Source organism: Bacillus salacetis, from assembly GCF_049177075.1.
In the GTDB taxonomy this organism is placed as follows: Bacteria; Bacillota; Bacilli; order Bacillales; family Bacillaceae_B; genus Rossellomorea; species Rossellomorea salacetis_A.
This window is the reverse complement of the sequence record NZ_CP185377.1, coordinates 906,305-963,975: the sequence shown is the minus strand read 5'-3', so window position 1 is coordinate 963,975 and position 57,671 is coordinate 906,305. Positions and strand designations below refer to the sequence as shown.

General features: G+C 43.3%; 58 protein-coding genes, 1 pseudogene and 1 riboswitch (2 of these 60 running past the window's edge). Of the genes and pseudogenes, 27 read left to right on the top strand and 32 right to left on the bottom strand.

Annotation, left to right across the window (positions count from 1 at the left end; all coding sequences use genetic code 11):
- On the top strand, positions 1-1,779 hold the 3' portion of the coding sequence (locus tag ACOJQI_RS04830) for a hypothetical protein (RefSeq protein WP_421383906.1). Its footprint begins 1,440 nt before the window's first position; the window shows 1,779 of its 3,219 coding nt (coding positions 1,441-3,219); its start codon lies beyond the left edge, outside the window; it ends in the stop codon at positions 1,777-1,779.
- A gap of 52 nt (positions 1,780-1,831) precedes the next feature.
- On the opposite strand, the gene ACOJQI_RS04825 is transcribed toward ACOJQI_RS04830, so the two are convergent.
- The 3 genes from ACOJQI_RS04825 to ACOJQI_RS04815 are packed head-to-tail and all read right to left on the bottom strand — an operon-like array spanning position 1,832 to position 5,090.
- Entirely contained in the window at positions 1,832-3,241 is a 1,410-nt protein-coding gene (locus ACOJQI_RS04825; RefSeq protein WP_421383905.1) for a glycosyltransferase family 2 protein, read from the bottom strand.
- Positions 3,242-4,279 (bottom strand): HEAT repeat domain-containing protein, encoded by a 1,038-nt coding sequence (locus ACOJQI_RS04820; protein WP_421383904.1) that lies wholly within the window; start codon positions 4,277-4,279, stop codon positions 3,242-3,244.
- Complete coding sequence (locus tag ACOJQI_RS04815; protein WP_421383903.1) at positions 4,272-5,090, bottom strand: response regulator transcription factor; 819 nt, start codon at positions 5,088-5,090, stop codon at positions 4,272-4,274. The genes ACOJQI_RS04820 and ACOJQI_RS04815 overlap by 8 nt, the downstream gene beginning before the upstream one ends.
- A 248-nt stretch (positions 5,091-5,338) precedes the next feature.
- Here ACOJQI_RS04815 and ACOJQI_RS04810 point away from each other — a divergent pair, with 248 nt between their 5' ends.
- The 4 genes from ACOJQI_RS04810 (at position 5,339) to ACOJQI_RS04795 (ending at position 9,276) form a co-directional block, all read left to right on the top strand.
- Complete coding sequence (locus ACOJQI_RS04810; RefSeq protein WP_421383902.1) at positions 5,339-6,571, top strand: aminopeptidase; 1,233 nt, start codon at positions 5,339-5,341, stop codon at positions 6,569-6,571.
- Between the two features lie 449 nt (positions 6,572-7,020).
- Positions 7,021-8,307: an MDR family MFS transporter gene (locus tag ACOJQI_RS04805; RefSeq protein ID WP_421383901.1), complete on the top strand. Its 1,287-nt coding sequence runs from the start codon at positions 7,021-7,023 to the stop codon at positions 8,305-8,307.
- A 147-nt stretch (positions 8,308-8,454) separates the two neighbouring features.
- Positions 8,455-8,583, top strand: coding sequence for a DUF2639 domain-containing protein (locus ACOJQI_RS04800; protein ID WP_421383900.1), 129 nt, complete (start codon positions 8,455-8,457; stop codon positions 8,581-8,583).
- A 189-nt stretch (positions 8,584-8,772) separates the two neighbouring features.
- Positions 8,773-9,276 (top strand): acyl-CoA thioesterase, encoded by a 504-nt coding sequence (locus ACOJQI_RS04795; protein ID WP_421383899.1) that lies wholly within the window; start codon positions 8,773-8,775, stop codon positions 9,274-9,276.
- A 90-nt stretch (positions 9,277-9,366) separates the two neighbouring features.
- Here ACOJQI_RS04795 and ACOJQI_RS04790 read toward each other — a convergent pair whose 3' ends face one another.
- On the bottom strand, positions 9,367-10,176 hold the full coding sequence (locus ACOJQI_RS04790) for an extradiol ring-cleavage dioxygenase (protein WP_421383898.1): 810 nt from the start codon (positions 10,174-10,176) through the stop codon (positions 9,367-9,369).
- 127 nt (positions 10,177-10,303) lie between these two features.
- On the opposite strand from ACOJQI_RS04790, the gene ACOJQI_RS04785 reads away from it, so the two are divergent.
- From ACOJQI_RS04785 to ACOJQI_RS04770, 4 genes are all read left to right on the top strand, one after another.
- Complete coding sequence (locus tag ACOJQI_RS04785) at positions 10,304-11,674, top strand: hypothetical protein (protein WP_421383897.1); 1,371 nt, start codon at positions 10,304-10,306, stop codon at positions 11,672-11,674.
- Positions 11,671-12,411 carry a hypothetical protein gene (locus ACOJQI_RS04780; RefSeq protein WP_421383896.1) on the top strand — a complete coding sequence of 247 codons (741 nt, stop codon included), beginning with the start codon at positions 11,671-11,673 and terminating at the stop codon, positions 12,409-12,411. The genes ACOJQI_RS04785 and ACOJQI_RS04780 overlap by 4 nt, the downstream gene beginning before the upstream one ends.
- 360 nt (positions 12,412-12,771) lie before the next feature.
- Entirely contained in the window at positions 12,772-13,779 is a 1,008-nt protein-coding gene (gene mreBH, locus ACOJQI_RS04775) for a rod-share determining protein MreBH (protein WP_421383895.1), read from the top strand.
- A 248-nt stretch (positions 13,780-14,027) separates the two neighbouring features.
- Positions 14,028-14,255, top strand: coding sequence for a hypothetical protein (locus tag ACOJQI_RS04770; RefSeq protein ID WP_421383894.1), 228 nt, complete (start codon positions 14,028-14,030; stop codon positions 14,253-14,255).
- 34 nt (positions 14,256-14,289) lie between these two features.
- Here the strand turns inward: ACOJQI_RS04770 and ACOJQI_RS04765 are convergent, their stop codons facing one another.
- From ACOJQI_RS04765 to queF, 7 genes are all read right to left on the bottom strand, one after another.
- Complete coding sequence (locus tag ACOJQI_RS04765) at positions 14,290-15,372, bottom strand: nitric oxide synthase oxygenase (RefSeq protein WP_421383893.1); 1,083 nt, start codon at positions 15,370-15,372, stop codon at positions 14,290-14,292.
- 152 nt (positions 15,373-15,524) lie between these two features.
- Positions 15,525-15,725 (bottom strand): hypothetical protein, encoded by a 201-nt coding sequence (locus tag ACOJQI_RS04760; protein ID WP_421383892.1) that lies wholly within the window; start codon positions 15,723-15,725, stop codon positions 15,525-15,527.
- A gap of 77 nt (positions 15,726-15,802) precedes the next feature.
- On the bottom strand, positions 15,803-17,689 hold the full coding sequence (abc-f, locus tag ACOJQI_RS04755) for a ribosomal protection-like ABC-F family protein (RefSeq protein WP_421383891.1): 1,887 nt from the start codon (positions 17,687-17,689) through the stop codon (positions 15,803-15,805).
- Positions 17,690-17,879: 190 nt separating this feature from the next.
- Positions 17,880-17,999, bottom strand: coding sequence for an RAxF-45 family protein (locus tag ACOJQI_RS04750; RefSeq protein ID WP_338067944.1), 120 nt, complete (start codon positions 17,997-17,999; stop codon positions 17,880-17,882).
- Positions 18,000-18,210: 211 nt separating this feature from the next.
- The gene (locus tag ACOJQI_RS04745; protein ID WP_421383890.1) at positions 18,211-19,059 is read right to left on the bottom strand and encodes a YitT family protein; all 849 of its coding nucleotides are present in this window, start codon (positions 19,057-19,059) and stop codon (positions 18,211-18,213) included.
- 199 nt (positions 19,060-19,258) lie between these two features.
- A complete protein-coding gene (locus ACOJQI_RS04740; RefSeq protein WP_421383889.1) occupies positions 19,259-19,888 on the bottom strand; it encodes a queuosine precursor transporter in 630 nt (209 codons plus the stop codon).
- A gap of 12 nt (positions 19,889-19,900) precedes the next feature.
- Entirely contained in the window at positions 19,901-20,398 is a 498-nt protein-coding gene (queF, locus tag ACOJQI_RS04735; RefSeq protein WP_421383888.1) for a preQ(1) synthase, read from the bottom strand.
- A 110-nt stretch (positions 20,399-20,508) separates the two neighbouring features.
- Positions 20,509-20,555: riboswitch (PreQ1 riboswitch) on the bottom strand.
- Between the two features lie 194 nt (positions 20,556-20,749).
- Between queF and ACOJQI_RS04730 the strand changes: the two genes are divergently transcribed.
- The 5 genes from ACOJQI_RS04730 to ACOJQI_RS04710 all read left to right on the top strand — a co-directional run bounded on the left by ACOJQI_RS04730 (position 20,750) and on the right by ACOJQI_RS04710 (position 24,993).
- The gene (locus tag ACOJQI_RS04730) at positions 20,750-22,570 is read left to right on the top strand and encodes a solute:sodium symporter family transporter (protein ID WP_421383887.1); all 1,821 of its coding nucleotides are present in this window, start codon (positions 20,750-20,752) and stop codon (positions 22,568-22,570) included.
- Positions 22,571-22,782: 212 nt separating this feature from the next.
- Entirely contained in the window at positions 22,783-23,457 is a 675-nt protein-coding gene (locus tag ACOJQI_RS04725) for a cobalamin B12-binding domain-containing protein (RefSeq protein WP_421383886.1), read from the top strand.
- Positions 23,454-24,026: a hypothetical protein gene (locus ACOJQI_RS04720; RefSeq protein WP_421383885.1), complete on the top strand. Its 573-nt coding sequence runs from the start codon at positions 23,454-23,456 to the stop codon at positions 24,024-24,026. The genes ACOJQI_RS04725 and ACOJQI_RS04720 overlap by 4 nt, the downstream gene beginning before the upstream one ends.
- 25 nt (positions 24,027-24,051) lie before the next feature.
- Positions 24,052-24,624, top strand: coding sequence for a beta-class carbonic anhydrase (locus ACOJQI_RS04715; protein ID WP_421383884.1), 573 nt, complete (start codon positions 24,052-24,054; stop codon positions 24,622-24,624).
- 159 nt (positions 24,625-24,783) lie between these two features.
- The gene (locus ACOJQI_RS04710) at positions 24,784-24,993 is read left to right on the top strand and encodes a heavy-metal-associated domain-containing protein (RefSeq protein ID WP_421383883.1); all 210 of its coding nucleotides are present in this window, start codon (positions 24,784-24,786) and stop codon (positions 24,991-24,993) included.
- A gap of 24 nt (positions 24,994-25,017) precedes the next feature.
- Here ACOJQI_RS04710 and ACOJQI_RS04705 read toward each other — a convergent pair whose 3' ends face one another.
- A complete protein-coding gene (locus ACOJQI_RS04705) occupies positions 25,018-25,479 on the bottom strand; it encodes a GyrI-like domain-containing protein (RefSeq protein ID WP_421383882.1) in 462 nt (153 codons plus the stop codon).
- Between the two features lie 160 nt (positions 25,480-25,639).
- Here ACOJQI_RS04705 and ACOJQI_RS04700 point away from each other — a divergent pair, with 160 nt between their 5' ends.
- Positions 25,640-25,927: a hypothetical protein gene (locus ACOJQI_RS04700; protein ID WP_421383881.1), complete on the top strand. Its 288-nt coding sequence runs from the start codon at positions 25,640-25,642 to the stop codon at positions 25,925-25,927.
- Between the two features lie 33 nt (positions 25,928-25,960).
- On the opposite strand, the gene ACOJQI_RS04695 is transcribed toward ACOJQI_RS04700, so the two are convergent.
- Positions 25,961-26,536 (bottom strand): flavin reductase family protein, encoded by a 576-nt coding sequence (locus ACOJQI_RS04695; protein ID WP_421385393.1) that lies wholly within the window; start codon positions 26,534-26,536, stop codon positions 25,961-25,963.
- 183 nt (positions 26,537-26,719) lie between these two features.
- Between ACOJQI_RS04695 and ACOJQI_RS04690 the strand changes: the two genes are divergently transcribed.
- Complete coding sequence (locus ACOJQI_RS04690) at positions 26,720-28,096, top strand: amino acid permease (RefSeq protein ID WP_421383880.1); 1,377 nt, start codon at positions 26,720-26,722, stop codon at positions 28,094-28,096.
- A gap of 51 nt (positions 28,097-28,147) precedes the next feature.
- Here the strand turns inward: ACOJQI_RS04690 and ACOJQI_RS04685 are convergent, their stop codons facing one another.
- From ACOJQI_RS04685 to ACOJQI_RS04665, 5 genes are all read right to left on the bottom strand, one after another.
- The gene (locus tag ACOJQI_RS04685; protein ID WP_421383879.1) at positions 28,148-28,780 is read right to left on the bottom strand and encodes a response regulator; all 633 of its coding nucleotides are present in this window, start codon (positions 28,778-28,780) and stop codon (positions 28,148-28,150) included.
- On the bottom strand, positions 28,777-29,823 hold the full coding sequence (locus tag ACOJQI_RS04680; protein WP_421383878.1) for a sensor histidine kinase: 1,047 nt from the start codon (positions 29,821-29,823) through the stop codon (positions 28,777-28,779). The genes ACOJQI_RS04685 and ACOJQI_RS04680 overlap by 4 nt, the downstream gene beginning before the upstream one ends.
- Positions 29,820-30,551 carry a cell wall-active antibiotics response protein LiaF gene (gene liaF, locus ACOJQI_RS04675; protein WP_421383877.1) on the bottom strand — a complete coding sequence of 244 codons (732 nt, stop codon included), beginning with the start codon at positions 30,549-30,551 and terminating at the stop codon, positions 29,820-29,822. The genes ACOJQI_RS04680 and liaF overlap by 4 nt, the downstream gene beginning before the upstream one ends.
- 136 nt (positions 30,552-30,687) lie before the next feature.
- Positions 30,688-31,338 carry a PspA/IM30 family protein gene (locus ACOJQI_RS04670; RefSeq protein WP_421383876.1) on the bottom strand — a complete coding sequence of 217 codons (651 nt, stop codon included), beginning with the start codon at positions 31,336-31,338 and terminating at the stop codon, positions 30,688-30,690.
- A gap of 455 nt (positions 31,339-31,793) precedes the next feature.
- Positions 31,794-32,138: a flagellar basal body rod protein gene (locus ACOJQI_RS04665; RefSeq protein ID WP_421383875.1), complete on the bottom strand. Its 345-nt coding sequence runs from the start codon at positions 32,136-32,138 to the stop codon at positions 31,794-31,796.
- A gap of 286 nt (positions 32,139-32,424) precedes the next feature.
- Between ACOJQI_RS04665 and ACOJQI_RS04660 the strand changes: the two are divergent.
- Positions 32,425-32,946: pseudogene (locus ACOJQI_RS04660) on the top strand (N-acetylmuramoyl-L-alanine amidase family protein); the annotation flags it as partial.
- A 21-nt stretch (positions 32,947-32,967) separates the two neighbouring features.
- Positions 32,968-33,468 (top strand): peptidoglycan-binding domain-containing protein, encoded by a 501-nt coding sequence (locus tag ACOJQI_RS04655; RefSeq protein WP_421385392.1) that lies wholly within the window; start codon positions 32,968-32,970, stop codon positions 33,466-33,468.
- 28 nt (positions 33,469-33,496) lie between these two features.
- On the opposite strand, the gene ACOJQI_RS04650 is transcribed toward ACOJQI_RS04655, so the two are convergent.
- From ACOJQI_RS04650 to ACOJQI_RS04635, 4 genes are all read right to left on the bottom strand, one after another.
- On the bottom strand, positions 33,497-34,495 hold the full coding sequence (locus ACOJQI_RS04650) for a TolB family protein (RefSeq protein WP_421383874.1): 999 nt from the start codon (positions 34,493-34,495) through the stop codon (positions 33,497-33,499).
- Positions 34,496-34,515: 20 nt separating this feature from the next.
- Complete coding sequence (locus ACOJQI_RS04645) at positions 34,516-35,373, bottom strand: permease prefix domain 1-containing protein (RefSeq protein WP_421383873.1); 858 nt, start codon at positions 35,371-35,373, stop codon at positions 34,516-34,518.
- On the bottom strand, positions 35,370-35,696 hold the full coding sequence (locus ACOJQI_RS04640) for a PadR family transcriptional regulator (protein WP_421383872.1): 327 nt from the start codon (positions 35,694-35,696) through the stop codon (positions 35,370-35,372). The genes ACOJQI_RS04645 and ACOJQI_RS04640 overlap by 4 nt, the downstream gene beginning before the upstream one ends.
- 109 nt (positions 35,697-35,805) lie before the next feature.
- Positions 35,806-37,578, bottom strand: a complete 1,773-nt coding sequence (locus tag ACOJQI_RS04635) for a M3 family oligoendopeptidase (RefSeq protein WP_421383871.1) — start codon at positions 37,576-37,578, stop codon at positions 35,806-35,808.
- 180 nt (positions 37,579-37,758) lie between these two features.
- Here ACOJQI_RS04635 and ACOJQI_RS04630 point away from each other — a divergent pair, with 180 nt between their 5' ends.
- Entirely contained in the window at positions 37,759-37,896 is a 138-nt protein-coding gene (locus ACOJQI_RS04630; RefSeq protein WP_421383870.1) for a hypothetical protein, read from the top strand.
- A 52-nt stretch (positions 37,897-37,948) separates the two neighbouring features.
- Here ACOJQI_RS04630 and ACOJQI_RS04625 read toward each other — a convergent pair whose 3' ends face one another.
- From ACOJQI_RS04625 to ACOJQI_RS04610, 4 genes are all read right to left on the bottom strand, one after another.
- Positions 37,949-39,826, bottom strand: a complete 1,878-nt coding sequence (locus tag ACOJQI_RS04625; RefSeq protein ID WP_421383869.1) for a cation:proton antiporter — start codon at positions 39,824-39,826, stop codon at positions 37,949-37,951.
- 109 nt (positions 39,827-39,935) lie between these two features.
- Entirely contained in the window at positions 39,936-41,258 is a 1,323-nt protein-coding gene (locus tag ACOJQI_RS04620) for an oligosaccharide flippase family protein (RefSeq protein ID WP_421383868.1), read from the bottom strand.
- Between the two features lie 451 nt (positions 41,259-41,709).
- Complete coding sequence (locus ACOJQI_RS04615) at positions 41,710-42,072, bottom strand: DUF1284 domain-containing protein (protein ID WP_421385391.1); 363 nt, start codon at positions 42,070-42,072, stop codon at positions 41,710-41,712.
- Between the two features lie 193 nt (positions 42,073-42,265).
- Positions 42,266-43,447: a D-alanyl-D-alanine carboxypeptidase family protein gene (locus ACOJQI_RS04610; protein ID WP_421383867.1), complete on the bottom strand. Its 1,182-nt coding sequence runs from the start codon at positions 43,445-43,447 to the stop codon at positions 42,266-42,268.
- Positions 43,448-43,594: 147 nt separating this feature from the next.
- Between ACOJQI_RS04610 and kynU the strand changes: the two genes are divergently transcribed.
- On the top strand, positions 43,595-44,872 hold the full coding sequence (gene kynU, locus ACOJQI_RS04605; protein WP_421383866.1) for a kynureninase: 1,278 nt from the start codon (positions 43,595-43,597) through the stop codon (positions 44,870-44,872).
- Between the two features lie 11 nt (positions 44,873-44,883).
- Complete coding sequence (gene kynB / locus ACOJQI_RS04600) at positions 44,884-45,504, top strand: arylformamidase (protein ID WP_421383865.1); 621 nt, start codon at positions 44,884-44,886, stop codon at positions 45,502-45,504.
- 200 nt (positions 45,505-45,704) lie between these two features.
- Here the strand turns inward: kynB and ACOJQI_RS04595 are convergent, their stop codons facing one another.
- Positions 45,705-45,794, bottom strand: coding sequence for a putative holin-like toxin (locus ACOJQI_RS04595; RefSeq protein ID WP_240628577.1), 90 nt, complete (start codon positions 45,792-45,794; stop codon positions 45,705-45,707).
- Between the two features lie 215 nt (positions 45,795-46,009).
- On the opposite strand from ACOJQI_RS04595, the gene ACOJQI_RS04590 reads away from it, so the two are divergent.
- A complete protein-coding gene (locus ACOJQI_RS04590) occupies positions 46,010-46,165 on the top strand; it encodes a hypothetical protein (RefSeq protein ID WP_421383864.1) in 156 nt (51 codons plus the stop codon).
- 425 nt (positions 46,166-46,590) lie between these two features.
- Here the strand turns inward: ACOJQI_RS04590 and ACOJQI_RS04585 are convergent, their stop codons facing one another.
- From ACOJQI_RS04585 to ACOJQI_RS04570, 4 genes are all read right to left on the bottom strand, one after another.
- The gene (locus tag ACOJQI_RS04585) at positions 46,591-48,828 is read right to left on the bottom strand and encodes a UvrD-helicase domain-containing protein (RefSeq protein WP_421383863.1); all 2,238 of its coding nucleotides are present in this window, start codon (positions 48,826-48,828) and stop codon (positions 46,591-46,593) included.
- Positions 48,829-49,047: 219 nt separating this feature from the next.
- A complete protein-coding gene (locus ACOJQI_RS04580) occupies positions 49,048-49,383 on the bottom strand; it encodes a hypothetical protein (protein ID WP_421383862.1) in 336 nt (111 codons plus the stop codon).
- Positions 49,384-49,501: 118 nt separating this feature from the next.
- Positions 49,502-51,076, bottom strand: a complete 1,575-nt coding sequence (locus ACOJQI_RS04575) for a diguanylate cyclase domain-containing protein (protein WP_421383861.1) — start codon at positions 51,074-51,076, stop codon at positions 49,502-49,504.
- A 192-nt stretch (positions 51,077-51,268) separates the two neighbouring features.
- Positions 51,269-51,967, bottom strand: coding sequence for a YqjF family protein (locus ACOJQI_RS04570; RefSeq protein WP_421383860.1), 699 nt, complete (start codon positions 51,965-51,967; stop codon positions 51,269-51,271).
- A gap of 518 nt (positions 51,968-52,485) precedes the next feature.
- Between ACOJQI_RS04570 and ACOJQI_RS04565 the strand changes: the two genes are divergently transcribed.
- The 3 genes from ACOJQI_RS04565 to ACOJQI_RS04555 all read left to right on the top strand — a co-directional run bounded on the left by ACOJQI_RS04565 (position 52,486) and on the right by ACOJQI_RS04555 (position 55,293).
- The gene (locus ACOJQI_RS04565) at positions 52,486-52,728 is read left to right on the top strand and encodes a hypothetical protein (RefSeq protein ID WP_421385390.1); all 243 of its coding nucleotides are present in this window, start codon (positions 52,486-52,488) and stop codon (positions 52,726-52,728) included.
- Positions 52,729-52,860: 132 nt separating this feature from the next.
- Entirely contained in the window at positions 52,861-54,417 is a 1,557-nt protein-coding gene (locus ACOJQI_RS04560; protein ID WP_421383859.1) for an ABC-F family ATP-binding cassette domain-containing protein, read from the top strand.
- Positions 54,418-54,555: 138 nt separating this feature from the next.
- Positions 54,556-55,293 (top strand): hypothetical protein, encoded by a 738-nt coding sequence (locus tag ACOJQI_RS04555; RefSeq protein WP_421383858.1) that lies wholly within the window; start codon positions 54,556-54,558, stop codon positions 55,291-55,293.
- 87 nt (positions 55,294-55,380) lie between these two features.
- Here the strand turns inward: ACOJQI_RS04555 and ACOJQI_RS04550 are convergent, their stop codons facing one another.
- Positions 55,381-55,830: a GNAT family N-acetyltransferase gene (locus ACOJQI_RS04550; RefSeq protein WP_421383857.1), complete on the bottom strand. Its 450-nt coding sequence runs from the start codon at positions 55,828-55,830 to the stop codon at positions 55,381-55,383.
- A gap of 166 nt (positions 55,831-55,996) precedes the next feature.
- Here ACOJQI_RS04550 and ACOJQI_RS04545 point away from each other — a divergent pair, with 166 nt between their 5' ends.
- Positions 55,997-57,631: an amidohydrolase gene (locus ACOJQI_RS04545; RefSeq protein ID WP_421383856.1), complete on the top strand. Its 1,635-nt coding sequence runs from the start codon at positions 55,997-55,999 to the stop codon at positions 57,629-57,631.
- Positions 57,628-57,671: the start of an ASCH domain-containing protein gene (locus ACOJQI_RS04540; protein WP_421383855.1), read on the top strand. The gene runs 430 nt beyond the window's last position; only the first 44 of its 474 coding nucleotides appear in the window; its start codon is at positions 57,628-57,630; its stop codon lies beyond the right edge, outside the window. Before ACOJQI_RS04545 ends, ACOJQI_RS04540 begins: the two co-directional genes overlap by 4 nt.

Here is a 57,671-nt window from a genome sequence, read left to right as displayed (position 1 = left end):
GAAGAAACACTGGATGCCTTTTCGCCTGAAAACACCGATCCTTTTACAGAAGAAATGAAACGAATCGTCGATGTGGTTCATGGAAACGCAAATGTTTCTGAAAGGCCGGGACATGCAGGCGGGGTTTACTCTGCAGATGTTTCAGATTATGTAATCGGGTGGATACTGGGTATTGAGTGGTATCCTTATATGGTTGAAAACACTAATAAAGTCCATGCCTCTAAAGGTGAATATGACGGGAAATTCACCTATACAAAAGGCGCTGCGCCATTTGAAAACTGGCTTGCAAGCATGATGGATACCATACTGTCTTATGATGAAGAACATTACGGAACGACCCGCCCGGTATCCTTCACCAACTGGGTGACGACCGATTTGCTGGAACATCCGGCCGAACCACTTGAGCAGGAAGACCTGGTTAGTGTGAATCCGAATGTAATTTATTTAAAAGACCAAACAGCCGGGCAGTTTGCCTCTTACCATGTTTATCCGTATTATCCGGATTTCCTGAACCTGGAGGAAAAGTACCTTAACTATACCGATCATCGGGGGAACAAAAACAGCTATGCTGGATATTTAAACGATCTTCATCAAGCGCACCGCCTGCCGATCTTGATTGCTGAGTTCGGTGTACCTGCTTCAAGGGGTATGACCCATGAGAATCCCTTCGGCTGGAACCAAGGTTTTCATAATGAAGAGGAGCAGGGAGAAATGAATGCTTCCTTGTATGAAGATATTCTTCAGGAAGGAATGCTGGGAGGACTTGTCTTTACCTGGCAGGATGAATGGTTCAAGCGGACTTGGAATACACTTGAGCTTGATAATCCTGATAGAAGGCCTTACTGGTCAAACGCCCAGACAAATGAACAGCAATTTGGTCTGTTAAGCTTTGACAGACACAAAATAAAGCTGGATGGAGACACAGCCGACTGGTCAAATACAAAAGCACTTTATGACCCGGCTGCCGGAAAACAATCCGAACTCCAAAGTTTGAAAGTTGACCATGATGAGCGCTATCTGTATTTGAACTTGAAGATGTCTGAATCTGTTGTCAAGGAATGGGAGAAAAAAGATATACTTTTCCTTTTGGACAACGGAAAAGAAGGTGGGAACACTCTTTCAGCTGAGGGATCTGAGTTTACTGGAATTGATTTTGTCCTTCACCTTAATGGAAAAGAAAATTCACGCCTTGTGGCAGACAGTTACTATGATCCATTCTATTATCAATACAGTGAGCAGCTTCCTTTCCTGGAGAAGCAGCCTTATCATGGAAAACAGAATTCAGGAATATTCAGTCCTATAAGACTGGCATTGAATAAGCCGCTCACCATTCCAAATACAGGTGAAACCCTGCCGTTCAAGTACTATGAAACAGGAGAGTTGAGATATGGAATTGGCAGCCCGGACACCCCTGAATATGATTCTCTTGCAGACTTCTATGTTAATGAAGAAGAAGGAGTCGTGGAGGTCCGCATCCCTTGGCTCATGCTGAACTTCCGGGATCCCGGCCAAAAAGAAATCATCGGTGACCTTTGGAAAGACGGCATGAAGGCTTCCGCAGCAACGGAGGGAATTCGGATTGCAGTCCTTTCAGGCAGCGGCATTAAAAACACTGACGGGAACCTTGAAGTCAACAACTTCAATCCTTCTGATAGGCTGCCGGCAAAAGGAAATTCAATGAAAGAATATAAATGGGAGAAATGGGACCTTCCGCAATATGAAGAAAGACTCAAAGAATCCTATTATATCCTTCAAGAGCTATATGAAAAAACTAAATAAACAACAAAAGGAGCACTTTCCGTTTTAGGAAGTGCTCCTTTTTTACAGGCTATTAAGAAGAAACGCCCTTTCTCTCCATGTCGCCCCAGGAATGTTTTTTATTTCTTGCCTGAAGCAGCCCTTGAACCCGGAAAAAGGTCGTCATCGGACGATACCAGAAGGTTTCTGATAAGGCCATGAAGAACAATTTGACAATATCCTTCACTTTTGGATACTTCCTTAAACTCCACTCCTCCAGAAGGACTCCGCACATTGATAAAAACGATCCATATAAAAGGCTCAGACAAAACAAGAGAATGGCCATTTTCCACGATATCAATGAAAACGTAATTCCCATTATAATGATGACATATCCCAAAAACTCCACTGCAGCCCCCAGGAGCTCTATCAGCAGGAAGTATGGAAGAGAAATCAAGCCTACACTTTTATACCTCGGGTTCAACAGCATCCCTCTGTGAAGCGACAGGGTTTCAAATAACCCCCTCTGCCAGCGGCTCCTCTGTCTCTGGAGGACCCGGATCGAATCCGGCGCTTCCGTCCAGCAGACAGGATCGGGTATATACTCGATTCGATTGGTACTTTTCTCATCCTTTAGCAGCCTGTGAAGCCGGACGACAAGTTCCATGTCCTCCCCGACCGTGTTCGGATTATACCCCCCTGCCTTTAAGACCCAGTCTTTATGAAAAACACCAAAAGCCCCTGACACAATAAGCAGAATGTTAAACTTACTCAAGCCGATTCGTCCCATGAGGAAGGCCCTTAAGTACTCAATTACCTGCATGATGACAAGAGGGCGGCTGGACAGACCTACCTCGACAACTTCTCCCCGCTCGATCTTGCAACCATTCGCGATACGCACAGAACCGCCGACAGCAATCACTTCTCCATTAGAATCGATAATCGGTTTCATGACCTGCAGGAAAGCATCCCTTTCAAGGATAGAATCCCCATCCAGTGTGCAAAAGTAAGGGTATTTTGAAACATTGATCCCGGCATTCAAGGCGTCCGCTTTCCCGCCATTTTCTTTATCCACAAGATAAACATGCTTGTATACTTTTGACCTGTATACTGCCTTTATTTCCTTTGTATCCAGGGACTTCCGAATAACTAGGGGGATCTTCTCCATTGAAAACTGATCGATCATCACCTGCAGGGTATTATCCTTTGAGCCGTCATTTATGACCACAATCTCATACTCTGGATAGTTCATGCTGAGAAGGGATCTTACACTTTGCACAATCCCCATCTGCTCATTGTAAGCCGGCACCAAAATCGTAACAGGCTTTGTATCATAGGAATATAAAAGTTCTTCATGCTGTGCGGTTTCAATCCCCAATTTTTTTCTTAATTCCACAGCCGAAACAAAGAATATAAACAAGTAGAAGCTAAACACAAACAACATATACACAATCAAAAAGATACCAGTCATATAAAAAATATTGCTCATGATGGAGTAGAACATCTACACACTTCCTAACCATTGAGAGGCCATGTCCCTTGCAAACGCATCTTGGTGATTTGCAGCTGCATCCTCTAAAATCATTTTTCCATCTTTATACTTTGATAATGCCTCGCCTGCATAGTACCTTACCCACCAGTTCGATGAGGCAAGCAATTCAATCAGCATTTCCCTGTAACCGGGATGAACGACCTCTCCTGCAGCCTGTGCAAAGCTCATCTGCTCAACCCAGCTGTCTGATGCTGCGAATGGATAAAGGGCTTGAGGCTTCGATAGGAACCCGATATTCCGAATCGCTTTTACTGCATTCACCCGAACTTCATGATCCCCTGACTGCAGACAAGATTCTGTAAAAGGCAGTAAGGATAAATCCCTTGTTTCCCCTATAAAAGATAATACCGCTACTTGAAACGCAGGCGGCAGTTCCCTGAACCGGGAAATCATCGTAGTCAAAGTATCTGAAGATGCCCTTCTAATAATCTGCTTGTAAAAAAAGATAGATTGATAGGGTGGAGATGATAACAGTACCACCAGCATCTTCGGATCATCGGCACCTGCGGCTGTTTGCAAAATCAGGTTTCTCTCCTGAGGAGATGTTCTCGCCTTATCGTATCTTTCCCACAAAGTCGGAACAAAGCTGTATATTTGAAAATCCTTTATGACCATCAAAGTATTCATCCTGTCTGCCCAGCGGCTGCTGTCCAGCCCTTTAATCAAATAAGCTGATAAATACTTTTCAGCTGTTTCCGGAATGTTTCTTTTAAATGACGATGAATCAATATTGACTCCATAATTTTTAAGGATGTCTTCTACAGCTGCGATAAAGGTTTGATCTTTCTTCATCAATTTTAAGCCCTCGTCATCCCCATGAATCATTTCCTTCATTAATAACGGCCTGATTTTTTCTTTCATCGATTGAAGGCGCGCCTTCCTTCGCTGTTCTATTATTTTTCTGATTAGAAGGTATATCAGCATTAAGGCCAAAACAGCCAGAGCGCCGGCAATTGCCAGAATGATTTGCAAATAGGAAACGTTAAGCATCTCTCTCTTCCATCCTCTTTGCGACCCTCTTAATTCTCGCTATCAATTCATTAATCTTAAATGGCTTTGTGACATAATCGAACGCCCCCGCTTCAAATGCGGACACAATATCATTTTCCCTGTTCCTGCTTGTCAGCATGATGATGGAAACTTCCCCCTCCGTATACTGTTTACGGATCTCACTAAGAACTTCCATTCCATCCATACGCGGCATAATGCCGTCAAGAACAATGATATGTTTGCCGGGTGCCTTAAGCCTGCCGCTGTTCAGGAAAGATTCCCCTTCTCTGTAAACCTCCAGATTCACATCCCATTCTCCCCAGTTCACTGAATCGAGCTGGTCGCTCAAAAACATTCTAATGACTTCATCATCATCCAGAATGGATAAGTTCAATTTTTTCCCCTGTTCTTCAATAACAGATTCTTCTTCCAAATAATCATCAACGGTGGTAACAGGTTCTTCATAAATGACCCCCTCTAATTCGAGGTTCTCATTGATATCACTGTATACTCTTCCATGAATGGAGACAGAATCGTTTGCCTCTTCCGCTGCTTCACTCGTAACTTTAAGAAGGCGTTCAGCTTCCTCATCTGACTTCTCGGGCAGAATGACAGCCGCACGACTTTCACTTATATCCAGAAAGAACGAGTTATACGGCATCATACCCTTGATTATTTTCCATAAGTTGATATAACCGTCCCCTGTCAACTTCCCTTTCAATGTATAGTCCAATATATAGAAGTCAATATTATTCTTCCTCAAGAAATCGGTGTTTCGTTTGAGTGATTCCAAACCCATTTGCTTTTCCATAGAGATTAATCCCTTCCTTCTTAGAATGCTGATGCTAAGAGGCTGTTTTCATTTTTTCAACTAAACAAGACGACTGGCTTTAAAATATCCATTATTCATCTATTATAATTTACTTTGATTGACATATAAATAAATCATGCGCTCCAGAAGAAAATTTAATTTCAAGGGCGTTCAATTGAAAAAATTTGCAAATGCTCGTTCGATTGATAAAATGAAGTAGAAAGATTCTGAACAAAAGGAGAATACATATGGAAAATTTCAAACAAAATCTTGAGAAATACGCAGACTTGGCTGTAAAAGTCGGAGTCAATGTTCAAGAAGGACAAACCTTGGTAGTCAATGCATCCCTGGATGCGGCAGAATTCGTGAGGCTCGTCGTTAAAAAAGCCTATGAAACAGGCGCTAAGCATGTATATGTAAACTGGAACGATGACACAGTGAATCGTTACAAATATGATCTTGCACCTGATGAAGCATTTACGGAATTTCCTGAATGGAAAGCAAGAGAGATGGAAACTTTGGCAGAAAACGGCGCTGCGTTCATGTCAGTGGTATCCGCTTCTCCTGACCTTTTAAAAGGCGTAGACCCTGAACGCATTTCCAACTTCCAGAAAGCAGCCGGCCAGGCAATGGACAAATACCGCTCTTACATTCAGTCGGATAAAGTCAGCTGGACAGTACTTGCAGCTCCATCTGAAAAATGGGCAGCGAAAGTCTTCCCTGATGTTCCTGCAGAAGAGCAGGTCGACCAGCTTTGGGATGCCATCTTCAAAGCCGTCCGTGCGGACCAGGAAGATCCAGTTCAAGCATGGAAGAACCATGACCAGAATCTTCATGAAAAAGTAGATTACCTGAACAGCAAAAAATACAAAAAGCTTCATTACACAGCTCCTGGAACTGACCTGACAATCGAGTTCCCTGAAGGCTACATGTGGGTCGGCGCAGGAAGCGTATCCGAACAAGGTGTTAACTTCATGGCTAACATGCCGACTGAAGAAGTTTTCACGGTTCCAATGAGAACAGGTGTTAACGGTACCGTTTCAAGCACGAAGCCTTTAAGCTACGGCGGAAACGTCATCGACAATTTCAAATTGACTTTCAAAGAAGGACGCATTATTGAAGTGCAGGCTGAAGAAGGCGAAGATATCCTTAAGCGCCTGGTAGACACAGATGAAGGCTCTCACTACCTTGGAGAAGTGGCATTAGTCCCTCACCAGTCACCAATCTCCCAGTCCAACATCCTTTTCTATAACACGCTGTTTGACGAGAATGCTTCAAACCACCTTGCCATCGGAAGCGCGTATGCATTCTGTGTGGAAGGCGGAAAGAAAATGTCCAAGGATGAGCTTGAAAAAGCCGGCCTGAACAACAGTATCACACACGTCGACTTCATGATCGGCTCAGCTGAAATGAACATCGACGGAATCACTGAAGACGGAAACACTGAACCAGTATTCCGCAATGGTGATTGGGCGTTTTAATTGAATGAATGCAGTTAAGGCCAATCCGCAAGTATGCGGGTTGGTTTTTTTGTTTGTTCTTTTCCCTTTAAGTACATATGGACCATCCAACACCTGTTTTCATGTCCTATAGAGCTCTTCTCAAGTACAAGGCCATCGCCAAAATTCAACCTTGATGTCCTTTAGAACCTGTCTCAAGTACATGAAAACCGCTCACACCCCACCTTCATGTCCTATAGAGCTCTTCTCAAGTACAAGACCATCGCCAAAAATTACCTTGATGTCCTTTAGAACCTGTCCCAAGTACATGAACACCACTCACACCCCAACTTCATGTCTTTTAGAACTCCCTAAATAAAGCCCCTTGTCATAACGCGTACCCCCTCTCCCGCTGGGGATAAAATTCACTTGTAATTTTCTGGTTTCAACTATATGATATTAAAGGTTAAAAAAGGAACGGGGAGATTTTTATGAGAATCAGAGATTGGGATCGGAACTTGAAAGTCAGATTATTTGGGGAAGCGATGATGAACATTACATTCTGGATGTTCTTTCCGTTTCTCACAATTTATTTTACAGAAGCGTTTGGAAAGCAGATGGCCGGATTGCTGCTTATTGCTTCACAGATATTTGCCGTGTTTGCCAACTTAATGGGCGGGTATTGCGCGGACCGGTTCGGACGGAAAACAATGATGGTGCTGTCTTCTTTCGGACAGGGGCTGGCATTCCTCATTTTCGCTTTCGCAAGCTCTCCATGGCTGGAGTCGGCTGCACTTGGCTTTGTCTGCTTCACACTTGCGAGCGTATTTGGTTCGTTTTACTGGCCTGCCAGCCAGGCAATGGTCGCAGATGTGGTTCCAGAAAAGGACCGCAGCCATGTTTTTGCTATTTTTTACACTTCCATTAATATTGCAGTCGTTATCGGACCGATTTTAGGAAGTATTTTTTATGTACACTACCGCTTCGAACTGCTTCTGGCTTCAGCGATCATCTGTATGGTTCTTGGATTGATGCTTGCCAGAATGACACGGGAAACTGCACCTCAGAATCACGAAGCGAAAATGGTTACCAAGGGGCAGCCTAAGGCTTGGTATCACGCGTTGACTGATCAGTTTAAAGATTATAAAGTAATTGCACAGGACAGGACCTTCCTTCTATTCATTTTGGCTGGCGTCCTGGTGGGACAGACCTTCATGCAGCTTGATCTGCTGATCCCGGTTTATATCAAGGATTCAATGGAAACTGCTTCATTGCTGAACTTCACTTTGACGGGTGAACAGATATTTGGTGTCATCCTCTCAGAAAACGGCCTTCTTGTGGCATTGTTTACTGTAGTTGTCACGAAATGGATGACCAAATATAAAGAGAGAAATGTCTTCATTCTCTCTTCATTAATCTACGCCGTTTCTATCTTTATCTTCGGGCAGACGGCTTCGGTGTATATGTTCATCATTTCCATGGCCATATTCACTTTTGCGGAACTGATGACTGTCGGGATCCAACAGAATTTCATTTCGAAGCTGGCTCCTGAAAATATGCGCGGACAGTATTTCGCGGCTGCCAGCTTGAGGTTCACATTGGCAAAAACGGTCGCCCCGGTGTCCATCACTTTTTCTTTATGGGCCGGTTACGAAATTACCTTTATGGGGCTTGCTCTTTTGGCAGCTCTGAGTGCTGTAATGTACTTCGTGATGTTCCAGCAGATTGATAAGCAAAACTCAGCGAAACAGCCGATTCCTGTAAATACTGAAGCTTAATGAAATTTTTTAAAAAAATTAAAATACATCCCTTTCGTCATAGATTCATAGATGTTACAATGGGACCCGGTTGAAATTTTATATTTCTAATATCGGAATAAGCCGATTGATTCCAATCAATAAATCGCAAAGAAAGGGTGTATTTCAATGCATAAAGGAAGCAAAGGCTGGTACGTTGAAAAACTTAAGGAAAAAGGGGTTCGCCGCTACGGAGAATTAAAAGTGGAATCCTATAAAAAGCACGTTTTAGCTAACTTACTTGAAAGAACTGAATAGTATATTCAGCCGGGGAGATCATCTCCCCGGCTTTTTAGTATTTTGGAGAGGTTTTTGAGCCTGGCTCAATCAAAATGCATCACAACAGCAGCAATACCTTTATTTTTTTCATAAGAATAATCAAGCGTGTTTGTTTTGTATAATTTAGTGGATTATATAAATGAAGCCAAAATTGAAAGGTGATAAAAAATGAGTGAAACAAAACGAATGAAGGATACGAGGACAATTAAAACAAGCCATGTGCTCCCTCCAGATACGAACCATCACGGAACGCTATTCGGCGGGCAGCTCATGTCCTATATTGATGACGTTGCGTCCATTTCCGCTTATAAAATGGCACGAAATCCAGTTGTCACCGCTTCGACCGACTCAGTGGATTTCCTGAAGCCGATCAAAGTCGGTGATGCAGTGACCCTTGAAGCAATGGTGACTTATACGGGCAGCAGCTCCATGGAGGTATGTGTAAAAGTAACGTCAGAGAACCTGCTGACAGGTGAAACGGCAGTCGCCGCCATCTCTTTCCTTACTTTTGTTGCTTTGGACGGCAACGGCAAGCCATGCCCTGTCCCCAAAGTCATTCCAGAAACGGAAGAGGAAAAATGGCTGAATGAAACGGCGGATAATCGCGCTGCCCACCGGAAGGCCAGAAGAAAACACAGCCAGGAACTCGCTGAATTTTTTGCCACTCATTAATAGGCAGTAGAACTCGTCCAGACCAATAAGGACGGGTTTTTTTATGTAAAAAATCAACCGGTTAAAGACCTGGAAAATTTCACACCTGCCTCACTGTCTGTAAGCAGCACAGATAAGTCCGAAATAAGTCGGTGCTTCATAAGACAAAAACTCACTCTTGCGGTCTTCTTTCGGAATGGCACCCGCCAATATCAGGGTCTGCCAGATGCCATCCGGCTTGGCATTTTCAATAAGGTCTCCGGAAAACCCCGCAAGTTCTTCCAGGTTATCTTGTTTGATGAGTTTGGCTGCTTTTTCATCAAGAACCTCCGCATCTTGATGGTATCCATAGGGTCCCTCTTCACTGTGGGTATGGGACCAGTCACAGCTTGCGATCAACCCGGCTTTAATACCACTTTCGGCAACTGCTTCTTTCAGCACACGGCCAAATTCCAGATGGGTTTCATAAGGAATTTCCCTTGAAGGCGTTATGATGACAACAGGCTTATCCGGCATAAATCTCAGTGGGACGATTGCTCCCCAATCCAGCTGCAGACATGATAAAGGACCGGCACTGGTTCCGTAGCCCAATACTCCGGCGGGCAGCCCTTTCGCTTTGGCCGCTCTGGCGATAGAGCAAGCCATTTCCCTCTGAACCGGACGTTTCATTTTGAATGTATATCCATTCTCTTCGACAATCCCCTCCGTGAATTCGGATCCTGTAATAGAAAATTGGCCGTCAATCCTTGTGCCATGGGGAGTCAGCACAATCAAACATTCCGGCTCTGCCTTTCTCATCATCTCGCCGAGTCTTTCCATACTTTGTCTTGTGGCACTCATTCTCTCCGGCTTTTCCCCCGCTAATTCAGGAATGATTTCACCCCCATGGGGCGCTATACATGCAAATACAAATGGATTCATCTTTCCACTTCCTTTCTCTCATTCTATTATACTCTTTTTTCCATTCACTTCCTGAATGCCCTTTGATTTTACACAACTTCATCTCAGCAGGAATACGATAGTACGAATCAGGAAACGGGGTGATAAAGTGGAACGGATCCAGCTTCCGCTCCTCTTGGGAGGACCTGTCTTACGGCGGGCAGATACCCGGCAAGTAAACATATGGCTGGCTACAAGTGAGCCTTTCGAGATCACAGGACAACTTTATTCAATCAATACCGGCATGGATGATGATACCTTTGAATATGAAAATCTTAATTCTCTTTCTAAAAAGAAAACGATCCGTGCCGGCAGCAAATTGTTTATTCACTTAGTAACCTTAGAGCCGGAAGAGAGTGTCTTTCCTTCAGGAACTCTAATTGGATATAATTTATTTTTTGAAAATGACTCAAGCCATTATGATCTTTCCAGTTTTGGTTTACTTTCCCCTGAAGCCCCCTCTTCCATTGTTTATGGAAACCTGCACTATCCAACTTTTTTCATCAATGATGGAAGCAGCAGCCGTATTCTATATGGCTCCTGCCGGAAACTGCATGGAGAAGGTTATGATGTTTTATCCGAAGCGGATCATACCCTCGCTTCTTCCTTTCATACAGATCACAGGCCTTCTGCATTATTTTTAATGGGAGATCAGATATATGCCGATGATGTCGCGGATCCCCTTTTCCCACTTTTGGTCAATTTGAGCAGGGAACTCATCGGGCATATAGAGGACCTTGGAACAGTGGATAAACGGTTGAACGAAGGGCATTTTGATGAAACGATATACAAAATAAACGGAAGACAGTTCATTACAGAACACTTCTGCCATTTCACTTCGAATAACGCCGCAAATCATTTATTGTCATTTGGAGAATATGCCGCGATGTACCTTTTATCCTGGAGCCCGCAGCTTTGGCAGTTAGCACGCAATGAGAAGCTTTTCGTTTCCTTTGAAGAAGCTTTAAGCAATGATCAAATCTATTTTTCTTTTCATAATCACGAGCGCTATAAGAAAGAATATAAAGCCGAATTGCGTCTGCTGAAGAAGCGTTATGAAAAGCAGGCTGCAGAACTCTCCAGCTTGGAAGAAGCCCTTGGTTCCGTACGCCGGCTGATGGCCAATATCCCGACATATATGATCTTTGATGACCATGATATAACCGATGACTGGAATTTGACGGAGCAATGGAAAACACAGGTTGGCCAATCGCCTCTCGGAAGGCATGTGATAAGCAATGGACTTGCCTCATACTGGCTGTTCCAAGGGTGGGGGAATGTACCGGAATCCTATGAGAATTTCCATCGTCCTCTGCAAAACTACTTTTCTGATTACACACCAAATTCACCAGCACATTCCGATTGGATGGAAGCCTTGCGGGATTATTCAGCATGGCATTTCATTGCTCCGACTGTGCCAACTGCTGTCTTCCTTGATACAAGAACACAAAGAGAATATATGAATAGCCCCAGCCATTGAAAATCGGAAAAAATATCGAGGAAATCAAGTACAGCCCCAACCTGATCAAGAAGGCAGAGTGGGATGCTGTCTACAATGAATTGAGTAATTCAGGCTGGCAGAAAGGCGATCCTTTGATAGTGGTATCACCCACACCTTTATATGGAATTGCATTGATTGAAAACTTTGTACAAAAATTATCTATACCGCTGCGCTCCATTGGAGTTTCTGTCCAGCAGGACTTTGATATGGAAGCTTGGAAGTACAATGAAAAGGGCTTTACAGAATTCCTTATGAGAATAGCTGATTGGAGTCCGGCGGAATGCTTCATTCTATCCGGTGACCTCCATTCAGCTTCTGCAGTGAAATCAACTATTGCCTTGCCTGATGACAGACACTTCAGTATCCATCAGTTCACAAGCAGTCCGATTAAAAACATGAGTTATTCAACCATCACTGGCACCTTGATGAAACTCTTGATCAGGCTGAATGCACGTAAAAGAACAAATCATCCTATTCACCGCTACTGTTCAAAAGAAAATCATCTGCTTATTTCAGAGGATGAGTACAATATCCCAGCGGAAAATGAGTGGAAAGAGACCATCCAGTATTTACAAGTCAGGGACTCTTCCATCTTTGAAACAGTTAATAACATCGGACTGTTCACGTTCACACCTGACTTGTTTTCAAATGAGTTGCTGCTGAATGAAGATTCACAGCCCTTTACATGGAGAAGCAGGCATACTCCTCCAAACTAGAAACAGGCATCCTTTCTGGCTGCCTGTTTTTCAAATTATCTACTTTCATCATCCAAAAACCCCCAATAAATAACATTACAACTTTACAGGGAGTTTAAGTTTTCTTGACACGGTAAAATAACAAACAGCCCTTCATGCATTCCTTTTTGTACAGCAATATTGATAAGACAATATTATCCCGCCTCTCTTGGTGGAAATCCTTTTGTAACAGCCTGTAACAATTACTTTTTGGAAAATATATCCGTGACAATAACCGTCAAAAATCTCCTATAATTTATGAAGTATATGAAGATTGATTTTACAAAGATCGTTTACTAAAAATGAAAACAATTCGAATCAATAATAGTTGGAGGAATACAAATGCTTTCAAATTCGGAAATCGGTATTGATTTAGGTACTGCTAATATCCTGGTCTACAGTAAGAATAAAGGAATCATTTTTAACGAACCGTCCGTTGTGGCAATTGATACGGAAACAAAGAACGTTCTGGCTGTCGGGACAGAAGCCAAAAGCATGATCGGTAAAACACCAGGAAAAATCGTGGCAGTGAGACCATTGAAAGATGGGGTTATTGCAGATTTTGATGTAACGACTGAAATGCTGAAACAGATCATGAAAAAGGCAAGTAAACAAATGGGCTTGTCCATCAGAAAGCCGAGTGTCGTGGTTTGTACGCCTTCAGGTGCAACCTCTGTTGAAAAGAGGGCGATTCAGGATGCTGTCAAAGGCAGCGGAGCTAAGTCCGTTACGTTGATTGAAGAACCTGTGGCCGCTGCGATTGGTGCTGACCTGCCTGTCGATGAGCCTGTAGCCAATGTAATTGTCGATATCGGCGGTGGAACGACTGAAGTGGGGATCATTTCATACGGCGGGGTTGTTTCCTGCAATACAATCCGTATTGGCGGTGACCAAATGGATGAAGATATCGTTCAGCATGTCCGAAAGAAGTACAACCTTCTGATAGGTGAACGTACGGCGGAAAAAGTGAAGATGGAAATCGGTTACGCCTTGATTCAGCATGAAACCCTGACAATGGATATCCGTGGGCGTGACCTTGTGACAGGACTTCCTAAAACGATTACGTTGGACTCCAAAGAAATCCAGGAAGCTCTGAAAGAATCCCTTCTTCACATTTTAGAAACGATCCGCGCTACACTGGAAAACTGTCCTCCGGAGCTTAGCGGTGACATCGTGGACCGGGGAGTCATTCTCACTGGAGGGGGAGCGCTCCTTGGCGGCATGCAGGAATGGCTGTCTGAGGAAATTGTGGTTCCTGTCCACCTTGCTCCTAATCCGTTAGAGTCAGTGGCAATCGGAACTGGACGTTCACTTTCTGTTATTCATAAATTGCAAAAAGTGGCAAAATAACGCTACTGCCCGAGCCTTGGAAATCAATATTGGTTTCCAAGGCTTTTTTATTGATTTTCATTGTAAACAAAAAACCGGCTGCACAGCGTTCCGCAGCCGGTCATGAAGATGAAAGGAGGTTCTTCATGGTACATTGTATGTAATGATTGAACACGTGCTTGTACTTCTAACTATTTTTTACCAAAATAAAGAATCGGGCTCCTGCCTTCCGTTCATACTATTAACAGTAGACGGAAAGGGTGAAGTTCATGCAAGAAAAGCAAATGGAAGACCTATTTGATTTTTACGGATACAACGACCTTTATAGACGGTTTCAGTATCCGATCTATGTCTCAGGCCTGCTGGATGATGCCGGTACCGAGGATCTGGAGGACTTCTTTGAGCACTTTTCGTTCCATGACCACCAGCCGCTTTTTGATGAGTTCAGATACTGGTTTCAATATTTCATGGTTGTCAGGAAAAGCACTTCACCATAGATGTCCCGGTTGGCATCAAAAAAGAAAAAAAGCCTCAATTAAAGGCTTTCTCCTGATAAAAATAATTGGGCGATTTCCACTCGTTCTTATATCCCTTATGAAAAATATGGGTGGCTGCCGGTGACACAGGCGGAATGAGCCACGTCCAGTCTCCCGTCAGGTCTCTGCCGCATTGTTTCTCCTTGTTTTCAAAGACCTTGAATTGCTGGGCAGCCGTGTGGTGATCAACAATGCTTACTCCCGCTTCCTTGAATGAATGCAATACAGCAATGTTCAGCTCAATCAACGCTTTGTCCTTCCACAGGGTGGACGCCCTTGAAGTATCAAGCCCCATACAGCTTGCCACTTTCGGCAGCATGTCATAGCGGTATTCATCCGCCAGGTTCCTCGCACCGATCTCCGTCTCCATGTACCATCCATTGAAAGGGGCTGCTTTATAGGATATACCCCCTATCTCAAGCCTCATATCAGAAATAATTGGTACTCCATACCATTTTAAACCAAGATCTTGAAACCATTCGTACTCGGGATGATGCAGCGGCACTTCAAGCACATGATCAAGATTGACTTCCTTCCATCGGGGCTCACGTGCTCCAACTTGAACCACCCAAGGGAGGATATCGAAATGAGTTCCCTTCCCTTTCCAGCCAAGTTCTTCACATTTGTTTGTCATCTCAAGAGAAGCTTGGTCTCCTGTTACACCATATTCATTTTTATACCCTGCATATCGGATTAATTGGTGGTTCCAGATTCTTATATCAGGCTCACCGGAAATCGAAGGTCGGAAGATGGTGATGGTCGGGCGGATTTTCCCATTATTGGAGGCGTATTTTAGATGCTGTTCCAACTCTGTGAAAATCTCTTCTTCGGTCGCAGCATCTCTCGCATCCCTGACATGCATGGTGTCCCAGAACAGCCTGCCAATGCAGCGGTTGCTGTTTCGCCATGCCATTTTTGCCCCATGTTCCAACTCTTCGTAAGTATGAGTATAGGTTTCTCTATTTTCGATTTCTTCTTTAACTTCTCGTATTCTCATCTCGGTTTGCTCTGGTGTTTTCCCCAATTCCTTATAACAAATATCTATAAATGAAAGAGCTTCTTCAAGTAGCTTCGACATCTAAACTTCCTCTCAATGTAATCTTTACACGATTATATCATTCCAATGTCCCCTTCTATTAATCGTTATGTGTTCATTTATCAACAAAGATACCTGAAGGGATACTCCACTATGAAAAAGGGCCACAGCAATGTACTGTGGCCCTTCCAAGCTTAATCATGTCTTTTATGCTTATTGAGCAATTCTTTCAGCATATTGATGATGGTAGCTCTCTCCTCATGATTGAAGCCTGCTGTCCACTCTGTAATCAGCTTGTTCTCATCAGGATGAAGCTCTCGTTGAAGTCCATCCACCAATATCTCATGAATTTCATCGAGTGTCTCTCTTCTGTTTCCTCCAGGTATTTCTTCCATGATAGCAAACCTCCAGTCCTTTTAGTCCGGTTATTCCCTCATAGAGAAATTCCGAAACTTATGAAGCACACTCGCCATCAAAGCAGCAATTCAAGTGAGGCATATTTTTCATCTCTTTCTATTTCCTTCTGCTCTTTTTCTGCATAGAGCTTTTGAAGGCGTTCGAGGTCTGTTTCGGATGAAAGCAGCTGATCTATGGAAGAGATCTCTGCTTCAATGACGAGCAGTTCCTCTTCAAGGCTTTCCAAGGAAACAGAGTGCGTATCTGCCTTTGCTTTTACAGTAATTCCCCTGCTGACCGGCTCTTTGGGCTGCCTGGCCGGTTCCTCTTTTAATCCCAACTCATCCATCTTTTCTTTTGCCCACGAATAACTGCCTGGGAAGAAATACAGCTTCTCATTTTGAACCCAATACGTTTTTTCAAACAATTTATTTAAAAAATATCTGTCATGCGAAACGGCCAGTATCGTTCCGTTGAAACTTTCCAGCGCATCTTCCAGGACTTCACGGGAATCGATATCCAGGTGGTTCGTCGGCTCATCCAAAACGAGGAAGTTGATATCCTGATGCATCAACTGTGCCAGCCGGAGCCGCATCTTTTCCCCTCCGCTGAGCTGGCCGACTTTACGGAAAACAGCTCCCCCGTAAAACAGGAAGCCTGCCAGGATATGCCGGGCTTCTCCTTCCGTTACGGATACTTCATCCCGGAACGCATCGATCAATCTTATATTCGGATCGGCTGCGGTAAAGTGCTGTGACAGATAACCTGTCTTCACATTGCTTCCCAGTCTGACCTCCCCTTCATCCTGCTCCAGTTCTCCCAATAGCATTTTAATGATGGTTGATTTCCCTGTTCCATTCTTACCCACAATTGCTGTCCGGTCCTTAAAATAAACATCAAGAGATGCTTCTTTGAACAGGGTTTTGCCGCTGAATGACTTTCCGGCATCTTTCATTGCAAAAACCATTTTGCCGCTGCGGTCGCTGTTTTCAAACTCCAGCCCCATTTTCCTTCGCTCAAGGACCGGGCGCTTCAGTTTCTCCATTCGTTCCAAGGCACGCTCCATGTTTCTTGCTCTTTTATGAAGTGCAGCATTTGGCGGGTTCGCCTGGTTTGCCCACTCCCTCAGCCTTTTAATGGCCTCTTTCATCTTTTTGATTTTCTTTTGCTGCTCTTGATACTGCTGAAATTCCAGAAGCAGCTTCTCTTCTTTCTCCTTCACAAACTGCGAATAGTTTGTGTGATACAGACAAACCTCTCCATCTTCCAAGTCAATGACTTTGTTGATTGTTTCGTCAAGGAAATAGCGGTCATGCGATATGACCATTACCGAGCCGTTGTATTCTTTCAGGAATCCTTCAAGCCATTCCACAGCCCCGATATCCAAGTGGTTTGTCGGTTCATCCAACAAGAGGAGATCCGGTTTTTTCAACAGGATCAGTCCTAAACAGACCTTTGTCTGCTCCCCGCCGCTGAGGGCGTTGAACTGTTTTCCAAGCAGGCCGGTTATTTCAAGCCCATTGGCGACTTTTGCCATCTCCGGCTCCATTTCATACCCGCCTCCGAGCGTGTATTTATCCTGAAGCGGGCCATACTCTTCCAGCAGCCGCTGAAGTCTCTCGGAGTCCTGTTCCGTACCCATCCTGTTTTCCAATTCCTTTAATCTTTCTTCTATTTCAATAAGATCCTGGAACGCAGACTTCAGTACGTCGAGCCCTGTTGTGCTGTCATCATACTGTGGAATCTGGGATAAGTAGCCGATCTTCGCCCCTTTTTTCGTATGAATTTCACCTGTATCAGGCTGTTCAACACCTGCAATCAATTTGAATACAGTCGTCTTCCCTGTTCCATTACGGCCTACAAAGCCGATTCTGTCTCCTTCATGAACCTCAAAAGATAAATTTTCAAATACCAGATTTCCTCCGAACATTTTGCTGATTTGCTGTACACTGCATATAATCATTTTTTCTCTATCCTTTCCAGTCTCATTGTTTATTAATGAGTAAGGGGATCTCAGAGCATATAAAAAAGCCATGTATAAGAAAGACCTTATACCATGGCTTTTAATTTCGGGCATAAAAAAAGGAAAGCGTGACGCGCTCTCCCCCCGTTTTTATAAAAGTGTGGGTATTGAGACCTCTTACCGTTCTGTTCTATATGGAATTGCTAAAAAAGGGCATACGTATCCCGTTGAAAGCAAAACCATGAAAAATCGCACGACAAATGTAGATATATTCTAAAAATTGACCGTGCAACCCGACAGAACTTTTCATCTCAATACACACCTCCTTAAAATCATAAGTATAGCTATAGTATACAATTTTTTGAAAACTTTATTCAAGGCTTTTTTGAAAAATTGGTTTGTTTGCCCAGAGACTTTAACACTTTAAAGCGTGAAGAGGGACAGTCCCTCTTCACGCTTTAAAGTACTAAAGAATTCTTATCTAAAAAAGGGATCCGCTCTCCTGGAGCGAATCCCTTCTTTTATACAAGGCGCTTGAAGTTCTGGCCAAGTATCTCATTCATATTGTGAACCGTGATGAATGCTGTCTTATCCACTTCGGTTATGAAACTTTTCAGCCTGGAGAAATCCTTCCTGCCAAGAATGGTTGTGATGACTTCTTTGCTGTCCGATGTGAAAGCACCTTTTGCCGTATGGATGGTCGCACCTTTGCCAAGCTCTTTGACAATGTACGTGCGGATTTCATCACTCTGCTTGCTGATGATGACCACTTCTTTATTCGTGTTGAATTGCTGAAGCGTGTAATCAATCACAAGCCCGTTCAAGATAACACCGAAGAATGCATACATCCCGACCTGTGTTCCAAACAGGAATGTGGAAGACAGGGCAATCGCCAAGTCAGAGAACAGCACTGCCCGGCCAATTTCGATATTGAAATATTTGTTGAGAATCATGGCGATGATATCTGTTCCACCGGTTGAAGCTTTCTGATTGAACACAAGTGCCATACCGGTTGCAGCGATGCATTGTCCGATGATCAGCTGAATGAGAATATCTTCACTCAGCGGCGCCTTCAATGGCGCGACTGTTTCAAGCAGCCAAACATAGCCGGAAAGAGCAAAACTTGCATAAACCGTTTTTGCCCCAAAGCTGAAACCAAGAAAGATGATACCAACGATAAACAAAACGATATTGACCAAAATCATGAACATCCCAATCGACATGCCCGGCATGACAGAATTCAGCAGGATCGATAAACCACTGACTCCCCCTGTTGCCAAATTATTAGGTGAAAGAAAGAAATGGACATTCACCGCAACAAAAAAAGCACCGAGATTCATAAGCAAAAATGACATTAGCTTTTTTCGCATCACTGCAACCTCCTTTTATATAAAATGAATAGATTATTATTTTCACAGACAACGGGATTATATAGGTCATAAATACCTTTGTAAAGGGTTATAGATAAGGTTTAACTATTGAAAAAATTGCAAAGGTTTACATTGGTAAGTTACTGAATAACGAAAGTACACTAAAAAAGGACCACCCATAAGGATGGTCCTAAAACATTTATCCGGCAAGACCCATACTGCGGTCCTTCTCTTTCCGTGCAAAACGTACAAGCAGATAAACAATCGGGGTATCGATGATCGCCACGACCAGCTTAAATAGATACTGTGTTCCGATTAATCCAAGCAAAGCTCCCATCGGCATTGTACCAAAGAATGCAATGGTGATGAAAATCGTCGTATCGGCAAGCTGGCTCAGCAGCGTTGAAGAGTTATTTCGCAGCCATAGTTTGTCAGATCCATGCTTGGCTTTCAATTTATGAAACACAGAAACGTCCAGGTTTTGGCTGATAAAATATGAAATCAAACTCGCCAGCGTGATGCGGAAGCTTCCGCTTAAGATGGCTTCAAACTCACCCTGCATCCCGAAGAAAGGGGCAGCTGGCAGATTAATGGCAGCAGCAATGAATATAAGGGCAAATACCTGTGTCAGAAGGCCGGCCCGCACAGTGGACCGGGCGGCATCTTTTCCGTACACTTCCCCGATGACATCTGTGATGGGATATGTGAATACATAGACGATGACCGCAGCCGGCAGGACTGCCCATTCACCTATACTAAAAAGTTTTACCGCTAATATATTGGATAGAATCAAAAGGCCGACGAACAGGGAGTTTAAATAGATAAGCATTCTCCAGCCTCCTTAGCGGTTGTCAATGGTTTCCGGGTAAAGATCATGGTTCATCATCCGGTGTTCTGCCATTTTTTCGAATTTAGTCCCTGGTTTGCCGTAATTGCAATAAGGGTCGATGGAAATCCCGCCTCTAGGGGTGAACTTGCCCCAAACTTCTATATAACGGGGATCCATTAATTCAATCAGGTCGTTCATGATAATATTCATGCAGTCTTCATGGAAGTCTCCATGATTGCGGAAACTGAATAAGTACAGTTTCAATGACTTACTTTCGACCATCTTGATATCAGGGATATAGCTGATATAGATCGTCGCGAAGTCAGGCTGCCTTGTTTTTGGGCAAAGACTAGTAAACTCGGGACAGTTGAGTTTCACAAAGTAGTCTCTGTTTGGATGCTGGTTATCAAACGTTTCCAACACTTGCGGTGCGTATTCAAATAAATATTCAGTCCCTTGATTCCCCAGTAATGTTACATCTTGAAGCTCTTCATCTTTTCTTCCAGACATAAAAAAATCCTCCTCTTTTATAAAACCTATAAGGAGAATTCACAGCCAAAGTTGCCGGTGAGAAAAACAAAAAACCATATCCGGCATGGATATGGTTACGAATGTAAGTCTCATCCATAGTTTTTTATAGAGGGTTTGGGCTATGAACCTCTCCTGCGATAGGAAACTATTTAATTTAACAACTATAATAGTATGGCAGTCTGATAAAATTGTCAACAGACAAAAAAGAAAACGATTACAATTATAAAATAATAGTTCTTTACTCTCACTGCTGTTAAATATAGGTTTCAACTTCTCATCCGCTGGATATATATTATTCTACAATACCAACTGATACGGAGGAAAAAATTCATGTTTAACGGGTTAACATTCACCATCATCTCTTGTCTCTTTTTCATGGGACTTGTCGCATGGATCTCATACATAAAGACGAAAGGTTCCGTCAATGATTCTGATGGATATTTCCTTGCCGGCAGGGGATTGACCGGGACTTTCATCGCCGGTTCCCTCTTGCTTACAAACTTATCGGCAGAACAGCTGGTTGGACTGAACGGTCAGGCATTCCGTGCCAACTTGTCGAATATGGCCTGGGAAGTAACTGCCGCCTTTGCCATCATAATAATGGCTCTCTACCTTTTGCCGAAATACCTTGGCAGAAGTTTTACAACACTGCCTGAGTTCCTGAGCCAGCGCTATGATGAAGGCGTCCGCAAGTATACCGTTGTACTCTTCATGCTTGGCTATGTATTTGTGACCATCCCCTCAATGCTCTACTCCGGGGCTCTTGCTGTCCTGAAACTTTTTGATGTTCCAAATCTGCTCGGCATCAGTTACACCCAATCTGTATGGCTTGTCATTTGGGTCATCGGAATTATCGGAGCAGTATATGCTATTTTTGGAGGGTTAAAGGCAGTAGCTGTCTCAGATACATTAAATGGGATTGGGCTTCTCATCATCGGTATCCTTGTTCCGATTCTCGGATTCTTTGCCCTTGGGGACGGAAACTTTATAGGGGGCATGAAAGAAGTGGCAACAACCAACCCTGAGAAACTAAACTCGATTGGCTCCAGTGAGGATTCGGTTCCATTTTCGACCATCTTTACCGGAATGATCTTTGCCAACCTTTTCTATTGGGCGACGAATCAATATGTCATTCAACGGACACTTGGTGCAAAGAATCTTGCCGAGGGACAAAAAGGGGTCATCTTCTCTGGTTTTTATAAACTGCTCGTTCCATTCATGATGATGATTCCCGGCGTCATTGCGTTTCATTTATACGGAGACTCATTAAGGTCTGTAGACTTGGCGTATCCTACGCTGATAGCAAACATCCTGCCGAGCTACTTAACCGGCTTTTTCCTCGCTGTTCTCCTTGGGGCTGTCCTGAGTTCTTTCAACTCCTTATTGAACAGTGCAGCAACCCTGTTTGCACTTGATATTTACAAGCCGCATTTTAATAAAGCTGCTGACGATCAGCAGCTGATATCCGTCAGTAAAAAATTCGGTACACTGCTGGCTGTCATTTCCATGACCATTTCTCCTATGCTGATGAATGCAACCGAAGGCCTATGGGACCTGATCAGGCGTTTTACCGGTTTCTTCAATATCCCGATCGTCGTGATTCTGCTCGTAGGGGTCCTATCTAAACGCATCCCTTCTGTTGCAGCCAAAACAGTCATCATCTTCCATGTGATTACTTATTACATGCTTGTATGGGGAACAAATCAATTGTTTGGGTTTGAACTTGGCATAAACTTCATTCATATCTACGGAATTCTTTTTGCAATTGAAGTAGCGATGATGATTGTAATCGGTAAATGGAAACCGCTTGAAAAGGCTTATCATTATCAGGCCGATGCCAAGGTCGCCATGACACCTTGGAAGTATGCTCTGCCAATGTCAATCATACTGCTTTCCAGTGTGGCTGTTGTGTATGTCATATTCTCTCCTATCGGTCTTGCCTACAGCGCAGGAGTTGTTTCTGCCGTCTTCTGGCCGGCCATCCTGGGAATCGTGATAGTTGCCGTACTTCTCATTGCTGCCGCATTAAAGCATTGGAACAAAAAGTATGCCGGCTATCTTGAAAAAGGATATACAAAGGCAGCACCGTCGAAGGTAAAACAGGCTGTCAAAAAATTAACACCTGCTTTTTCAACGAAAAATGAAAGCTGATAACGAAGGGTATCCCGGAACTTGAAAGTCCGGGATACCCTTTTCGTTTGCTGGGATATTTTCTCTTAATTTGCATTTTCATTCTATTATCTAGTATAAAAATCCTCATATTGCTGTAAAAGCTTTTCATTTACGGCATAACGTACTAGAATAGGTATATTAATCAGATTCATGATAAGATAGATACAAGTCAAATTACTGGAGTGTCTCCTTTGCAAAAACAAGTGAGAAAACTATCTGAAATGGCGATTGCCGGTGACCTCCCTGAAATCCATAAGTGGTACCAGGAAAACCGTGATCTGTCACATACAACTATAGATTTCTATGAAAAGATATTAAAGCCGGTCATGGAAAGAGTGGGTCTTCTGTGGGAGAAAAACGAAATTACAGTTGCAGAAGAACACCTGGCGACAGCAAGCATCGACTATCTAATGACGCAGCTCAGGTATCAGCTTTTACATCCTGAATTATTGAAGAAATCCCCTTCCATTCTCTTATTTTGCCTTGAAGGTGAACAGCACTCCCTTGGTTTGAAGATGGTTTCAGATGTCTTCAGGGAATACAAATGGAATGTTAAATTCCTCGGATCAAGTGTTCCGACAGAAGAAGTTATTAAGACGATAGACAAATGGGAACCTGATGCCATAGGGATTTCGGTTTCCCTTTCACCTCTGCTGCCCAAATTGAAGATTTGTTTAAATATGATTGATGCGCTAGATAAAGATATTCCAATTCTAGTAGGCGGTCGGGTAGTATCCCTTTATAATCTTGAGGACTTCGGGGTGGAAAATGTACTATTATGCAATGATCTGAGGGACATAGAATCCTTTGCATTAAGTACACCCGGAAAAACTGAATCTGCCCTGCCTGAAGGTGGCGTATCATGATAGATATTTATTATATCCCTGTCCCGCTCTTTGTACTGGACGCCAAACTTAACATCCTTGATGCCTCATCAGCGGGAGCTAAACTGATGCAGGGGCCGAGTTTTCTCGATATAATTGAAGAGGAAAGTTCGACAAAGTTTTCAAAATACTTTCACCGGCATTCCTCAGGGACACTGGAAATCAATATAAAGCTAAACGCAGATTCAGGCTTGCCTGACTTGTATGATGTGTACTTTCAATTCGTTGAAATAAAACAGCAGTATGTTGTTGCCCTTATCAGCAAGGCATCCAATTACACAGATGTTTCAAAAAAATTGGACAGAATACAGAAGCAGCTTTGGAATCCCAACCAGAAAGATACTTTTCAAAAGCAGCTGCATCCCAGCTCCTTCCATTTAGATTCCGCTGCCGATCAAATACGTAAGCAGGAAAAGGACATCGAGTCAGCAATAAAACAGTTGAAAAAGCTGCAATCTGATTTGGAAGCTGGTTCACCTGTTAATAAACACCTGGCTGAGCGATGTATGAGAATTGAAGAAACACTGAAAAATAATATAAAATTAAATTGACCAAATGAAAGATGGAGGTTACATAATGGCTCTTTTGAATGATATTCTGACGTTTAATGAAAAGTTTGTTTCTGAAAAAAAGTACGAGGATTATATCACTACAAAGTTTCCTGATAAACGCCTCGTCATCTTGACTTGCATGGATACCAGACTTGTTGAACTCGTTACAAAAGCTATCAACATGAAAAACGGTGATGTGAAAATAGTCCGCAATGCCGGTGCAGTCGTTTCCCACCCTTTCGGGAGCATCATGAGAAGCCTCTTGGTTGCCGTTTATCAACTGCAGGCTGATGAAGTATTGGTCATCGGTCATCACGACTGCGGGATGAGTGGAATGAATGCCGAGAAAGTTAAAGAAAGCATGAAAGAAAGAGGAATCACTGAAGATACTTTCGATACATTGGAATATGCCGGTATCAACCTCGATCAGTGGCTGACAGGATTTTCAAGTGTAGAAGAAAGTGTGGCTCACAGTGTGGATATGATCCGCAATCATCCTTTGATGCATGATGAAGTTCCCGTTCACGGACTTGTCATCGATCCTTCTACAGGGAAACTCGACCTTGTAGCTTCAGGCTATGAACTGGCCGGAAAATAAAAAACCGAAACAAAGAACAGCCTGGCTCCAGGCTGTTCTTTTTAATTACTCCCCGATTCAAATTAGTGACTTGAGCACGAATATGTCATGCAGGAATTACTTCGGCTAAGTTGGGGTATATATACAATTAGTAGAATCATCAAAGAAAGGAGAATCACCTTGGCTGAAGAAATGACTCTATTTGTAAAAGGGGCTTCAGAACGCGGGAGCATCCAAGACTTGGAGAACATGTTGCTGAAATTGAATGGTGTTGAAAGGGCACTGGTGGACACTGAAGACGGTGAAGTAAAAATCACCTATGACGCCAGTCAGATTTCCCGCCAGGAAGTCGAACAAACCATCCAGCAGAATGGTTATCAGGCAACTTAAAAAAGAATCCTCCGGGATTCTTTTTTATTGTTTAACTGGAATATGAATGATTGATTTCAGTTCATCTTGATGTGGTTCATATTCAGCAGAGTACTCCTCAAGATGTTCAAGGATCTGCTGGTCCAAACTAAATCCCTGCCCCTCTATCCAGCTGTATAACAGCTGATAAGACTCCATGATCTCTGGACCTTCATGTTCCAATACAGCATATGTATATGAAGGCACTTCGATAATTTCAAGACCATACCTGATTTCTCCGATTTCACTTACTTCATGGCATAAGTAATACGTGAGCCCGCCGGTCAAATTGTGATAAGACAGCCCAATGACAATGCCAGGGTCTGCTTTATTTTCTATCCCATCGGAAACAGCTTTTAATTCAGGGAAAAGTTTTTGAATTCCGCCTTTAGAAGCTTCCTCAAACGTTCCCTGCCACTTCAGGCCAAGTGCCTTAAATCCCTCTTTTCGGATAATTTTCGGCTTCATGCACACCACTCCTACATTTGATATGTAATTATTTCCCACAATTTCCCCAATAAAAACTATGGAAAAGATAATGGCCTAAAAATATCTTTACTTGTTCGGTCATTTTCAATACACCACTTCCCTGTTTTCTTCATATTGTAGTGAGAAGGAGGTGGTTGTTTTGCTGTCGCGCATAAAATGGCTGTCTTTCTCTATTGAAGCATTTCTCGCACTCCCTATCTTCGGAAGTGTGGCTTCTGAACTGATGCCTTTTTACCTTTGTTTCATTGCTGTTTGGCATGGTTGTGTTTTAATGGTTTCCCGATCTGAAAATCAACCGATACTCGGAAGTGCGTTTGGAATCGCCGCTTCTTTTACAAACTTCTTTCCTTATGTACGGATTGTCACGCACGCCGTCACCGCATTTATCCTATACCTAGAAATTAAAAAAGCTCCTGGAATGGAGTGACACTAAGAGCCGGATATGCTGATAATCCGGCTCTTAGTTTTTTTCTTTCACTACATGGTCTTCTATTTTCACTGCTTCATCCATTACAGCATAAAGTGATCTTCCTAAATATAGCGGAATGGAGAGCTTCTTGAAATCAGGCAGCCCTTTTTCATTGAAAAGTTCGTCATCCCGATAAAAGGCTGTGATATCGGCGGCAAACCAATCATGGTCTCCATAAGAGTTAACATCGATTGTCTTGCATTCGTATGCTACATACGCTTCTTTTAGAATTGGAGCATTTGTGGATTTACCACGCTCAAAATCCATTTCTCCAGCATCAAATTTATTCAGATCCCTGCCGGAATACACTCCTGCTTCCTGTATAAACTTAGCATATTGAGCCGGGAGAAAGTTTATTGCAAATTCACCAGCTTCCTTCACCAACTGATAGGTATGCCTTTCCCTGCCGATTGCCACCCCATAAATCGGTGGTTCATAGGAGATATAAGAATGCCAGCCGGCCGCCATAATATTATCTTCACCCTCATGGGAAACCGTCACCAAAGCAACCATTCCCGGATAACTGTGCATGACTGTTTTTTCTTGAATTGTTCTCAACGAAATCACCTCAATCATTATTATCACACACTTCGGAAATATCTGTCACTTTTATGCTCAATTGCCATTTTGCATGAAACAGTAACAACATTCTTTTCATCTACGGATTATATTTCCTCAAATATAAAATTTCTGTTATGCACAATATAGGGTTGTACATATGTCCGAATGTTGTTGAAGGAGGATTTTTTTATGAGCAGTGCAGGATGTGGAACCAGCAGTGGAAGCCAAGGCAAAGGCGGTTCACAGAAAGGGGATTTAAAATGGTGGCAGCTTTCCCTTACCGGTGTCGGCTGTACAATCGGGACAGGCTATTTTTTAGGCTCCAGTATCGGAATCAAGCATACCGGCCCTTCCATTGTTTTTGCTTTTATATTAGCGGCAATCGGGACTTATATTGTTTTTAACTTATTAGCGAAAATGACTGCGGAAGATCCCCAGGAAGGCTCTTTCTGTTATTATGCTAAAAAAGCATACGGCAAATGGGCCGGCTTCAGCTGCGGCTGGAATTACTGGTCCTCTAACATATTAATCATGGGCAGCCAGTTGATGGCCCTGTCGCTTCTTTCCCAGTTCTGGTTTGAAAAGGTACCGCTTTGGGTGTTTGCTGCCGGCTATGCGATCCTGTCCATTTTCGTTGTTTTACTCGGGACGAAAGGTTTCGATAAGGTAGAAGATATTTTAGCTGTCATTAAAACTGCAGCCATTATCATGTTTATCATCCTTGCCGCAGCAGTCTTGTTTGGATGGATCAACGGCGGGGATGGCAAACCGGCATTCCCTGCGTCAATGGGGAAGCTTTTTCCTGAGGGGTTCAAAGGATTCTGGTCTTCTTTGATTTATGCGTTTTATGCTTATGGGGGAATTGAAGTTATCGGCCTGATGGCCATGCAGCTTAAAAATAAGGAGGATGCTCCTAAAGCCGGCAAAATCATGCTTATTTTGCTTTTGGTCATTTATGTCCTTTCCCTTGGATGTGCTGTACTTTTGGTGAATCATGATAAATTCACAGCGGATGAAAGCCCATTCGTTACAGCTCTGAATGGTACGAATCTGAAGTTTTTCCCTCACGTCTTCAATGGTGCCATCATTATTGCAGGATTTTCCACCATGACTGCCGCTCTCTTCGGAGTAACCAATTTGCTGGTGACAATGGCTAAAGACGGAGATGCTCCCAAGCTGTTTTCCAAGAAGCTGGAGAAATTTAAAAAGCTTCCGCTTCCTTCTCTGGGGTTGGCTTCTGCCGGCCTATTGCTATCGGTCATTACAGCACTGATTGTGCCGGGAAAAATTTATGAATACATCACAACTGCTGCAGGAATTTTAATCTTGTATAACTGGGCATTCATCATTTTTTCCGGATTGAAGATCCTTAAAAATAAAATGTGGGCAAAAATCCTTGCCATCTTTGGAATGGTCCTGCTGCTGGCAGCTGTAACCGGAACAATAATGGAAAAGGAAATACGCCTCGGTTTCTTTATCTCCCTTCTGCTTGTTGCCCTGATTGCCATCGCTGCCTTTATCATGAAAAAGAAGAAGTGGAACAAGGAACATCAGTCCAGCGGATAAAGAAAAAAAGCTGTCACATCAGGTACAGCCTGAATGAGACAGCTTTTTGCTTTATTCCACAAGCGCATGTTTGAAAGCATAGATGACCGCCTGGGTACGATCGGCAACATTCAACTTGCCAAGAATGTTGCTTACATGGGTCTTGACGGTTTTTAAGGCGATGAACAAATCATCAGCTATTTCCTGATTCGTTTTACCCTCAGCCATGAGCAGAAGGATTTCCATTTCCCGATTGGTTAACTCTTCATGAGGCTGAGATGTGCTCCTCCCCCTCATTTTCATCATCATTTTGCCAGTGACTTCCGGCTCTAGAACAGTTTGGCCCTGATAGGTGGCGCGAACAGCATCGGCAATTTCGCTGGCTTTAGATGTTTTAAGCATGTAACTTGTTGCACCAGCTTCCAAAGCAGGATACACTTTATCATCATCAAGGAAGCTCGTTACGATGATGATTTTTGCTTCCGGCCACTTTTCAATGATTCTCCGGGTGGCTTCGATGCCATCCATCTCCTTCATGACAAGGTCCATCAGAATAATGTCAGGTTTATGCTGGAGTGCAAGATCTATGGCTGTACTGCCATCATCTGCTTCCGCCACCACTTCAATATCCGGCTGGGCCGTCAAATAAGAAGACACCCCGATCCTTACCATTTCATGATCATCAACAAATAGAACTCGTATCATTCTTTATCACCCTCTGTTTCCACCATTGGAACTTTCACTTCAAGCCTGGTCCCTTTGTTTGGTACACTGACAATCTTTAGCGAACCGCCGATCTCCAATGCGCGTTCCTGCATATTCTGCAAACCATATGATCCGGTTTTCTCTTTTTCACTGTCGAACCCGACTCCATCATCCATAACTCTCAGGATGACGAGGGAATCCCGTTGTATCAAGAGGACTTCCAAAGAAGTCGCTTTGGAGTGCCTCAGCGTATTCGAAACAGATTCCTGCAGAATCCTGAACAAATGGTCTTCAATCCCCTTATCCAAGAAGATGTCCTCAACCTTCCAGTCCACTTCCATCGGCACCTTGTTAGATAATTCCACTAACAGCTCTTTAATTCCTTCCTGAAGGGTCTTTCCTTTTAAAGCGGCAGGCCTCAGATGGAGGAGCAGCGCCCTCATTTCGAGCTGTGACTGGTTGATCATCCCTTCAACCATCTTCAGCTGTTTCGACTCTGTTGGATTTGCTTCCTCAGATCTTAATTCGGTGATGGCAGACATCATCATGGAAGCAGCAAACAACTGCTGACTGACTGAATCGTGAAGTTCCCGTGCAAGCCGGTTTCTTTCTTGAGAGACAATTTCCTGGATTCTCTTCTCCTGTTCCTCCACTTTTTCATTGACCAGCTTTTGTGATTGCTTTGTCCTCTTATTGATTTGTTCCTGAATTTTTATAAGTCCATTCCATAACCCTGTTAATTCTGCAATGTTGAACAACTTACCGGATTCGATAGGCCGCCCCTGCTCTAAATTCGTGATGCCGGACTGAATATCGTAGAGTTTTTTCCTCAAAGGCAGAGCAGTCCAGATGCCCCCTGTCATTCCCAGTATGATGGTTATGACCGGAATGTAAACGATAAGTGGTATGTCCATGATCTCTTTTCTAATAAAGAATTGCCAATCGGGAAGAGGAAAAATGAAGGTAAATATGACTGTAAACACGATCAGCAAAACGATTGACAAAGTAAGGCTGTAGAGAACCTGGCGTTTAAGAATGCTCATACTCTTTTCACCTCGAGATCTCCCACAGCCAAAGATGTGATGATTTTCACTTTCTGCGGAGCATGATCATATTCGCTTGTTTGGTAATAAACAGACTGATTAAATGATCTTGGTTCCATTCTGTCAAAGATAGTGATGGCGCCAGCCAGGCCATTATGATGAACGCTTACTTCAATATCATACGGAACCTGAATGACAATATTCCCCAGTATGTGGCGGATCGAGATGACCGATGTCCCTTTCGGCAGCACCGTATTCCCCAAATCAATGACCGTATCGCCAATACCGCCTTGGATATTGATGTCATTCCATTCGTAAACATGTTCAGGTGTTTTCTGACGTCCGAACCAGACATTTTGCAAGTTGGCTTTCTTGATATACACCGGTTCTTCCCCGTCATGGAAGGTCTGATTGATTTGCGGCTCAATCTTGGACGGATTCTTCTTTGAATCAGCAAACCTGAGGATGACCATCACTAAGAGGGCCAGTAAAAAGAACCGGAAAGCCATAGTGTTAAGAATGGTCAGCGATAAACTGATGACTCCACCCCAAAACAATATCTTCCCTGAGGTTCTTGGAAGCCTTTTTCTTCCTAAATATATGCACATCACCGTAATAAGTAGAAAGAAAACAACTCCCCCATCATAAAAGGACATTTCAAACAGCAGCATGATGACGCCGATCAGCAGAATCCAGCTGAATCTTTCGGTCCTGAATTTATTTAACATGGGGGAATCCTCCTCTCGTTTTTAATCTAGTCAAGGTTTCTGAATTTTAATTAGGATAGTATAGATTGCGAATCTGTTTTGATAAACTTCCAAAAAGACGCAGAAGTCTGCGCCTTTTTAGAATACCATGATTTGCCTATGAAATAGAATGGGTTTCTTCTTTTTTCATTTCTTTTTCCAGCTGGGCAATCCTGCCGTCAATGCTGTTGCGGTAGTAGGATGTGTTCACGCCATGTTCAAGGCGCTCAAGATAGGCTTCCATCTCTTCAAATCTGGAGAAAGATTTGTCTGAATAACCTTCAGACGATTCCAATACCTTGTTCATCCGGTGGTTGGCGCGGGCAATATTCTCACGCCCCATCAATTCCATACGCTTGATATACATATCTTTTAATTTATGTTTCATCTCTTCGTACTTTTTCTCCAGATCTTCCAATCCGCTGTTTGCTTCATTCAAAGAGGTTTGGATTCTTTCTGCTCTTTCTGCAAAGTGCTCGTGTTCACTGATTGCGAATTCATAAAGTTCTGTTTCACCTGCTTCGGAAGCAATATCAGCCTGATATTTTCTTTTGTCTGCAAGCTTCTGAGTTTCTGCATATTTCTTTGCAAATTCCTGTTTTAAAAGGTACTGGCGTTCAACCAGCTTCCTTACTTTTTCCACTTCAGCTTCGCATTGACGCAAGTATTGATTCAGCATGGAAATCGGATTCTTTTTTTCCTTTTGGTCGAGCATTTCATGAAAATCTGAAGTGATAGAGTCTTTCAATCTGTTAAATAAGTTTGCCATTTAATATCTCTCCTTGTTTTTTAAAATTTCCCATTTCTTAAGAATTGCTGCTACTGGAGGAGTCCGTTGATTTCCGTTCCAGGATGCGACTCCGCGGGGCGGGCGGTGAGCCTCCTCGGCTTCATAAAAAGCGTAAGCGGCCGTTCAGCGCCGTACAGATTGGAGGACTCTCGCATGAGATAAAGGAAACACGGCAAGCGGAGCGCGCCGATGTTGACTTATCGCAAGGAGAGAGACCGAAATCTGCTAGGCGATGGCCGATGAAGCTAGATTCGCCTGCGGGGTCTCACCTGTCCCGCTACTCCCGCAGGAGGTCGCAATCCTTTCACTCCAATCAACTATGCAAAGGTGAAATTATCCATTGAGATCTTAATGAAACGAATCCTAAAAATGGGGCATAAAGTTTCTTACATTGCTTTTCCTTTTTACTCCATGAGTTTTTCAACTTTTACATATTAGCTGTTTTTCAGGTTTGCCCATTCTTTTTCAAAGTTTGTGAAGGGGTCGTCGCTTTCAGCAGCTTCCGGTTTTTCCTGTTTCCACTGTTTGATGACTACATACAGCAGGTAGATGGCTGCAAGGCCGATGACGGCCGGAAAGTTTGAGGCTGATGCGCTAAGCGCCGCCAGACCGATGATGGCCCAGATGACTTTTGCGAAAGTCGAATCTGTCTTCACAAACTGCTTGAATGAGTAGTAAAGAATCAGGAGACTGATGGCAAGGCCGATCATCGGCCCCATATTCGCCAATAGCACAATCGCCGCGATTCCTCCTAAAATCAATAAACCAAATTTCTTCATTTTTCTTCCTCCTTGCGGCTGGATGTTCAGCCTGATTTCGAAAGAATGTTTTGTTCTTCCGTTTTCTTGTCTCTATCGTACCTTTCTGAAGCATTTTTCATAACGAGCCTGAGCTTTATTTTCGACTAAGACCTGAGGCTTAGATAAGGTAGGACTTATCTTTTGACCCTTCTTATTATCAGGAGGACTTGATGCCGTGCCCGCTGATTCTCACGAGCATATAATGTTGTACTGATTTCATTTTTCTGTTATTTACGCCAGCTAGTAAGGCATAGGAGGAACATGCATGAAATATAAAATCACCCGTGATTATATTGATTTGGGCAATTCTCGTTCAGGAGAAGCATTGGGGGATGTACAATTTATCGTGAGCCATGACACCGGCAACCCAGGGTCAACCGCTTATGGCAACCGAAGCTATTTTGCGAATACGGATCCGGTAGCATCGGCACATACCTTTATTGATGACAGGTACATCCTCGAAATTATTCCACTTAATGAAAAGGCTTGGCATGTCCGTCATGATGTCGGAACCGACAATCGCAAGTTCGGAACGGATGCGAACGACCATGCAATAGGGGTTGAGCTGGCCTGGGGCGGCGGCATTAATTTTACACAGGCATATGACCGGTATGTCTGGTACCATGCTTATCTTATTGATAAGTATGGATTGAATCCGAGAGAGGATATCGTGGCGCACAGCACCCTGGACCCTTCAAGAAGAACCGATCCGCAAAATGCCCTCAATAGATACGGGATATCCTGGGAGGAATTTCTGGCTGATGTCAATAATGCCTATCGAACTTATTTTACAAATGATGGAACATCCATGCCGGCAGCTTCAGGAGGATCCCTTTCCCTTCCACTGGGAGAAGGAGATCAAGGGTCTCTTGTCAGGGAAATCCAACATAAGCTGATCAGGGCTGGAATCGCCTTGCCCCGATATGGTGCGGATGGAATTTATGGAGCTGAAACAGAAATGGCTGTCATGAAATTTCAGCGGAGACACGGATTGAGGGTCGATGGGCTGGTCGGTCCGCAAACACTTGGAAAGTTAAATGAAATGCTGACCATCAGCAGTCCCGCGAATGAATTTCCGCTTCCAAGCGGAATATTGAGAGATGGGAGTGAAGGAAATGGCGTCCGCCAGCTTCAAAGAGCCCTAAAACAAATCAACTTTGATGCTGGAGCGATCGATGGTATTTACGGGCCGAAAACAGAAGATGCAGTCAGGAGGTTTCAGGAGACCTATGCCGAACTCAAGAATGATGGCATTTATGGACCTAATACCCGGAAATATATCTTGATGGAATTGGAAGAACAGTCTTGATGCAGAAAAAGGACTGAGTTGCTTTCCCTCAGTCCTCAATGAATTTTATTGGCGATTTTTCTACCTTCAGTGTTTCTCTATCCAATCTATATAACTCGGAGTGTGAATCGTTGTTTCCAGGAATTTTATCATTATAAACAAAATAGACTTCCTTGCCCGAATTGGAAAAGACCGGATCAGCGGAATATGATTCCAGGAAAGTAATCCTCTTCGTTTGATTATTTTTCAGATTCAAGCTGAACAATTCATATTTAAAGGTCCCTTTTGAGTCAGGATTGGCGATGCCTTTGAAGACCATTTCATTCTTCTCCGGGGAATAGCTCATCTCAAACACATCTCTCATGCCAACATCAATTTTTTTCACTGATAAATCGGAAAGAGACATTTCATATATACTCTGGGTCGCTTCGAAGGGGTCGCGGCTTACAGAGTAGTACATGTTGAAAAAGAGCCTTTTGTTCTTTTCGTCATAGATAAGAGAAGAAATATTAAAAGCATTTTTTTCAGTCAGACGTTCACTTTTCTCAGTGTTCAAATCATAAGAATAAAGATCATAGTAATGAAAAGGATTCCCTTCCTTGTCTATATGCTGCAATTCTCCTTTTACATAGTAGATTTTCCCTTCGGCTGCAGCTGATTCCGGCACCGGTGCCATTTCCGTCAAAATTTTTTCTATTTCAAGGGTGTCAATATCGATGGAGTATAGTGATGATTTGTCTGGAGAGTTTGATAGATAGATAACTTTTCCGGCTTCTGAATTAATCTCAAGATCCACAACTTGCTCATTTTTCTTTGTGCTCAATAGCGTAACGGTCTTCCCTGTCTTTTCATCTGCAAGATTAAGAGTCTGTATACCTCTTTCATTCTTCACATAAGCGAAGGTCTCTTCGTCTGCTGCCAGCGTTCCGTTCTGATAAGCGCCTCCTTCTTCCCCCTCTGCCAAATAAATATTGCTGAAAATCAGGAGTGAGACCAAAGCACCTGTGCTGAAAACGAGAATAGCTATTACAAATTTCTTTTTCCCCACACAATCCCTCCTTTACAAGATCAGGTTATATATCTGAATACAACAAGAAGCACTGCAAGAAAATCAGCAGATAGGAATCCAATGGATATTAAAGGGCGCCTCCGGTAAAACTTCATTTGTCCCCAGTAGGAAAATGACCAGAGTAAAACCAATCCAAATGGCATAAGCAGCATCGGATCCATTCCCCCGAAAATAAGAGTGCCCAATCCAAACATAAAAGAATAGGGGATGATGACAATTCCCAAAAGAATATTGATGGTATGAAAGATGACCCTCTTCTTTCTGGAGGCGCTATCCAAGGATGCTGTTTTTCCGCTTCTAAGTAATGTCATAAACAATGAAACAACAATTAGTACAGCAATGATTCCTGCTAAGATTTCCAGCGGACTTTTATACCAATTATCGGTTGTATCTATTATCAAGAGTCCCCAGAAGATTAATGGAAAATAGGAGAAAAACATTACGGTCATCATAATTCTCCGGCCAGCTGCAATAGAGGGATATAAACCAGCAACAGTCATAAACAAACCTAGCGAAAACAACACCACCAACCATACTGGGTGTGGTTCACTAATTTCAATCACACCATGTAAAAAGACACTTACAGCAAAAACGATACTGGCAATTCCCAGTCCAAATAAGACATCTTTCCGATAAGGAGAGATCGTTTCCTGAAGCTGGTCGCCCACTTCAACATCTCCGCCAAAGTCCGCAATTGCCTTTTGTTCAGCTTCGTCTGGCGAAAAGCCTTGTTCGATATACTCCTCCTTAGCTAAGAGAAGGTGATCCTTCATTTCATCGACAAGCTCCTGTCTTTCCTCAGGAGAGCCTTCGACATGCTGCAATACCCTTTTGATATGTTTGTCAATGGTCATCATTCTGCTCCTCCCAATGTCTTATCAATCAAGCGGTGGACAGCCTGCCAATCTTTCAGCTTAGCGGATAACTCTGCTACTCCCCTCTCAGTAATGCGGTAATACTTCCTCCTGCTGCCTTTATCCGTTTCATTCCAATAAGAAGTCACCCACTCATTTTTCTCCAGCCTCTTTAAAGCAGGATACAAGGTGCCTTCACTCATATTGTAGAGGTCGCCACTGGATTCTTTCAGCTTTTTTACCATTTCATATCCATACATATCCTTCTTAGATATCAAGGATAAAAGCAAGATATCAATACTTCCCTTCATCAATTCCTTATTCAAATTCCCACTCCCTTTATTTTCCTTTATTACATTGTAATACGACTTACATCGTATTACAAGGGTAACTTCATTTAAAAACCCGATCCTCCTTTGGACCGGGTCTCTTAAATTATTCAGTCAAACTCATAAACTCTTCGACATCATTGATGCAGAGGGCGATTCCTTTTTCCCAGAATGCCTCTTTTGTAATATCTTCGCCAAGATGTTTCATTGCAAGCTCCTCAACACTCATCACAGCTGTGTCCCTAAGAAGTGCCATGTACTTCTCTTCATAGTTCTCATCTGCTTCCAATGCTTTTGCATAGATGCTGAGTGAGAACAGATATCCGAAGGTGTACGGGAAGTTATAGAACGGTACACCGGAAATATAGAAATGAAGCTTTGATGCCCAGAAGTGAGGATGTGCCTCATCAAGTGCACCTGCATATGCTTCTTTTTGAGCCTCTGTCATAAGCTCATTCAGCCTCTCAGCTGATACCAATCCGTTTTTACGCTCTTCATAGAAGCGTGTTTCAAACAGGAAGCGCGCATGGATGTTCATGAAGAACGCCACACTTCTCTGCAATTTATCTTCCACCAATGCGATTTTTTCTTCCTTTGTCTGCGCTTCTTTGACTGCTGCATCCGCTACGATCATTTCCGCAAAAGTAGAAGCCGTTTCCGCTACGTTCATGGCATAGTTCCTGTTCAGGGTATGCATAGGTCTTAGAGCATAGGAATGGAATGCATGGCCGAGCTCGTGTGCTAAAGTTGCCACATTGGACATGCTACCTGAATACGTCATGAAAATGCGTGACTGCTCGCTTAATGGGAATGAAGTACAGAATCCACCAGGCCTTTTGCCGGCGCGGTCTTCTGCTTCAATCCATCTGTCTTCAAACGCTTTTTGAGCGAACTCAGCCATTTCTGTCCCGAAACGGGCAAAGTGTTTCAGGATGAATTCCGCTCCTTCGTTGTAGGACATAGTGGAATTGGACTCTGCCACAGGAGCGTCCATGTTGTACCAGTCCATTTTCTCCTTGCCGAGCATTTTTGCTTTTCGGTCTAAATACTTTACAAAAGGAGCTTTATTCTTTGAAATCGCTCCCCACATGGCTTCAAGGGTTTCTTTTTTCATTCTGTTATATTCAAGCGGTTCTTTCAGAACTTCATCCCACCCGCGTTTTTTATAAACATTTAAACGGAAGCCGGCAAGGTGGTTCAGGGTTTTCGCAAATAATTCTTCTTTCTCTGTCCACGCTTTTTCAAGGCTGTCGAAGATTTCTTTCCGTACAGTTTCATCCTGATGGGAACTCAGATTGTTCGCCTGTCCAATTGATAGCATCTCACCGTTATAAGGAATCTCCATGCTGCCGACAATTGTATCGTACATCTGGCCCCACCCGTGGTACCCATCTATAGAGAGTGCCTGGATAAGCGCCTCTTCCTCGCTTGATAATTTATCCTTGGCTTTTTCACGCCATTCATTCAAGACAAATGTCAGTTCTGAAAGAGGAGCTGTTTGAAGAAGTTCGTCCCATACATTCTGCGGGGTTTCCGACAACTTTTGCTGGAAACTGTTGAAGGATACTTGAAAGTCTGCACTTGCCGTCGTCAATTCCCCGCGAAGTGTATTGGCTTTCCTATCCTTCATATCCTGTGCTTCCAAACAGCCAATGAAGGCACCGGCCTGACGCAGATACAGCATGATCTCTTTTGCATCTTCAATCAGATTGGATACCTGACTGCTGTCATCTTTTGATTGCGGTGCTTGGAATGCTTTCTCTTTCTCTGCAAACTCCGCTTTCTTCTTTTCCAGTGTCTCCAAGTGCTCCCTTAGTTGAGGCGAACTGCTGCCGCCTTCAAAAAACACATCCAAATCCCAAACATCAGAGTAAGTCATTGTGAAATTCTCCCCTTCTAAATATGTAATCTTTTTATGTATATGTACAGTTTACCATTTTCCGACTTTTCTTGCTTTTATTTTTTGTGTGGATGGATTCAGAAGAGCTGCCACCCCTTCTTAACATCGCCGGCATATTTAGTAAACGAATGAAGAAAATAGGAATACGGAGGTGTCCTTATGAAAGAAGTTAACGGCAAAAAAATCACTGCATCCGGGACTGACATTGAGGAGGTAAAAAGGCTCAATGCCCAGTCAGGCCTTTCTTACAATCAAGTGAAGCAGCTTCTGGCTGAAAAGATGCAGAAGAAAAATTAACAGGGCCATGAAGAAAAGCCCCCTCAATAGCCTTTTGAGGGGGCTGCTTTTTCTATTCGTTCTTTGTTTCCTTCTGATTCTGCTTCACTGGTTTTTCACGCTGCTCCACAAGTTTTTCCTGAATCTTGTTAAATTCCTTGCAGGGCTGGGTCAGACTGACAACGATGTCTCCCGCCTCTGCCTTGGCCGAGCCGTCAGGAGTAAAGAATTCCAATTTCCCTGAAGGTTTCATGACAAAAAGAAGGATGGTATGTTCTTCTCTTTCATGCAGATATTCTTCAAAGGAATATTTCTCGGTTATATTGGTCTTCCTGATAATGTCCCCGCGCTCAACCCGCTTATTCAATTCATCCCAGGTTGCATCCTCCTGGAACAAGATCCTGCCTCCGAGCGTGTGGACAAGATCCTCGATATCATCACTTCTTTTTCCCTTTAAGGTTAACTGGAACAAGTTGGTTCTCCCGATGGATGGCACAAAGGTCGTACAAACCAATGCATTGTAGGAATCAATTTCAGTGGTCGCAAGCAGGTATTCATAAGGGGTTAAATCCATATGATACTCTGTTTGTTCCGATAGAATTTCTCCTTTGTAAAAAGGGACTCCGGCTTTTCGTACAGAGAACAGCCTCTTCCAGGAGGAATCAGCAATCATTACCGGTGTCTTTAGTTCTTTAAAGGTTTTTGCAAGTTCCGTAGAGAAACTGCTTCCGCCTATAATAAGCACCCCCGGCCTGTCATTGATGGCCAGGTCAAGCTTCTTAGCAAGCCAGCCAATTGAAAACCCATGGACAGCAACCGTCCCGAAGACCAGAGCAAATGTAACCGAAGTCAGTATCGCCGCATCTTCAAACCCAGTATCGAGAAGGATGGAAGCAAAATATCCTGAAACAGTCAATGCTACAATCCCTCTAGGAGCGATCCAGCCGACAAGTGTTTTTTCCTGCCAAGAAAGATCCGTTCCCCAAGTGGATATGAAGATAGATAACGGACGCACAACGAAGAGCATTAACAGGACAAAACCGATGATCTTCCAATTAAAAATTTCAATTAACGTATCAAGTGAAAGGGAAGCCGTCAGCATAACAAAAATGGTGGAAATCAACAGCACCGATATATTCTCTTTAAAATGACGCATATCATCGATTGATGAAATATGCATGTTCGCCAAGGTCATCCCCATTGCCGTAACGGCCAAAAGCCCGGTTTCATGGGTGATTTCATCTGAGATAGTAAAGCAGGCCAGGACCACTACGAACATTACAGGTGACTTTAGGAATTCAGGAACATGCCCCTTTTCAAACACCCAGCCGATTCCCCGGCCGCAAAGCCAGCCGAATACTACCGCAAACAAGGAAGCCAGAAAGAACATCAGCAGAGTGTTGTGTGCGCCTTCTTCCGATGTCAGGAACAAGATGATCTCAAAGGCAAAAACCGCTAACAGCGCACCAAATGGGTCTACAATGATCCCTTCCCATTTTAAAATGGCTGCTGGACGCGGCTTCAGTTTCGCCTGCCTGAGAAGCGGCAGTATGACAGTCGGTCCCGTAACGATGAACAATCCTCCGATAACAAAGGAAACAGCCCATGAAAGGCCAGCTACATAATGAGCCCCCAAGGAACCGAGGATCCAGGCAAGAAAAGCTCCTATTGTGACGATCCGAAAGACAGGCTTCCCAAGGCCTTTCACCTCACGGAAATCAAGATTGAGGCTTCCTTCGAATAAAATGATGGCCACCGCCATTGAGATGATTGGTTTAAATAGATCACCAAATTCTTCTTGCGGATTTATAATTCCAAAAAACGGACCCGCCAAGAGCCCGACGATGGACATAACGACAATGGCCGGAAGCCTGAAACGCCATGCTGCCCACTGAGACAGGACCCCGAGCAGTCCTATCAGCATCAAGTTGAATAATATTGAATGAATCATTGAGTCTCTCCTTTAAAAAAGGATTCAAATTGTTAATCTATTCTATCCTTCTGTGTATTGCATGTAAATTCATGTGTTTCACCAATGTTTTCTTACGCCTTCACATAGCTCATATTCTGACCGTGCTTTTAAACCAAAAGGTCAAACCAAGGCGGCTGCAAACTGTGTTGTAATGGAGCAATGTCAGCAATACCGCTCCTGTGTTCATCCCGATCAGTACTCCGGCCATACCGAACTGGGGCAGCGAACCAAGAAAATAGATAATCGCAAACGAAACAACTGTCGCCCATATAGTATGATACAAAGCGTCCTTTATCAGTCCAAATCCAATCATGAAAGCCTGAAGCGGCATCACAAAGAAATGGAAGAAGAAGTAGGGCCAGAGCAGTTTCAAGTAATAAGCTGCTGAGGTGGAATGGAAGAATAAATTCGTCAGTTCCTCTCCCCAGAAATAAAAAACCAAAACAGCCGGCGCCCCGTATCCCAATGTAATCCAGACAACCTGTCTGAGTATTGAATGTATACCTTTAATATCATTCTTTGAAACCTTTTCTGACACAATCGGAATTAAAGCCACCAACAGCGAGTGGGCGATAAAAGCCGGGAAGAACCCAATCGTTAATGCAACTCCGGCCATCACTCCGAAATGTTCTGTTGCCGATATCTCCGTCATTCCTGAATGGATAAGTGCTGCTTTAATTAAAAAAGGCTGGATTGCATGCGACACAGCATGAAAGATCCTCAACACTGTCGTTGGGAACGAAACAGACAATAATGCCCTGCCCACTTCCCTCTTATCTGCAGTCTTTGAAGATGTATGTTTGATTTTCCTCACAGTTAACACATAAGCTTGTATGAAATAAAGAAAGACAACCACTTCACTGCCGATGAAGGTACACAGGGCAACAATGATGGCAATATTGGTTTCAAACGAGAACAGCTGATAGACCACAACCAGAAGCATCAGCTGGACGATTTTCCTCAGAAAATTGGCTGAAGCAATTTTCCCCATTTGGTGAACTCCCATGAAATAACCTCTGGCCACGGAAGAAAAGGAGATGATCGGAATCAGCAGAAGGGTCAGCCAGCGTACGCCCGGATGGTACTCTGCCAGAAAAGGAAACAATGAATAAAGCAATGTGGCCGCCAGAAGGAAAACACAGGTGAAAATAATCGTTAGTCTCCATACCTGTGAAAGGATATTTCGATGATACACAACATCTTTTTCCGCGATGAACTTCGAAAGCGAAACCGGAAGTTCCAGACTGGCAATGATGGCAATCAAAAAGATGGACGGCAGAATCGACATATACATTCCCATCCCATGCTCCCCCAGCTCCCTGGCCAGGATCATATTGATGACAAATTCCAGACACTCTCCGAAAAACGCTGTGATTATTAAAAAGGATATTCCACGTATGAATAACTTCATTAATTCAACCTCCGAAATAAGTACATGCCCTATCATATGACGGAGGTTTGCGGTTTAGGATTTTTTAACATCAAAGAGTTGTTATTTGCATTATGAACTTTCTTACGATCAGTCCGTTCCTTTCAACACTTTATGATCGCTCTCTAAATGCCTTTTCTACCTGGATTCCTCTTCTTCCCGCACTCAAGAGCGCTCCTACACGACTTTTCTTCCTGGCTTTCCCTTCTTTCGGGACTCTCGAGCCCTTCTAGACGACTTTCCCAACTGCCTTCCCCTTCCTTCGGGACTCTAGAACCCTCCTAGACGACTTTTCCAACCACCTCCTTCTTCCTTCGGGACTCTAGAACACTTCTAGACGCCCTTTCTAAGGAAGGTGAGGCTTTAACAGCAATTAACGTTTATGTAAAAAAATGAACAACAAAAAAACTGAGATAATTTGATCTCAGTTTTCTCATCCTTCTCTAAGGCTTGCTATCCCCTCTTTGCAAACCCCATATTCAAGCCAGGAACATCCGGCACAAATTTGATCCAGATCATCCGGCTCCACCTTTTCAGCTGTAAGTGCTACAAGATAGGATTTTTTATAAACCCCTCCTGCCTTCAAGCCAAGGTGGTCGATAGTCCTTCTATCCAGGCCCATGACTTTATCATTCGATTTCACATTGCCGCTGCATAAGGTTTCCCCTTTATGCGGGCAAGCCGAGCAGGCCTCATCGAAACCCGCGACTACTCTTATGTCGAAGTCCTTCTCCCCATCTCTGATATCTGTAACAATCTCGTTCATCTTCTCAACAAAGGACTCACTGTAACCCATCCCTTTGAACCCATGGACACACAGGAGATGGTGTCCCCTCATTATTTTCCTCACACGTATGCCTCCCATTAGATTCTCTTATAATACTTATTCTATAGGACCGCGGAGGAATCCTGTAGATTCATAGGTTATTAAAATGCAAACATTCTTATATCAAAAAAGACCGGAAGCAGTTCCCGGTCTCATAGGCTCTCTATTGAACATCTGCATAGTTTTTGGATACATATCCTTCTTCAATTTGGTACATTCCATTGGATTCTCCAACCAACTGGGCAGTTTCACCTTGATAGAAAATGCCAGCTCTGCTGGACGCTTCAAAATTCGGTTCTGAATGAATCCATACATTTCCGGTGGATACCACTGTTGAATTCGAGCTGTCTCCACTGCCAGGAATAGTGATGGTATCTCCCACCTGCAAGCTGGTTGGACTTAAGGATGGGTTGGCATCCATTAATTCTTGTGTTGTTACATTATCATATTTCGATGCAATTTCCCAAAATGTATCTCCGGGTTGAATTACATAGGTTCCGCTTTCTGTCGTGCCTTCATCTGGAGTAGAAGGCTGTGTTGAACCGCTTCCTGGAAGCTGAATTGTATCCCCTACTTGAAGATAACGGGGATTGATTTCAGGGTTCAGCGACTTCAACTTTTCTAAGGTGATATTATGTTCCCTCGCGATTTCCCAAAGGGTATCGCCAGGCTGAACGACATACGTTCCAGTTGATCCTGAATCAGAGTCCCGATTCTTTAAGTATTCTTCCAATGTGATATTCTGGCTCATGATTTGCTCTGCATGGCTTTCCCCAACATAGCGAAGATGCCAGGGTTCATATTGATAGCCTGTGATGGATTGTTTTCCTTCCGGGTAACGAACAATGAATCCATAATCATCCGCATGTTCTTCCACCCATTCACCTGCTGCCGTATCACCGAATTCCTGGATCAGCTGATAGTCAACAGAAGGGGATGTCACGTCCATGACCAGGCCTGTCTGGTGTTCACTTTCTCCAGGCTTGGCGCTGATTTGGTTAGCATAATCTTCACCATATTGATTAACGTAATATTGATGCACGTCCTGCTGATATTCATATGACCGGTAACCAGAGGAAGCATAGAGGTTGATTCCTTCACTGTCTGCTTCAGCAAACAGCTCCTCTAAAGCATCAGCTGCGTGGCTTTTCATTTTTTCCTGATCACTTACAAAAGGTACATTTGGCACGACTAAATTACTGGGAATATAACCCGAAGATAATGAATGCTCTTTGTTTACCAGCACTATATCGTCTTTGTTGGCTGCAGCCTGTGTATCGGCCGGCGATAAGGATACCGAAGCGAGGAGTGCCGAGGAAGCCATTACTGTAAATAATTTCTTCAATCTGGATTCTCCTTTCTTTTTCTGTCCCTTATTCCTTCCATAACACATTAAACTTCTATTAAACATTTAACTCGGCAAAATTAATTTACTATTCTACCAATTTCATATAACATTTATCTATATAAAACACTGAAGGCGGGGATACATATGGGGTACAGCATTAACGAAGAGTATGCGATTGAACAGGATAAAAAAGATGAATTATCTCGTTTCAAAGATGAATTTTATATAAAAGATAACTGGTACTACATGGATGGCAATTCACTTGGACTGCTTTCCAAAAAGGCGGAAAGGTCACTTTTGACTTCACTGGAAGATTGGAAGCAATTTGGAATAGACGGCTGGATGGACGGTAAGGAACCCTGGTTCTATTACTCTGAGAAACTGGGTAAAATGACTTCTCCCCTTATCGGAAGTAACGAGAAGGAGACGATTGTAACAGGGTCCATTACCACGAACCTGCACCAGATGCTCTCTACTTTTTATCAGCCTGAAGGAAAAAGGACCAAAATACTCGCGGATGAATTGACCTTTCCTTCAGATATTTATGCTGTAAAGAGTCAGCTTGAATTAAAGGGATACGATCCTGGCAATGACCTTGTCCAAGTGAAAAGCAGGGACGGACTCACACTCCGGGAAGAAGATATCATCGATGCCATGACAAATGACATCGCACTCATCCTGCTTCCATCTGTCCTTTATCGTTCTGGTCAGCTTCTGGATATGAAACTTCTGACGGAAGAGGCTCATAAAAGAGGGATTGTCATCGGATTTGATTTGGCCCATTCCATCGGAGCCATTCCTCACCAGCTTCATGAGTGGAATGTTGATTTTGCTGTCTGGTGCAATTATAAGTATCTAAACAGCGGTCCGGGGGGAGTCGGCGGCCTATTCGTACATGAAAATCATCTGGGAAGAAAGCCTGGCCTGGCAGGCTGGTTCGGCTCAAAGAAAGAAAAGCAGTTTGATATGGAACATACGCTGACACATTCGGATACAGCCGGAGCCTTCCAGATTGGGACTCCGCATATTTTCAGCCTTGCCCCGCTTCTTGGATCACTTGAAATTTTTGAAGAGGCAGGCATAGAAAATGTCCGGACAAAATCCTTGAGGCTTACCGCTTACCTAATGAATCTTATAGAGGACAGCCTGTCAGAATACGGCTTCACCATTTCCAATCCACAAGAGGATTACAGGCGCGGGGGACATGTCTGCTTGCAGCATGAAGAAGCTGCACGAATTTGTAAGGCCTTGAAACAAAATGGTGTCATTCCTGATTTCAGGGCTCCCAATGTCATAAGGCTTGCTCCGGTGGCCCTTTATACTTCTTATCAGGACGTATGGAAAACCGTCCGAATCTTAAAGGACATCATGGAAGAGGAGCAATACAAACAATTTGAAAAAGGCAGAAATGTAGTAGCATAGGGGGGTACTGGATGAAAATCATCGATATATCACAAAAACTTAACAGCAGCACACCTGTCTGGCCAGGCGATACGCCATTCACCTTTTCATTAAATTGGGCGAAAGAAGATACTGGTTCAGTCAATGTTGGAAATATAAAATTCAGCGCCCACACAGGAACGCATATTGATGCCCCATTTCATTTTGAAAGTGATGGAAAGAAAGTGGCTGATCTCCCTCTGGAAAGTTTTTTCGGAAACGCATTGGTAGTCGAAATCTCCGGAAAAGAATCCATTGGTGCCGAGGATCTGGAATACTTGGATCTGCAGAAGGTAACCAAACTTTTGCTGCGCACAAACAGTTGGGAAGATAAAAGTGCTTTTCCTTCTGAAATCACTTTTCTTCGAGAAGATATCGGCCCCTTCCTGAAAAAGAATGGCATTAGTCTTGTCGGGGTGGATGTTCCATCTGTCGATCCTCTTGACAGCAAAGAACTGCCTGCCCACCATTCATTACAGAAAAATGGCATCGGGATTCTTGAAGGTATTGTGCTTGATGGAGTCGAGCCAAAAACCTATGAACTGGCAGCATTCCCTCTACCTTTGGAAGAAGCTGACGGCTGTCCGGTCAGAGCGGTTCTTATTGAGCGATGAGAAATGAATTTTATGTATTTCATCTCTCAAGTTCCTTTACTTCAAGATGAGATATTGGGTATAATTATAACTATAAGAATAAAAGGTGACATGAGAGTTCCGGCTGCCACCAGATCTCTCATGCAAGCATACACTGCAGGAAACAGCAGCCTATAGTTAGATACTGAAGTAACTTCCCCAGGTAGTGAGCCGGCGGGTGGTTACTTCTTTTTTTGTGTGACCGCGATAATCGCTACTGTCAGGGTTCCGAACGCAATCATAATTTGAAGAGCGTCAGCTGTTTCTATCATTAAATTGCCTCACCTCCCCTCCAAAAAGGGAGCAGCCGCTGCCAGTCCGCATGTATACTCTAGCACTATTTTAACACAAACAAGAACATGTGTTCTATTTTTTATTTCTTTTTTAGAAAAAATGGTCCGATTCTACCGAGTTCTTCTGAAGGTCTATATGGTTTGTCAATTTCATAAGTTAACTGTATAAGAGCTTTCATAAGGAGGAGAAACCTATGGGCATATTGGTTGTAATCGGATTGGCTTTTGTTCTGCTCTTTATCGGCGGTTTTTTCGTTTATTTCCTGAAAAGTTCCTTAAACACTTCGGATAGTTCAAGGATTGACCCTGTTCCTGAAGATGGATCGTCATCGGAAGATAAGAGTTCATAGAATAATGGCAGCATCCCGCTAAGACGCTGTCATTTTTTCTTACTTAACTTACCTACAAAATTGGAATATGTGGTTTCCATTACAGGCTGCGCGACTCCGCGTGGCGGGCGTTGAGCCTCCTCGGCTGCGCCTGCGGGGTCTCACCTGTCCCGCTAGTCCCGCAGGAGATCACGCAGCCTTCCATTCCAACCACCCCCGTAAGAACAATAGATAGCAGCAAATCACATAAAAAACGGCAGCATCCTAATATAAGGAGACTGCCGTTTTATGGCTTTCTAAAGTATACGACTCCGTGAATCAGGGAGCTATAAACGTTGAATCCAATCAACAACTTTGTGTAACCACAACAGGATTAAAATTTCCTTCATAAATGAACAGCAGAAAAAGACAACCCTAAAAAATTAAATTTAACGGGTGGATCCGGTTTATCCGCTCACGAGTTTCTCGCCTTTTATCATCCTCTTCTCGCAAATTGGACAGGCTTTTCTTTTTATATTCTGGTCTGCTTCTGTTTTGATTCTGGACCAGGCTATACAGTTGTCACTGCTGCAAATCCAGGCTGAAACTTTTATTTTTGGAGATTCTTTTTTTGTTATTTTGTCCTTTTTTAAGGGTTTCTCACGAAAGGCATCTGTCAGAAAGCTGGAGATTTCACGCTTTTCTCCCTGGTAAAAGGCCGGAGAGCTGATGAAGAGTTTGCTTTTCGCTCTTGTGATTGCGACATACATCAGCCTCCTCTCTTCTTCAATAGCCAGGACCTCTTTACTTCGTGTGTGCTGATATACCTTATCTTCAAGTTTGTCCGCATTAAGAGCTGAGGAATGCGGCAGATTCCCCTCACTTGCCCCAATTACGAAAACCACTGGAAATTCAAGGCCTTTTGCGCGATGGATCGTCATTAAAGAAATCGCATCTGTATTCGATTTCTTGTCTTGATTCTGCATTTTCTCATGTTTCTCAGTCATACTGTCAATAAATGAAATAAAGGCGGAAATGGATTGGAAACGGGAAGCAGATGCCTCAAGTTCTGATAAAGTTTCTTTAATCGCTTCCTTGTGTTCTGTAACGGATACCCTTTCGTTTGTATCCATGAATTGGTCATAGAATTCTCTTCTCATTTGCTTTATGGCTGTTGCAGGAGGCTCAGCAGCAAGGCCTTTAATCAATTTAATCCTTTGTTTTACTTTCTCCTTCTGGAACTCCTGAAGATGATTCATCTTAGTCAGATGAATCAAAGGATATTTCTTTCTCGCTGTTTCTTCATTACCCAGGATGAACTTCAGCCCCGCTTCCCTATTGATGTAAAGCGAAGCGAGAATCCCTTCTATTGCTGTAAAGTTCCTTGGGACCAAAGAAAGTCTCAAATGATCAACTAAAGGTTTGACCATCCATTGATCATAGAAATGCTGATCACCCGGATTAAATGAAAAGAAAGGGACTTCCTCTATAACGAGTTTCTCGAAAATGGCTCTGCTGCTGCTCGCTGTCCGGTGGAGTATCGCTATATCGTTGAATGTCAGGTCTCCTTCTGAAGTCAGCTCTTTAATTTTACTGGTGATCCATTCTGCTTCCTCATCCGTATTTGATGGACGGCAGTACTGGGGGTTCACCTGCTCCTCTTTTACTGCCTGAAGGTTCTTTTGCCGTCTATACCGGTTGCAGCTTATGACTTGATTTCCCAGCCCTACAATATAGCTGTTTGAACGGTAATTGATATCCAATGTGATGACACGGGCATCCGGAAATTCCTTATCGAAATCAAGGATGAACGAATGATCGGCACCATTGAAAGAATAGATGGTCTGGTCATCATCACCAACGACAAACAAATTCCTCGATTGTGCGGCAATCATTTTAATCAGCTGGTATTGAAGCCAGTTTGTATCCTGAAATTCATCGACCATGATGAATTGAAACCTCTTTTGGAGAGCATCCAGCAGCATTTGGTCTTCGTTAAGAAGTTCATAGGCCTTGACTAAAATATCATCAAAGTCCATTTTCTGGTTGCTTGCCTTCCATTCTTCAAATTTCATCAAGATCTTTTTAACTTCTTTTTCTCCTGGAGTTTTTTCAGGCAGCTGCCCGACTGGTTCCATTTTCATCTTCAGGTAGGAGAGTTTAGAAAGCAGTGTTTCTGGCTGATAGGGCTCCTGTATGCCCATTTTTCTTTGAAGCTGCTTTAATATGATGTGCTTGAAGCGTTCATTCCCAAGTATCTCCTGCGTGATTCCCCTGCTTCTTAATATAAAGAGGAAAAAGGAGTGAAAAGTCCCTGCTTGTATCCGGTTGGCTTCCTGTTTATTAATACCCGGAAGCATGGCCACTCTTTGCTTCATTTCCATTGCCGCTTTTTTTGAAAAGGTCAGCAGCAGTATCTTTTCAGGAGAAACGTTCTTGACCTGAATTAAATATCCTGTCCGGGAAACAAGCACAGACGTTTTTCCTGAACCTGCCCCTGCTAATGTCAAACATGGGCCCTCAATATGCCTGACAGCTTTCCATTGAGCCTCATTTAGCCGGATACCGTTTTGTTCAAGAAGCCTGAAGTAGAAACCATCTTCGCCTTGCAGCTCTTGATTTGGTTGATTTTCACTATGATAAACTTCTGCATTTGGCATGACTTGAGAAGAAATGCCGAATGGCCTGTTGGAAAAGTAATTCATTATTGTCACCCAGATCTGTTTTTGATTCAGTTCAACAAAAAAGAGTGTAAAGATAAATTAATTCTTTACACCCTTAGTGAATTTATTATTTTTGGTGGAAAAAGTCAATGAAAGCCTGATAGATTTCGATAGCTTGATAAGATAAAAGTGTTAATGCTGTAAACGAAAACACTCCCATCATTAGAAAGCGAATCCACATATCTTTCCCCCCTTTGAATATCAAATTTTTGATTGATTATTCAAAAGGGATTGATCCACATAATTCGATTGATGAAAAACCGGTGTCAACATGATCAGTCTCCGGTTCAGGGCGGCATTCAGGTTGCTTGCAACTGCCAGGCCAAGTATCAGGAATACAATGAGAATAAGAGTTTCATAATAGACGGTTTTACTTTTACCAGAATCAAAATGGTCTCCATACTGAACATAATCGGAGTGATGATCCGATATTGTACTTTCCTGTACGGCAGTTACTGAAAAGTGACCGTATCCAATACTGTTTGTGAGGATCGCGAATATAATAAAGCCGGTTAATAAAAGAAATCTATTCACCATTCACCCTCCTCAAAAAAAGTATTAGTATCATTATATTCCACATAACACAAATAAGCACTAACTAATTTGTACCTATTTTCATTACAAATATTGATACTAGTACCAATCCATCGATTTATCAAGAAAGTTGTTTAGTCAAATTGAGTTGGTAGTTGTTTCTGCCCTGCTGTTTAACCATATACATTGCCATATCAGCTGCCTGCAGAAGGTCATTCGTATTCCTGCTGTCTTCCGGAAAGAAAGATGCACCAAGGCTGAAGGTGATTTGGACTTCTTCTCCAAAGATATTGTAGCCTTTCTTATTAACGGCGAAGAAATTCTGGATTATACCCTCGACTTCCTCTTTTGACTGCGTGCCTTCCAAGATGACGACAAATTCATCACCCGACTGCCTGGCAATGAAGGCATCCGAAGGGAATTCCTGTTTGATCCTCTTGGTGAATTCAATCAGCAGTTCATCCCCGTATGAGTGCCCCAGACTGTCATTGATATCCTTGAACTTATCAATATCAATGAATATAAGGGCAAATTCCACTCTGTCATCTTCAAGAGATTTCTCAAATAATGTCTTCAGCCTGTCTTCCAAAGCCCTTCTGTTCCAAATATCTGTAAGCTGGTCATGAAGAGCCATATACTTTAGGCGGGAAGAGGATTTCACAAGCTCGAAATTCTTCGCCCTCAATTCCTCTGTACGCTTATTGACCTGATTCTCAAGATTTTTGGCAAGGTTCTGATAGGATTTCGTTATCTCTGTCAATTGGGAACCAGTCATAAGCTGCCTCGTATACACAAGAAATACAATTGATAGGAGGCCTGCACCGGCTACCTGGTCAAGGCTTGTACTAAAAATGAAAAAAAGAATGAGGATGCTTCCGATATTTACAATGCTTCTGGCAGCAGGATAGGCCCCCGCCTCATAGTTGAATTTGTTTTCTCCTTTCCGGAAGGATGACTTCTTCCTAAGTAATTCAACAGAGCCCAGCCCTTGAAGAATAAGAGCTGCACTCCATAATACCTCCAAGAGACTATTAGGTTCAAAATGGCCATAGTACAAAGCCAGGACATAGGAACTGTCTCCTGTAAACAATAATGCAACGGATAATATAAACAGGAGCATTGCCCTCCTGGGAAGGAAGTACTTTTTAACAAACATCGTCGCAGACAAAGAAAATAACAAGAGCAGCTCCAGTGCGGGATAAATGAAAGAAGTTACACCCATTCCGTATGCGACCCCAGCCTCTTCATACAATGGATGAATCCAGTACACCCATAAAATGGCCGAGATGGTAAAATAGATAATCAAAATATCTATGGCAAAGTATATGACCTGATAGCGATTCTTCACAGCAAAAGTCAACAAAGAAAAGGCTGCTATTACAATCAGCAAATTAATTATGTATAGAATATCGCTAACAAGGGGGACAGTTGTAAAGCTGTCTTTTACCTTTTCTTCATAAAACCAAGCAACCTCGGCACCGGCGTATGCGGCAGTACCCCATAGCAGCAATCTGATGAATGTCCGCTGCAGCCCCTCTGATTTTCTTAAAGCATAGAATTGAAGAATAAAAGTAAGCCCGAGCGCTGAGGCAGCGAATGCACTTACCCCTAAAGCCTGGAGATCCCCTTCGTTAAAGAAGATCCATCCAAAGAACAGCAGAGAAAAACCAGTCAACCCAAGCAGTGAATTCTTCAAATAAATAGTCTCCTTCATGTCATCGCCCTATTCCATCATTTCAGTTTATATTTGATTCATCTGGTATGTTCCTGGAATGATTTTTTTATAGCAAAACAATCGCTCGCATCCCTTTACCCGGTTAAAGTATATACAAAACTTTTTTCGAAACTTTATACCTAGTCCATAAGCCCTTTGTATTTACCTATACTCTTATAGCTGGCGGCTCAGGGCCCAGATATAGGCAGTCTGTTTCCGTGAATAACATTGATGAACCGCCCTTCCTGATCCCTTTAGTCCCGGCCACAGCGTCTGTTCCTGAATAAAGTGGTCGGAATCATACAGTTCCCATGGCTCATGGGCAATATCCCCTCTATACACACGGTCATCCTTCACTGTCCATAAACAGTATCTTTCAGTAAGCCACTCCGTCAGAGAACCCTTTTGTGAATCGATACGCCCGCCTGGTGTATAGTCTATTTTCAATCTTTCTTCATTCGTCCCTTTATGGATCCTTTTCGTCCTGTAATGGACTGTTCCCTGATCAATACCCATTTTCATATCAGCATGGAAATATGGCAGGTGGAAAAAACAGCGAGCACCTGTTACTGCAGGGGCATGGGCAGCATCAAGACTGAAAAAGTAAACACCGGGTTCTCCATTAAAAGTGACGTATGTACGTACGTTGCATTCAAGGAAGGACCGGGCAAAAGGAATTTCAGGCAGTCCGTGCACCCGCATATGTGTAATCGAGAATGGAATGATCCCTATCCACGCTTTCCCATCAAAGGTATCCAATTCGAGCTGCTGAGGGATTTTTTCTTTGAGTTCGTCAGCTGGCACCTGCCAATGAAGAAACAGCAGGTGTTCCCATGTCTGTTTCATCAGCCATCCGCCTTTTTTATTACCCATCCAGCTTTCTCCTTTCATAACAGCCTTCTATTTTAATTTACACATAACGGTGATTGCTCAAACGGAAGGAGTTATTAGAGGAGAAATACCGGGTTATAGAGAGAGTCAGCACGCTCAGCAGGGTGATTAGCGGAGGATCACCCGATTAAAGAGAGAGTCCGCCTGCACAGTACGGTGATTAGAGGGGAATCACCCGATTATAGAGAGAGTCAGCACACTCAGTACGGTGATTAGCGGGGAATCACCCGATTATAGAAGGAATCAACACGCTCAGTACGGTGATTAGCGAGGAATCACCCGATTATAGAGAGAGTCAGCACGCTCAGTACGGTGATTAGCGAGGAATCACCCGATTATAGAGAGAGTCAGCACGCTCAGTACGGTGATTAGAGGGGAATCACCCGATTATAGAGAGAGTCAGCACGCTCAGTACGGTGATTATCCAAACGAAGCAGCCCATTGCGACGTTTGCATACATCCACCAACCGGGAATAGTGAAGACAACTATTTACGGAGGAGTGGACGGCTTGAAACTCATAAAATGGAGCTATTCCAGGAGGTTCAATATCAAAGCGAGCTTTGACAGCTTTCCACACTCGACTGTTCTGTTCAGAAGGATCAAGGATTACTATTTTGTCTACAATGTCTATTGGTCCACTCAAGACCCTATCGTTGTACGGGAAGACCTCGTCGAGATGGAACTCCTCCTCAACAGGGAGCTTGGTTCTGAAAAAGAATACCTCAACCGGGGCAGCCGCTGACAAAATGCCTTGTCTTTTATGCCAGGCAATCCATTTATATTCAATTAAATTTTTCCATGTACTATTCATCTGCATTTAACACCTTTATAATATTAGGAGATTGGTAAAAACAATAGAAAAGGTGCAATTTACATGAGTATATTAACTGTGAAAAATTTAAGCCATGGCTTTGGCGACAGAGCCATTTTCAATGATGTATCCTTCCGATTGCTTAAAGGGGAACATATCGGGCTCATCGGGGCAAACGGAGAAGGAAAATCTACCTTCATGAATATCATCACCCGCAAACTTGAGCCCGATGAAGGAAAAGTCGAATGGGCAAAGCGCGTACGTGTCGGATACCTGGATCAGCATACTTCCCTTGAGAAGGGAATGACGATCAGGGATGTCCTGAAAACTGCCTTTCAATATTTATTCGATATGGAAACAGAAATGAATGAGCTATTCGCTAAAATGGGAGAGGCTTCTCCCGAAGAACTTGAAAAACTTCTGGAAGAGACAGGGACACTTCAAGATGCGCTTACGAATAACGATTTTTACGTAATAGATGCAAAAGTCGAAGAAATCGCGAGAGGACTCGGCCTTGATGAAATCGGCCTTGAACGGGAAGTACAGGACTTGAGCGGAGGACAAAGAACGAAAGTCCTTCTGGCAAAACTGCTTCTGGAAAAACCTGATATCTTACTGCTTGATGAGCCGACCAACTACCTGGATGAACAGCATATTGTCTGGTTGAAAAGATATCTTCAGGAATACGAGAATGCATTCATATTGATTTCTCATGACATCCCGTTCCTAAACAGTGTCATCAATTTAATTTATCACATGGAGAACCAGGAACTTAACCGTTATGCGGGAGATTACGATGATTTCCAGAAGGTTTATGAAATGAAGCGCCAGCAGCTGGAGTCAGCTTATAAAAAGCAGCAGCAGGAGATTTCAGAGCTGAAAGACTTCGTTGCCAGAAACAAAGCCAGGGTATCCACACGGAATATGGCAATGTCCCGCCAAAAGAAACTTGATAAAATGGAGATCATCGAGCTTGCCGGAGAGAAACCGAAACCGGAGTTTCACTTCAAGGCAGCCAGGACTTCCAGCAAATTGATTTTTGAAACAAAGGATCTTGTCATTGGATATGATGAGCCGTTATCAAAACCGCTTAACCTTCGTATGGAGCGCGGACAGAAAATCGCTTTATATGGAGCAAATGGAATCGGAAAAACAACCTTGCTCCGAAGCATTCTCGGTGAAATAAAACCAGTATCCGGAGAGGTTGAACTCGGGGAGCATCTTCATATCGGGTACTTCGAGCAAGAAATCAAAAATGCCAATTATAATACCTGCATAGAGGAAGTCTGGAGCGAATTCCCTTCTTACACTCAGTATGAAGTAAGGGCGGCCCTTGCCAAATGCGGCCTGATGACCAAACATATCGAAAGCAAGGTTGAGGTATTGAGCGGCGGCGAAAAGGCAAAAGTCAGGCTTTGCAAACTGATCAACAAAGAAACGAACCTGCTGGTCTTTGACGAGCCGACCAACCACTTGGATGTCGAGGCGAAAGCCGAACTTAAGAGAGCCCTGCAGGAATACAAAGGCAGTGTCCTTCTTATCTCTCATGAACCTGAATTTTATCAGGATATTGCAACAGATCTTTGGAACTGTGAATCCTGGACGACGAAAGTTTTCTAATCCACCCAGTCATACAAAGAGAGGCAGGCTCATAAAGGAGCTGCCTCTTTTTTGGCTTGATGAGTATAGCAGATACCAATAATAGTTATCTTTCCTATGGGACCGGGTAAATAACTAACACACAAGGAGGGAATATCCATGAATCATAAGCTTTTAGTTCCTGCCTACCTTCTGGCAGCAAATCTCATGCTCGCGGGCTGCAGCAGCGAGGGAAATAAAGTTTCTGAGAATGAGGAATTAAACCAGGATTCATCTTCACAGGTAAGTAGCCCGGATAACGATCAGACGACCGATACCGGCGAAAAGTCCCCGACAGCTGAGGAACAAGCAGAAAGTCCAGATTCTCAAGCAAATGCAGAAGATGATTCAAGCAGTTCAACAGATCATTCAGTACTAGAAAGCAGCGATACAACAGATGAGCTGCCTGAAGGAATTCAATTGACACACTATAACAGTCCGGAAGAGGCTGCTCAAGCCATTGAAGACTACCGGCAGTTACAGCAGACTAATACAAATCTCGGGCATGATATCCATGGATTTGTTGAAGGAGCTGCAGGACATCAGTATATTTCCTGGAATGAAGGACGCTGGCTCATCCAGATTGATTTCCCTTCAGATTCCCAATATGCTCTTGAGCCATACGAAGATGGAATTAAGCTTTCGAAAGATATAGTCGAATATTTGGAAACCCATTACCTTCCGGCCCCCGAGGAAAGAGGGCTAATTAAAATCCGATCGTTCAAAGACTCCCCTCAAACACTTATACAGTGGCAAAAAGAAAAAAGCATATATAAAATCCAAGCTGAAAACGGAAAGCCGTTTGAAGCGATTCAAAAAGCAGTTGATTTTGGCAAGTCAAAAAGAAACGAGGCCTGATTTACTGTCTCGAATACCAAACCTAAACATCATAAAAACAGGCGGAGAACCCATAAGGTTTTCCGCCCAATGATTAATCCTGTTGATTTAAAGAGAATAAGTATAATGGAATTCCGTGTGTTTCTTGAAACCGAACTTCTCGTAAAGCTTCTGTGCATTAAAGTTATCATGGCTGGTTTCAAGTGTGAGTCCCTTGGCGTTCGTTTCTTCTGCAAGGTTTTTGGCCTGATTGAGCAGCCCCTCGCCGACGCCTCTTCTCCTTGCCTTTTCTGCGACAAATAAGTCATTCAGAAGCCAATGTCTTTTTAGGGAAACAGATGAGAAAATCGGATACAGCTGAGTGAAACCTAACGGCTCCAGGCCTTCTTCCCCTTCATCCACAGCCAGAAAAATCACCGACTCGTCATTCTCCATGCGTTCTTTTAAATACTCCCGGCAGCTCTCCAAATCACTTTTCTGATCATAAAAAACCCTATACTGGTTGAATACATCTGTAACCAAATCTAACTGATTGATTTCCGCTCTCACAATTTTCATTTTTGGCACCCCCTAAAGCGATTAGTTCAATTTTATTGTTACTCGGCCGGCGTTATTCACAAACCCGTGAGGAAAAACAGTACTATTCAAATAGAATCGAGTTTATAGTAACATTGTTCATAGGTGTTTTCCATAATTTTCTTACAATACAAAGGAGAAATCTAATTTGAATCAACAGACAGCAGATATCATCATTAAAAGTGATTCGATTTTTACAGCGAACAGCCCATATCCAATGAAAGGTGCCATTGCCATTAAAGACGACAGGATATTGGCCATTGGTACAGAGGAGGAAATGGAACAATACAACGCTCCGCAAGCCAAAGAAATCACAGCTTTCGGCAAATTGGTTCTTCCCGGCTTTCATGATTTTCACGTACATTTATGGCTCGGCGCCATGTTTCAGGAGTATCAGGCACTGACCTTCTGCAGCAGCGAGGATGAGGCGGCTGAAAGGATAGCAGTATTTGCAGAAGAGAACCCGGACGACCCCTGGGTGCTGGGGTTTGGATGGCATCACGTCAGATGGCCCGGCCAAATGCTGCCGACACGTCATTCACTTGACCGCCGCATTCCGGACCGCCCTGTGTTTCTACTCAACGAAGAGGCCCATAGTGCTTGGCTTAATACGAAGGCATTGGAACTCCTTGGGATAGATGAACATACACCTGAACCACCTTTTGGAAAAATCGAGAAGGACGAAAATGGCAAGCCCACTGGGTTCCTGTATGAAACAGCTGTAGGGCTTGCTCTTAACGCGTTCGATCTTCCCCCTTATAAAAAGAGCACACTGATGAATTCTTTTTTACAAAAAGCAGGGGAATACGGAATTACATCGGTTGGTGATATGCTTCCTTTACCTGGTTTCACATTGGGAGACCTTGAAGAATATCAAAAATATGATGAAGAAGGAAGGCTGTCGGTTCGCATTCATTTCCTTGCCCCGCTTGATGGAGAACTTGAGGATTTATCCTATTATAAAAAATTCAAATCAGATAAGCTTCAATTTTCCGGCCTGAAACAGTTCATTGATGGCGTTCCGCTCACCTATACCGGCTATCTTTTAAAACCTTATTCCGACCGCCCTTCCACTACCGGAGGCACCATTTACTCCAGGGAAACGTATTTCAAGTGGATTACAGAAGCAGATGAACAAGGGTACAGAATCAGGCTGCACGCATGCGGGGATGCGGCGGTAAGGCTAGGGCTGGATGCTTTTGAACACGCCGAGGCAGTCAACGGAAAAAGAGATTCCCGGCACACGATCGAACATATTGAGGTCATACATCCTGATGATATCCCCAGATTTTCAGCCTTGGGGGTCCTTCCCTCCATGCAGCCTGAGCACCTGGCTTCGAGCTCCATGGAATCCCATGAATATCTCGAACGTCTGGGACCTGAAAGAATCGAATATACATGGCCTATTGGCGAGTTAGAAAAACACGGGGCACAACTTGTTTTTGGCAGTGACTACCCCATCGTCGATTTGAATCCGATGCTGGGAATCTACCGGGCCGTCACAAGAAAACATGAAGACGGCACACCTGCCGGGGGGTGGAATCCACAGCACAAAATCAGCCTAGCACAAGCGCTGATTCATTACACGAAGTCACCTGCTTACGGTAACTTCCGTGAAGCTGACCTGGGGACATTAGAGGCCGGCAAAAAAGCAGACATCACCATCCTCGACCGTGATCTCTTTGCCTGTGACCCGGAAGAAATCAAAGAGAGTAAAGTCTCCATGACGATAATGGACGGCAGGATTGTTTTCAATCGTGAAAAAGGAGATAACGGACAATGAAAAATGAACATCCCTCGGTAAAGGAAATGTGGCAAAAGTA

Excerpts from the sequence above, each read along its gene's own strand:
- ACOJQI_RS04825 (WP_421383905.1), bottom strand. The coding sequence starts at position 3,241 with ATGTTCTACTCCATCATGAGCAATATTTTTTATATGACTGGTATCTTT.
- ACOJQI_RS04820 (WP_421383904.1), bottom strand. The coding sequence starts at position 4,279 with ATGCTTAACGTTTCCTATTTGCAAATCATTCTGGCAATTGCCGGCGCT.
- ACOJQI_RS04815 (WP_421383903.1), bottom strand. The coding sequence starts at position 5,090 with ATGGAAAAGCAAATGGGTTTGGAATCACTCAAACGAAACACCGATTTC.
- ACOJQI_RS04810 (WP_421383902.1), top strand. The coding sequence starts at position 5,339 with ATGGAAAATTTCAAACAAAATCTTGAGAAATACGCAGACTTGGCTGTA.
- ACOJQI_RS04805 (WP_421383901.1), top strand. The coding sequence starts at position 7,021 with ATGAGAATCAGAGATTGGGATCGGAACTTGAAAGTCAGATTATTTGGG.
- ACOJQI_RS04800 (WP_421383900.1), top strand. The coding sequence starts at position 8,455 with ATGCATAAAGGAAGCAAAGGCTGGTACGTTGAAAAACTTAAGGAAAAA.
- ACOJQI_RS04795 (WP_421383899.1), top strand. The coding sequence starts at position 8,773 with ATGAGTGAAACAAAACGAATGAAGGATACGAGGACAATTAAAACAAGC.
- ACOJQI_RS04790 (WP_421383898.1), bottom strand. The coding sequence starts at position 10,176 with ATGAATCCATTTGTATTTGCATGTATAGCGCCCCATGGGGGTGAAATC.
- mreBH (WP_421383895.1), top strand. The coding sequence starts at position 12,772 with ATGCTTTCAAATTCGGAAATCGGTATTGATTTAGGTACTGCTAATATC.
- ACOJQI_RS04770 (WP_421383894.1), top strand. The coding sequence starts at position 14,028 with ATGCAAGAAAAGCAAATGGAAGACCTATTTGATTTTTACGGATACAAC.
- ACOJQI_RS04765 (WP_421383893.1), bottom strand. The coding sequence starts at position 15,372 with ATGTCGAAGCTACTTGAAGAAGCTCTTTCATTTATAGATATTTGTTAT.
- ACOJQI_RS04760 (WP_421383892.1), bottom strand. The coding sequence starts at position 15,725 with ATGGAAGAAATACCTGGAGGAAACAGAAGAGAGACACTCGATGAAATT.
- abc-f (WP_421383891.1), bottom strand. The coding sequence starts at position 17,689 with ATGATTATATGCAGTGTACAGCAAATCAGCAAAATGTTCGGAGGAAAT.
- ACOJQI_RS04750 (WP_338067944.1), bottom strand. The coding sequence starts at position 17,999 with ATGAAAAGTTCTGTCGGGTTGCACGGTCAATTTTTAGAATATATCTAC.
- ACOJQI_RS04745 (WP_421383890.1), bottom strand. The coding sequence starts at position 19,059 with ATGCGAAAAAAGCTAATGTCATTTTTGCTTATGAATCTCGGTGCTTTT.
- ACOJQI_RS04740 (WP_421383889.1), bottom strand. The coding sequence starts at position 19,888 with ATGCTTATCTATTTAAACTCCCTGTTCGTCGGCCTTTTGATTCTATCC.
- queF (WP_421383888.1), bottom strand. The coding sequence starts at position 20,398 with ATGTCTGGAAGAAAAGATGAAGAGCTTCAAGATGTAACATTACTGGGG.
- ACOJQI_RS04730 (WP_421383887.1), top strand. The coding sequence starts at position 20,750 with ATGTTTAACGGGTTAACATTCACCATCATCTCTTGTCTCTTTTTCATG.
- ACOJQI_RS04720 (WP_421383885.1), top strand. The coding sequence starts at position 23,454 with ATGATAGATATTTATTATATCCCTGTCCCGCTCTTTGTACTGGACGCC.
- ACOJQI_RS04715 (WP_421383884.1), top strand. The coding sequence starts at position 24,052 with ATGGCTCTTTTGAATGATATTCTGACGTTTAATGAAAAGTTTGTTTCT.
- ACOJQI_RS04705 (WP_421383882.1), bottom strand. The coding sequence starts at position 25,479 with ATGAAGCCGAAAATTATCCGAAAAGAGGGATTTAAGGCACTTGGCCTG.
- ACOJQI_RS04690 (WP_421383880.1), top strand. The coding sequence starts at position 26,720 with ATGAGCAGTGCAGGATGTGGAACCAGCAGTGGAAGCCAAGGCAAAGGC.
- ACOJQI_RS04685 (WP_421383879.1), bottom strand. The coding sequence starts at position 28,780 with ATGATACGAGTTCTATTTGTTGATGATCATGAAATGGTAAGGATCGGG.
- ACOJQI_RS04680 (WP_421383878.1), bottom strand. The coding sequence starts at position 29,823 with ATGAGCATTCTTAAACGCCAGGTTCTCTACAGCCTTACTTTGTCAATC.
- liaF (WP_421383877.1), bottom strand. The coding sequence starts at position 30,551 with ATGTTAAATAAATTCAGGACCGAAAGATTCAGCTGGATTCTGCTGATC.
- ACOJQI_RS04670 (WP_421383876.1), bottom strand. The coding sequence starts at position 31,338 with ATGGCAAACTTATTTAACAGATTGAAAGACTCTATCACTTCAGATTTT.
- ACOJQI_RS04665 (WP_421383875.1), bottom strand. The coding sequence starts at position 32,138 with ATGAAGAAATTTGGTTTATTGATTTTAGGAGGAATCGCGGCGATTGTG.
- ACOJQI_RS04655 (WP_421385392.1), top strand. The coding sequence starts at position 32,968 with ATGCCGGCAGCTTCAGGAGGATCCCTTTCCCTTCCACTGGGAGAAGGA.
- ACOJQI_RS04645 (WP_421383873.1), bottom strand. The coding sequence starts at position 35,373 with ATGATGACCATTGACAAACATATCAAAAGGGTATTGCAGCATGTCGAA.
- ACOJQI_RS04635 (WP_421383871.1), bottom strand. The coding sequence starts at position 37,578 with ATGACTTACTCTGATGTTTGGGATTTGGATGTGTTTTTTGAAGGCGGC.
- ACOJQI_RS04630 (WP_421383870.1), top strand. The coding sequence starts at position 37,759 with ATGAAAGAAGTTAACGGCAAAAAAATCACTGCATCCGGGACTGACATT.
- ACOJQI_RS04625 (WP_421383869.1), bottom strand. The coding sequence starts at position 39,826 with ATGATTCATTCAATATTATTCAACTTGATGCTGATAGGACTGCTCGGG.
- ACOJQI_RS04620 (WP_421383868.1), bottom strand. The coding sequence starts at position 41,258 with ATGAAGTTATTCATACGTGGAATATCCTTTTTAATAATCACAGCGTTT.
- ACOJQI_RS04615 (WP_421385391.1), bottom strand. The coding sequence starts at position 42,072 with ATGGGTTACAGTGAGTCCTTTGTTGAGAAGATGAACGAGATTGTTACA.
- kynU (WP_421383866.1), top strand. The coding sequence starts at position 43,595 with ATGGGGTACAGCATTAACGAAGAGTATGCGATTGAACAGGATAAAAAA.
- kynB (WP_421383865.1), top strand. The coding sequence starts at position 44,884 with ATGAAAATCATCGATATATCACAAAAACTTAACAGCAGCACACCTGTC.
- ACOJQI_RS04595 (WP_240628577.1), bottom strand. The coding sequence starts at position 45,794 with ATGATAGAAACAGCTGACGCTCTTCAAATTATGATTGCGTTCGGAACC.
- ACOJQI_RS04590 (WP_421383864.1), top strand. The coding sequence starts at position 46,010 with ATGGGCATATTGGTTGTAATCGGATTGGCTTTTGTTCTGCTCTTTATC.
- ACOJQI_RS04585 (WP_421383863.1), bottom strand. The coding sequence starts at position 48,828 with ATGAATTACTTTTCCAACAGGCCATTCGGCATTTCTTCTCAAGTCATG.
- ACOJQI_RS04580 (WP_421383862.1), bottom strand. The coding sequence starts at position 49,383 with ATGGTGAATAGATTTCTTTTATTAACCGGCTTTATTATATTCGCGATC.
- ACOJQI_RS04570 (WP_421383860.1), bottom strand. The coding sequence starts at position 51,967 with ATGGGTAATAAAAAAGGCGGATGGCTGATGAAACAGACATGGGAACAC.
- ACOJQI_RS04560 (WP_421383859.1), top strand. The coding sequence starts at position 52,861 with ATGAGTATATTAACTGTGAAAAATTTAAGCCATGGCTTTGGCGACAGA.
- ACOJQI_RS04555 (WP_421383858.1), top strand. The coding sequence starts at position 54,556 with ATGAATCATAAGCTTTTAGTTCCTGCCTACCTTCTGGCAGCAAATCTC.
- ACOJQI_RS04550 (WP_421383857.1), bottom strand. The coding sequence starts at position 55,830 with ATGAAAATTGTGAGAGCGGAAATCAATCAGTTAGATTTGGTTACAGAT.